This is a genomic window from Pseudomonas endophytica, from assembly GCF_001411475.1.
GTDB lineage: Bacteria > Pseudomonadota > Gammaproteobacteria > Pseudomonadales > Pseudomonadaceae > Aquipseudomonas > Aquipseudomonas endophytica.
The window spans coordinates 1-41,023 of sequence record NZ_LLWH01000164.1 but is presented as its reverse complement, the minus strand read 5'-3'; the positions used below and the strand labels follow the sequence as shown (position 1 = coordinate 41,023).

Here is a 41,023-nt window from a genome sequence, read left to right as displayed (position 1 = left end):
GCCACTCATCCAGCACTTGCCCTTCGCCTGTCAGCGCCTGCGGGCAAAGCGGTACCCGCGCGGACTCACCCAGCGCCAGTAAGGCGTGGCGGTTGCGCTGATAACCGGCAATCCGGCCCCACGCGGCCAGCCCATCTTCCACACCCTGCAACGCTGGTACACCCAATGCATGCAGACGTTCTCGGGCACTGGCAGGCAGCAGTTCGGGGAAAGCAGAGGTGACGAAGCCAGTCTTGCCGTGGCGTTTCAACGCGGCGCAGTACAGCTCCAGCAGCAGGTCACATTCTTTGCGCTCGCCCGTGGCCTCGGCCGGGTAATCCAGCACCAACATCGCCGCATCGGCTTCAGTGCACAGAGCGCTGTCGAGCATCGTGTCCAACGCGTCGCGGTCGCCCCAGATTGCGGTGGTGAAATCCAGCGGGTTCACCAGATTGGCGTAGCTGGGCAGGATCTTAGCCAGCGCGTGCTGCTGGTTTTGCTGCAAGGGTTGCAGGCACAACGCATTGGTTTCGGCGTAGTCGGCAATCAGCCCGGCATCCCCGCCAGAGCAGGCCAAGGCCATCAGACGGTTACCCGCCGGTAAATTGCCACAGGCGGCGGCTTTTAAGGTTTCAACAAAACTCACTGGCCCGCTGACGCGAATCACTCCAAGGCGGTTGAAAAGGCTGTCGTATAACGCATCGGAGCCGGCCAATGAGCTGGTGTGGCTCAACGCTAGCTCAGCGCCGATCTGCGACACCCCGGTTTTCAGCGCAATAATCGGAATCCCCTTTTGCAGCGCTTTGTGGGCTGCCCGGGCGAACCCGGGCACGTTCTTAAGCCCTTCTAGGTGAAGCCCGATGGCCGTGACACGCGGCTCATCGAGCAACACATCCATTAACTCTGCGATGCCCACCTGCGCCTGATTGCCCACTGAAGCCATATAAGCGACTGGCAGCGAGCGGTCACTCATGGACAGGTTGTAAGCAAAGTTACCGCTTTGCGTCAGCACTGCAACGCCCCGCTCCACCGTTTTGCCGCCATGTGCGACGGGCCACAGCGCACAGCTGTGCAGGTAGTCAAGGACGCCGTAACAGTTAGGCCCGAGCACGGCCATGTCGCCTGCCGCCGCCAGTAACTGCTCTTGCAGAGCGTGGCCGTGTGCACCCGTTTCAGCAAAGCCTGATGCATAGCAAATAGCGCCGCCCGCGCCCTTGGCCGCCAGTTCAGCCACGCTGACCAAGGTTTGCTCACGGTGGGTGGCAATAAATACCGCGTCTGGGCCGCAAGGCAGCGCGTCGACACTGCGCACACAGGGCACGCCTTCAAGGCTATCGTGCTGCGGGTTAATGAGCCACATCTGGCCCTGATACCCACCTTCAGCGCAGCGCTTGAGCGCCCGCGCCATGCTGCGCCCTCCGATAAACGCCAGATGACGAGGCGCAAGCAGGCGCTTGAGGTTGTTGCGAATGTGTTCAGACATGGGCGTTCTCCGATCAGCGCAACAGCGGCCGCAGCAATTCGCGGGAAATGATGTGCCGCTGAATTTCCGAGGTGCCTTCCCAGATCCGCTCGATGCGCGCGTTACGCCAAATCCGCTCCACCGGACCTTCGTCCATCAGCCCCATGCCGCCGTAAATTTGCACGGCCTCGTCCGCCACGCGCCCCAACACTTCACTGGCAAACAACTTGGCCATCCCGGCTTCGCCATCGGTCATCGTGCCTTGATCCATTTTCCAGGCCGTGTGCAGGGTCATCAATTCGGCTGCACGAATCTGTGTCGCCATGTCCGCCAACTTGAACGACACCCCTTGAAAACTGCCGATGGGCTGGCCAAATTGCTTACGGTCTGCCGCCCATTGCAAAGAGGCGTCCAGCGCCCGCTGGGCCTGACCGATGCAGTTAGCCGCAACCATCACACGCCCTGCGGTCAGCCAAGCGTTGGCCACCTCCCAGCCCTTACCCACTTCACCGAGGACTTTTGAGGCTGGTACTCGGCAATCGTCAAAGAACATTTCGTAGGTGTGATAACCACGGTTGCTCACGCACTTAGGCCCCCGGCGAATGGTCATCCCCGGGGTGTTGCGGTCAACCAAAAACGAGGTTACGGCGTTGCGTTGGCGACCGTTGTGTTCATAGGTGTCAGTGACCGCGAACACAATGGCGAAATCCGCATGCCCGGCGTGGCTGATGAAGTGCTTGTTGCCATTCAGCACAAAGTCATCAGCGTCTCTGACTGCACGGGTTTTGATGGCGTTGGCATCTGAGCCTGCGCCCGGTTCGGTCAGTGCAAAGCAGTCGGTCTTTTCGCCATTGATGCAGGGCAGCAAGTAGTCTTCGACCTGCTGGCCTTTGCATGCCATGAGGATTTTCGATGGGCGTGCGACGAACACATGCAGCGCCCACGAGACTTTTGACAGCTCACGCTCGATCAGCGCTTGTGACAGGTAATCAAGCCCACCGCCACCGACTTCTTCGGGCATGTTAAACGCGTAAAAACCGGCTGCCAGCGCCTTACCCCGGATCTGCGCGGCGAGCTCCGGGGACACTTCATCAGCACGATCCACGGCCTCTTCATGGGGTAACAGCTCTTTGGCGACAAAACTGCGAACCGCATCCACCAACATTTCTTGTTCTTGGGTCAGTTGGAAATTCATGGCACTACCTGCTCTTCAATAACGGGCTACGAGGACGTTGTGAGGTGGGTGTTTATTGGCCGGTGAAAACCGGCGCGCGCTTTTCCATCACCGCCCGCAAGGCTTCAGCGCCATCTTCACTGCGGCCACACAGCAAACCGGCCGCCAGCTCCGCGTTCAATTGCTCCGCCAAGCTGCGTTCTGCGCCTTCGCGCATGAGTTGTTTGGTTTGGGCAAAGGCGAATGTCGGGCCACTGGCCAAACGGGCTGCCAATTCGCCCGCCGTGCTCAGCAATTGCTCGTCGGCACACACTTCGCTGACCAACCCGGCAGCCAATGCGCGGTCAGCACTCCAGAGTTCATCGAGAAACAACAGACGCTTGGCCTGTTCGCTGCCGATCAGGCGTGGCAAATGCCAACTGGCACCCGCATCGGGTGAATAGGCCATGCTGGTGTATCCGGCCTTAAAGCGTGCCGACTGCGCGGCGAGGCGCACATCGCAACACAGGGTCAAATCCATCCCAGCACCCACCGCCGTGCCGTTGATGGCCGCGAGGGTGGGTTTATTCAGGCTGTACAAACGGTTCATCAAGGCATGGGCGGTTTGTGTCCAGCCGTAGGTTTCCAGTGCGCCGCGTGCCTCGGCCTCAGCCCATTCGGCCAAATCAGCCCCGGCGCAAAAACTGCGGCCAGTGCCGGTCAGCACAATGACCCGCACAGCGGGGTCAACCTCATAGTGATCAAGCAAGGTATGCAGATTTTTTAGGGTCGGGATGTCCAGCGCATTGCGCTGCGCTGGCCGATTGAGGGTGATCCAGGCCACGCCTGCTTCAACCTGACTGAGCAGTGAAGAGTGAGTCGACATACGCGTCCTCTAATAGTTGTGTTTGGTATGAGGGGAAGACCTATTAAGCACCATGCTAAACGAGTGTTCAGTAAGACGACAATCCTCGCCCGAACGAGCTGTAACAGATCGTTAACATCTTCAAGTGATTGAATTTAATAGACTTATTCTGATTATCAGGCGGCCTGACGGCAAAGCTGTTACATCTTTAAACAACTGCCTACAGGCCTCACAAAACACCGCAGGCGCGCCGATTAGCGCGCCTGCGGTGCTGGCTTAAACCTGTGACAGAGCCTCTGCTTGACTGAGCTCGCGGCCACGTTTGCGCTGGATCAAGAAGTACGCGGCATAGCAAATGGCGATAAACCCAAAGCCCCAATACAGCGACGGACGCTGTGTTTCATCCAGTGCTAAAAAGAAGAACAGCGAGCAGCACAAGGCGATGCACAGTAGCGGGATGTAAGGGAATAGCGGTGCGCGGTATTTCAAGTCACTGACCTTGCCGCCATCGCGGATGTGAGCGCGGCGGAATTTATACTGCGCCAAGGCAATCACGATCCACGTCACGGTGCCCGACATACCGCTCACGGCCATTAACACCATAAACAGCGTGTCAGCCGCGATAAAGCTGGTCATCAGTGACAACAGCGCAAAGCACAGCGTGATGCTCAGGGCGCGTAATGGCACGCCGCGTGAGCTCAGAGGCGACAGCGCTTTGGGCGCCATACCGGTTTTGGACATGGCCCACAGGATCCGCGTCGAGGCGTACAAGCCCGAGTTCCCCACCGACAGGATCGCGGTCAAAATCACGAAGTTCATCAGGTCGGCCGCGTAAGGGATGCCGACCATGTCAAACACCTGAACGAACGGGCTTTCCATCAGGCCAGCCTGCTCCCACGGAACGATGGCCGACAGCACAATAATCGCCAGCACATAGAAGATCAGCACGCGAAATACAACGTTGCGTACCGCCTTGGGGATGCTCTTTTCCGGGTTTGCGGTTTCGCCTGCCGCCACGCCCATGATTTCACAGCCCTGAAAGGCATAGACTACAGTCATCATCACGGCGAACACCGCCGATATACCGTTGGGGAACAGTGAGTCGCCGATCAAGTTGCTCATCATCGGCGCCGGGTCACCATTGGCCAGCGGCATTGCGCCGAAGATCACCAACAGGCCGACCACGATAAAGCCCAGAATGGCCGCTACTTTAATCCCCGAAAACCAGTATTCGGCCTCGCCAAAAGCACGGGTTGCCATCGCATTCAACCCAAACAGCACAACGATAAACAGCCCGGACCAATACCAAATCGGCACATCCGGGAACCAGCGCACCATCAACATGCCTGCCGCGGTGAACTCCAAACCCACGGTAGTCGCCCAGCTCATCCAGTACACCCAGCCGATCATAAAACCGGTGGCGGGCCCGATGTATTTAGTCGCGTGTGCTTGAAAAGAGCCTGAAACGGGCATCTGCACTGACAGTTCGCCAAGGCAAACCATCACCAGATACATCAGTAAACCGGCGACCAAATAAGCCAACACAGCGCCCATCGGCCCGCCTTGGTTGATGGTCACACCCGAGCCCATAAACAACCCGGTGCCGATAACCCCGCCTAAGGACAACATGAAAAGATGACGGCTTTTTAAAGCGCGGGTCAGTTGTATGCCTTTACGTTCGTTGGATTCGTTCATAGCAGCACCTCTCAAGACTGGGCGAGGTGTGCGAGGCATGACATGAGGCTGTCATGCAGTGAGGGATCAGCTTTACGGCAGTTCATTATTATTATCTCCAATAAGCTTCGAAGACCGCGTCCAGAGCGGTTATCTCGATTATTGGAAAGCCATGTAAGGTCGAGTTGTAGATCAGGATCAAAGATGTACTAAGTCGTAACAAACCTGTACGTCAGCGCTGCAATAAGCCTTCCAGCACCGCCTGGGTGTGCTCAAGCGCCTCAAGGAAGACTGGCAATTGCCGGTGTATCGCCGCGCTATCGTTGATTAACGCAGCCGTTTCCATCGTCCTTAGCGCGCGGGCTAAAGCAGTGAACCCCAGCGAATCGCTGCTCCCTGCCAGCCGATGAGCCTGATGCGCGACTTCTGTGCAGTCATCCGCTTGAATCGCTTCTGTTAGCGCTTTGTGATGTTGGGCAATCGACTGACGCAAGGTGCTCAACAGGCCCAACAGTTTTTGCTCACCGAGCAAGGTGCGATGCGTGTCGAGCAGCGCCCAGTCGACTGCGTGATGCTGCGGCGCAGACGCGGGTGTCAGCGAGTCACCCGCCAGGGCTTGGCGCAACTGTTCAAGCTTCAATGGTTTGGTAAGAATGCCTTGCATGCCCGCGTCTAAATAGTGGCTGACTTGGGCAGGTTGCACACTGGCAGTCAGCGCAATGATCCGAGTGTGCTGATTGGGCCCTGGGGTACGACGGATCAGACGACACAGTTCGATCCCGCTCATGCCCGGCAGGTGAACGTCGAGCAACAGCAGTTCAAACGTCTGGCGCCGGCACAGGACTAACGCCTGCTCGGCATCTTCGGCCAGACTGACCTGATGCCCGTCGCGCTCAAGCAAGCCGCTGGCGACTTCGCGGTTCAACGCCATGTCTTCAACCACAAGAATGTTCAGTGCTTGCTCTGGGGCAGACACTTGAGGGATCTCACCATCGGCTAAGGCGGGTTGCAGGCTAAGCTCGAACCAAAAGCAGCTACCCTGACCCTCTTGGCTGTCGACACCGATGCGCCCGCCCAGCAATTCCACCAACTGCTTACTGATAGCCAAGCCGAGCCCGCTGCCGCCATAGCGCTGGGCCACGTCTTCACTGGCTTGGGTAAAACGCTCGAAGATTTTTTGCTGTGACGCACTGGCGATACCAATGCCGTTATCGGTCACGCTCACCCGCAAGCGCTGGGTGGTTGACTGTGTGTCGCGCTGCTCGCTGTTATCCAGCGGCAACCGTGCAACGTCAATGGTTATGTGCCCGGCGTTGGTGAACTTGATGGCATTGGCCAACAAGTTGCTAAGCACCTGACGAATAAATTGTTCGGCGCCGTAGCAGCGGTCTACCACGCGTGGATCAACGTGCGCGTGCAGTTGCGTGCCGTTACTCATCGCCCTCGGCTCCAATAACGTCAGCACTTGGTCGATCAGCTGTGCCAGCGAGAAATGGACCAACTCCGGGTGGCTTTCGCCTTCTTCCAAACGGGCAAAATACAACACTTCATTGAGCATGGTCAGCAACCCATCGCCCGCCTTGTACAAAGCTTCTAGGCGTTTGCTGTCGCGTTCATCCAGCGGCGCTCCACGCAGTAGCTCGGCCATGCCAAGAATACCGTTGAGGGGCGTTCGCAATTCATGGCTCATGGTGGCAAGGAAGCGTGACTTGGCGAGGTTGGCCGCCTCGGCCTCTTCTTTGGCACGTTGCAGGCTGGCGGTGCGCCGCTCGACCAATTTTTGCAACTGATCGCGATTGTCTTGTAAGGCCAGTCGGTCGACCTCACGCTGGTGAAGATCATTGAGAATCGCCCGCCGCATGTCATCCAGCGCGTGGGCCACGGTGTCGATTTCATCTTCGTGGCGAGCGCGGCTTTTGTGCAGTTGTAACGGTTTGTGCAAATCACCTTCGGCAACCCGTCGAGCAAAATCTGCCATCACCTGCAAATGCCGGGTCACTAAGCGATAGAACAAGCCCGACAGCGCGACGGCTAGACCACATAGAAACACGCTCATCCATAGCAAACTGGCCAACCCGGTGGTGTAAAGCCGATGGTAAACCGCGCCTAGGTCGATACTGACTTCCAACTCCCCCAGATGCCGTCGCTCACCGGTTGGCGGTTGATACGTGAGCTCGAAACGCTCGATGCGCAGCGGACCGATGGGCGTTTTTTCGCCTTGGATCAGCTCAAAATCAGGGCTAAGCAAACGCACCCTGGCCACATCAGAGAAGTCCACCAAACCTCGTAATTGAACATTCAATTGTTCTTGGTTCAGGTCCCAGACACTGCGCTCAAGGCTGGCCAAGTACCCAGCGCGAATCAGCTCCATGCCCGAGTCGATGTCACGCATTTCCCGACGGTACTCAAAATACAACTGCACACCGCTGGCCAGAATGGTGAAACACAGGCTGAACAGCAGAATAAAAAGCAATAAACGACGCAACAAACCGCTCGATCGAGGGCCTTTCATCGGGCACCCGCTGGCAAGTTCACCATGTCTCGGTACGTGCTTTCGCTTTCTTGCAGCCAGCGCTCAACCTCGCCGGTGTCTACCATTCGCTGCAGTTGCGCGTCAATGTCGGGCATCTGTTCGGCCAGTCGTGAATGGCGGGACACCGCGATGCGCAAGTAGTCGACGCTCAATGAGCGAGGCAGCGCTTGAATCTCAGCAGCGCCGGGCAAGTGTTCGACGTACAACTGCCCGGTGCGCCGTTCGTGGGTAATGAAGTCAATACGCCCGCGAATCAACTTACCGAAATTCTGTTCACTGTTGGACACCCACTCGATGTTGCCATGCTGAGTGACAAAGCGATCAAAGCCCAGGCCGTAGCTTTCACCAAACAACAGACCGCCGCGATAGTGCGCAAGATCTTCGAGGTGCTCAAAGGTGACCGGGTGCTGGCGATTAACAAACACGGCAACTTCTTCGCGTAATACCGGTACGGTCGAGAAACGCATGCTTTGCTCACGTTGCGTGGTGCTGTAAGCCAACACGACATCGACCCGGCCTTCTGCCGCGTCCAGCAAACAACGCTTCCAGTTACCCAGCACCACAATCTCAACCTCGTAGCCTAAGCGGCCAAACAAATGTTTAACCACGGTCGGCGCAAGACCACGTACCTGCTTGCCGTCGCTCCAAGAGATCGGCGGGTAGACCGGATAATCGCAATAACGAATGGGTTGGGCTGCTGCTGTACCCGCCCCCGTGAGCGCTATCAGCAGCCCGACCCTGCGCAGCCACATAGGTCAGGCTGCGACGCTGGCGGTAAACAAATACCCGGCGCCGTGGATGGTGATGATCAGTTGCGGCTCGGCGGGGTCGTCGTGCAACTTGCGCCGTAAGCGCCCAACCAGCACGTCAATCGAACGGTCACTGGGCACCCACTCGCGGTTGCGAATCTGATCCATCAATTGATCGCGACTTAAGGTATGGCCGCTGTTGCGTAGAAACACGTTGAGCAATTGATACTCGCCGTGGGTCAGTAATGTCTCGCCACCGGCAGGATCAATCAGGCGTCGACGATCAGTGTCCAGGGTCCAGTCAGCGAAGTGTTTGATCTGCTGGCGCGCCAGCGTAGTGCTGGAGGTATGCTGTTGTGCATGGCGTACTCGACGCACCAAATTTTTGGTCCGAGAGACCAACTCACGTGGGTTGAGGGGTTTAACCACGTAGTCATCGGCCCCGCATTCTAGGCCGACAATCAGATCGACTTCATCATTGCGCCCAGTAATCAGAATGATCCCGACCTCTGAGCGCACCCGTAGCTCGCGAGTCAAGGTCAGACCGTCTTTGCCGGGAAGACGAATATCGAGCATCACCAAATCGACCGTATTGGCGGCCAAAAAGCTCTCTGCCAGCTCCGCCGTGGCGGCGCAATGGACTTCATAGCCTTCTTGCGAGAGGTAAGCATCTAGAAGTTCGCGAATCAGCGGATCGTCGTCGACGATCAGTACCCGAGTAGTCATCGCTTGAAGTCCTGCCAGTGCCAGTAGGCACATTCTTATTAGAATTATTTTGCATCAGGGCTAGAGATTAGCCATTGCTGAACAAACGATCAACAGCCCCTCACGTTACCGCCGGAAACGTTGATGACCGCCGGCTTGCAAACCGTCGACCCAGGCTTCGCACATCACAATCCCTTGCGCGGGGGTAAACGTGCCGGGATTAAGCCCTGACTCCAGCCATAAGCCGTCAAGCAGCGCGCTTAACGCAATGGCCGCAAGGTCGGCATCAAAGGCTTGCCAGCCCGCTTCAATCGCCAGATCGTTCAAAATATTGCGTAGTTCGTCGCGGTATTCGCCATAGGAACGGTCGTGGGCCAAGTTGATGGCTTCAGCGGTTTTCATCGCGCCCCAAAACGCCAGCCAAGCATCTAACAGCTGCGGGTCGAGCATGTCATCTGAAAACGAGGCTCGAAAAAACGCTGAAAACCGTTCACGGGCACTCGATGAGGCTTGGGCCATGGCCTCACGCAGAAGCCCCATCACCCGCCCGGTGATTGCGTTATAGGCTTGGGCGACCAATTCGTCCTTGCCGGAATAATGGTGGCTGATTAACCCGACCGAAACCCCGGCTTCAGCTGAGATTTTGCGAATCGACGCCCCCTGAAAACCGTATCGTTTGAGACATACCAGAGTCGCCTCGATCAAATTAGCCTTGCGCAACTCAGGCTCCATTCGGGAAAAACGCGCGGGCTGATTCATGGGGTCAAACTCCTAAAATCCATCGTTTGGCGGCAGTGGCCATGGCGACTGTACAACAGCCCCTACGAGGATTCACGCACCCGGCAGATTCAGCCTTTGTAATCTGGGGCAACTCGGTCTAGCAGGCGCAATAAAGCAGACCACGCTAACGCCATGCCGTCTGGGTCGCTGAGTTCACCCTCTTGCAATGGGCGACTCGGTTCATTGAATTGTCGTTCGGTGTGCGCGCAAACGGTCGCAGGCGGCAACAGTACTTCGCCACTGGCTTGGGCCGCGAGTTGAATTTCACAGGCTTTTTCCAAGTAGTACATCCGCAGAAAAGCCTGACCCACGGTTTCTCCAACCGTCAGTAAACCGTGGTTGCGCAGGATCAAAACCGATTTATCGCCCAAGTCCCTTATCAAGCGTTGCTGCTCGGCAAGATCCAGGGCAATCCCTTCATAGTCGTGATAAGCCACACGGCCATAAAACTCCATGGAGATCTGATTGACCGGCAATAGCCCACACTTTAATGCGGCTACGGCGCAACCGGCCTTGGTGTGGGTATGCAGCACGCATTGCGCATCGTCGCGGGCGCCATGTATGGCGCTGTGGATCACAAAACCCGCCGGGTTAACCGGATAAGGCGACGCTTCTACTGCTTGCCCGTTGAGGTCGATCTTCACCAGATTGGAGGCGGTGATTTCATCGAACATCAGCCCATATGGGTTGATCAGAAAGTGATGCTCAGGCCCGGGCAGTCGCACTGAAATATGAGTAAAGATCAGGTCGCTCATCCGAAAATGCGCAATCAGCCGATAACAGGCGGCCAATTCCTCACGCAAGCGTTGTTCCGGGCTCGCGGGATCATTCTTTACGCTCATGCAGGCAATCTCCGTGTGGGGCGGGTAAAAAAGCTGGGCGCCCTAAGACGCCCAGCCATTCAACGCTACTTTGAGGCCCATGCATTAAAGCGCTCTTCTAGCTCTTCGCCATGGTCAACCCAAAAAGCCACATCCATTGCCAGCGCCCCTTTGAGGTTTTGCGGCGTGGTCGGCACCCACTTTGCCAGTTCTGGGTCTAATTTAGCCGCCGCTTGGGTGTTGGTCGGGCCGTAGGGGATCTGATTGACGTAGTTGACCTGAGCATCGGCCTGATTGGTAAACGCGATAAAGCGTTTGGCTTGATCGGCATGGTTGGAGCCCTTGATGATTGCCCAATAATCCATGCCATACAGACTGCCGGGCCAGACTACGCGCAACGGGCTGCCGCCTTGTGCCGCGGCAGCAATGCGCCCACTGTAAGTGGTGGTCATGACCACATCACCCACCGTCAGCCACTGCGCCGGTTGTGCGCCCGCCTCCCACCACTGGATATAAGGTTTGAGCTCTGTCAGTTTGGCGAACGCTCGATCAACGCCCTCGGGTGTGTTTAACACCGTGTACACGTCTTCGGCTTTAACGCCGTCGGCCATTAAGGCGAACTCCAGGTTGTACACCGCGCGTTTACGCAGGCCGCGTTTGCCGGGGGTTTTTTTTACATCCCAAAAGTCTTGCCACGAAGTGGGAGCCTGCGCGAGTTTGTTTGCGTCATAGGCGATGGCCACGCTCCACACCAATGCCGCAGAACCACACTCTTGCGCGGCATCGGGGATCAACTCTGCGTCACCGCCCATGGCCTTCCAGTCGAGGCGCTCGTACATGCCTTCTTCGCAGCCGCGCATCAGGTCTGGGGCTTCGATCTGGACCACGTCCCAATCAACGTTGCCGGTGTCGACCATGACCTTGATTCTGGCCATTTCACCGTTGTATTCGCTTTGGATCAATTTGTTGCCATCTGCGGCGCTAAACGGTTGGAAGAACGCCACATCTTGGGCTTTTTGACCAGCCCCTCCATACCCTACTACGACCATGTTCGGCGCGGCTTGTGCGCTGCCAAAGCCCATGGCCAAGGTCAGCAGCACAGGATAAAAGCCCTGCTTGAGCGTATCCGACTTCATCGGTGGTTCCTCATACGGGTATCACTGAGCGAGCGCCGCAGTGATCCATTTTTATTGTTAGTGAGGTGAGCCCTTGGAGGGGGCAGTTCGAAATTACTCAACGTTTATTAAAAAAACAAGTTGATTTTTTACTGAGGGTAAATTTCTATAGCGCAATAATAACAATGCCGAGCTGGCTTCTTTTTTCGCCTCGGCCCGCCTGGAGCACTGCATCATGCCGACTTCAACCCCCGCGTTTGCCCACCTCTTCGAGCCGTTGCAGATCCGTGGCAAACAGCTCAAGAATCGGATCATGTCCAGTGGGCATGACACCTCGATGCCAACTGACAATTTGGTCAATGATCAATTGATTGCCTATCACCGGGCGCGCGCTGAAGGTGGTGTGGGGCTAATCGTGCTGCAAGTGGCTGGGGTACATGACAGTGCCCGTTACACCTCCCATGTGCTGATGGCCACCGACGATGCCTGCATCGAGGGCTATCGAAAACTGGCCGAAACCTGCCACGCACATGGCACGCTGGTGCTTTCGCAGATTTTCCATCCGGGGCGGGAAATCATGGAGTCTAGCGATGGGCTGCTGGCGGTCGCCTATTCGCCGTCTTCGGTGCCGAATGAACGTTTTCGGGTTATGCCGCGCACGCTAGACCAAGCGATGATCGACGAAATCGTCGCGGGCTATGGCGCTGCTGCTCGGCGCCTGTATCAAGCGGGTTTGGACGGTGTTGAAGTAGTGGCCAGTCATGGGTACTTGCCCGCGCAATTCCTAAATCCGCGGGTCAACCTGCGAACCGACGGTTACAACGGGGACCTGGAGCAACGCCTGCGATTTGTGCGTGAAGTGATTGCAGCTGTGCGCCAAAACACTGACGAACATTTCATCATTGGTTTGCGGATCAGCGCCGACGAACGCGATCCTCAGGGGCTGACCGAAAGCGAGTCGCTGGCAGCCGTTAAGTCTCTGCAACAAAACGTGGACTATGTGCATGTGGTCGCCGGTACCTCGGCGTCTCTGGGCGGAGCGGTGCATATCGTACCGCCTATGGCCATCGAAGCCGCGTATCTGGCTAAAGAGGCCGGGACGTTCAAAGCCAGCCTCTCTATTCCGCTGTTTGTAACTGGTCGTATCAACCAGCCTCAAGAAGCCGAACTCATCCTCGCTCGAGGGCAAGCCGATGTGTGCGGCATGACCCGCGCCCTGATCTGCGACCCGCAAATGCCCAACAAAACCGATGCTGGGCGTAGCGATGATGTGCGCGCCTGTATTGCCTGCAATCAGGCGTGTATCGGGCACTTTCACAAAGGATTGCCGATTTCCTGTATTCAGCACCCGGAAACAGGCCGCGAGCAGATGTTCGGCACCCTGCAACCGACAGTCGAGCGTAAGCGCGTCATGATCGCGGGCGGCGGCCCAGCCGGCATGAAAGCCGCGGCAGTAGCCGCTCAGCGCGGGCATGACGTCACGCTCTACGAAGCCAACGCACAACTGGGTGGCCAAGTGCTGTTGGCTCACCTCCTGCCCCGGCGCAGTGAGTTCGGCGGTGCCAGCACCAACTTGCAACGAGAGATGGAGCTGGCTGGCGTAAAGGTGGTGCGCAACACCCGGGTCGACCGTGCACTGGTAGAGCGTGAGAAGCCGGATCTGGTGATCGTGGCCACCGGTGCCGAGCCTTACTGGCCGGCTTTTGAGCGCGGTGGCGAACTGCAAGTAGTGGATGCATGGCAGGTGTTACGCGACGAGGTCAAACTCGGTCGCTCAGTGCTTGTCGTCGACTGGCGTTGTGACTGGATCGGCCCAGGGATTGCCGAACGTCTGGTCCGTGCGGGGCATCAAGTGCAGTTGGCGGTGAATGGCACACATTGCGGGGAGAGTCTGCCGTTGTACGTGCGTGATCAGTTGGCAGGCGAACTGCACCGTTTGGCGATACCCATCACCCCATACGCTCGCCTTTATGGCTGCGATGACAGCACGGTATACATGCAGCACACCGCCAGCGATGAACCTATTTTGTTTGAAAACATCGACACGCTGGTGTTGTGCCAAGGCCATCAACCCGTGGACACCTTGGGGGCTGAACTGCAAGGGGTGGTGGAATTTCGCCGGATTGGCGACTGCTTAGCACCGCGCACCGCAGAAGAAGCCATTTATGAGGGCTTGAAGGTTGCCTGGGCACTTTGAGCCTGCTTTATACTCCGGGCCTTCTCCAGCGACTGCTGACGTAAAAATTTTAGGTATGGGCGTGCTTTGCGCGCTCAGCCAACCATTGGCTCGGAGCCTGTATGAGCAACAGCAGCAACCTGCCTCCTGGTAGCGCCGTACCGGCCAAACCGGAAGGCGGCCCGGCACCGCATTTTCTCGGCACGCGAATTCGTGGTTTACGTAAACGTCGAGGCATGACTTTGGCCAGGCTGGCGAGCCTGAGCGAGCTGACCGCGGGTTATATCAGCCAGCTTGAACGCAACCTGGCCTACCCCTCTATACCGGCGTTGTTCAATATCGCGCGCAGCCTTGGCGTGACCATCCAATGGTTTTTTGCCAGCGAGGCCAGCCCTACCGCCGAAGACAATGGCTACGTGGTACGTAAAAACAGCCGCATGAGCGTGCATTACGAGGACGGCATTGTTGACCAATTACTGACCCCGCAGCCCAATCGGCAACTGGAAATGCTGCACTCACGCTTCCCGCCGGGCACTTATAGCCAACAGAGCTACAGCCATGAGGGCGAGGAGGCAGGTTTCCTGCTCTCGGGGAGCTTTGAGCTGTGGGTCAGCGACCGTCATTTTTTGCTCAATGAAGGTGACAGTTTCAGCTTTTCCAGCCAAGAGCCCCATCGTTACGGCAACCCCGGCGACGTCGATGCCGTCGTGGTATGGGTCATCACCCCGCCGACCTTTTAAGCGCCCAAAAGACGGCACTCCAACCCGTCATGTCCAATAAAAAAGGCAGCCTTATGAACGACCTGATTCAGAGCCATCAGCGCAACGGTCTACTCACCCTGACCCTCAATCGCCCTGACAAGCTCAATGCCCTCACCAATGGCATGTACAACCAACTGGCCGACCTGTTGTTTGCCGCAGGCGAAGACCCGAGCATCACGGCCATCATCATCACCGGCGGCGAACAGTGCTTTACCAGTGGTAATGACCTAAAGGACTTTCTCCAAGACCCGCCCACCCAACTGAACAGCCCGGCCTTTCGCTTTATGGACGCGGTAATCCAGCTGGACAAACCCTTAATCGCAGCGGTCTGCGGCGCAGCCATCGGGATCGGTACGACCCTGCTGCTGCATTGCGATCAAGTTCTGGTCACCCGGAATGCCAAGCTGCGCATGCCCTTCGTCAACTTGGGCCTGTGCCCTGAGTTCGGCGCAAGTCTGCTGCTACCAAGACTAATAGGGCATACCCAAGCGGCGCGACTATTGCTGTGGGGCGACGGCCTAGATGGCACACAAGCGGTGGCTCTAGGGTTGGCCAACGAAGTATTCGAAGATGGCCCAGAGTGCCTGAACGCGGCACAGCAACTCGCAGAGCAATTAATCGCCCTACCCCGCGACGCCTTATTGCACACAAAGCGCCTGCTCAAACAACCTGTGTTGCAGGAACTCAAAGACACCCTGCGCCGGGAAAACCTACTATTTATGGAGCGTCTTAAAAGCACCGAAGCCAAGACCTTACTTGAAGCCATGCTGGCACGCAGTGCTGCTAAGGGCTGAGCCTCATTACGCGTGCCAGCAACGATACCAACCATTGTTCTGCGACACTTGAAGCTCGGTTTGGTAAAGCGCCGAGAGTTTCTCGCTGGTTAGAATCTCGCTCTTAGGGCCATCGGCAATTAACTTGCCTTGACTGATAAGAATCACTCGGTCGATTTCAGGAATGATCTCGTCAATATGGTGAGTGGTGATGATCATTGCACGGCCCTCGCCACAGAAATTACGCATCAAGGACAGCAACCTCAAGCTAGCTCCCATGTCTAGGCCACTGGTGGGTTCGTCGAGGATCAACGCTTGCGGGTGGTGAACCAAAGCACGTGCCAACAGCAAGCGACGCTTTTGCCCTGTGGAGAGGCGTTGAAACATACGTTGCTCTTCAATATCGCTACCCAATTGCTGCATCAAGCTGCGGGCTAAGTCGATTTGCTCTTCACTGGCTTGCAAGTGCGAGTGGGCGCCCATGGCGCCAAAGAAGCCAGAAACAATCACATCCAGCGCCGAGGTATACGGGGTGTAATCTTCTTGCATGTCTTGGGAAACGAAACCGATTTTGCTGCGTAAAGCCCACAGGTTCACGGTTTCATCCCCAAACAGTTTCAAGTAGCTACCTTCACGCTCAACCGGGTAAATCTCGCGGTTGATCAGTTTTAGCAAGGTGCTTTTACCGGCGCCATTAGGCCCCAGAATAGCAACGCGTTCGTTATAACCAATATTCAGCGAGACTCGGTCGAAGACCTGCGTTTGTTGTTGGAATGCGCAGACTTGGTTCAATTCGATCATTGAAATGCCTTGATTTACCGTAAGTTCGTGCCGTGGGTTTAACCCATTTTTGCGCTCAATTGCAACGAGATGTTTGGCAGTCAACGCACTTCAGTGACTCGTTCAAGGCTTTAACTCAGTAGACCGCTGCTGTTGTTTGGTCCTGTAAATGGCTTGCCAATTCAGCGATGTGTTCGGGGCCAATTCCGCAGCAGCCACCGACGATACTGGCACCCTGCTCAACCCACTGCTGGGCCCATTGTAGATAAGCCGCAGGCCCAAGGTCGGCGCGTATCGTCAACAACGTTGAGTTGGCTTCGGCTTCTGCGCTAACCACCGGGAAGGCGTTGGCATAAACGCCCAGGCGTAGCGCCTGTGGGTTTTCACCCAACACACGTGTGGCCTCTTTGATCGCCGCGCCCATGCTTTCGGGCTGGCTGCAGTTAAACAGTAAGGCACTTGCGCCCAACTTCAGTGCCACCGCTACCGCCTCTTCGACGCGTTCTCCAGAGCGCAATTGCGGGGCTGCACCGGACTCAAGTCCATCGGCCAACGTGAAAGACAGCCACAACGGTTTGTTGTCATCGGCCAACGCCTTTTTTACGGCATGGGCTTCGGATAATGCGCTTAACGTTTCTGCAAGCCAAAAGTCCACATGCGCTGCCAATCCGCCTACCAGCTCTTGCAAGACCTCCAATGAGCGATCCGCATCCACTAGGTCTGGGCGGTACGAGCCGCCAACAGGCGGCAGTGACCCAGCCACCGCGACCCCTTCAGTTTGATCGGCCGCTTCGCGTGCAAGACGCCCAGCAAGGCTGGCTAACGCCTGCCCTGACGCGGCAAAACGCTCTTCTCCAATGTGGAATGGCACCACGGCATAACTGTTAGTAGTAATGACCTGAGCGCCAGCGTCGATGAATGCCCGGTGCGCTTGCAGTACATGGGCGGGCGACTCTATCAGCGCCAGGGCTGACCACTCCGGTTGCCGGAAAGGCGCACCGCTACGCTCCAGTTCACGGCCCATCCCACCGTCTAGCAGGGTCAACTTGCGAGTGCTCATTAATTGGCCTCCTGTTGAGTCTCGAGCCAGCGATCAACCTTCGTACCATTGGCTTTGACCCAGTTGCTGGCCACGGTTTCAGCAGGCTGCTTGTCTTGTTCAACCTGACGCAATAATTCGCTCAAGTCTTTGGTATCGAAGCTTACGTTCTGAAGGAACTTGGCAATGCGAGGGGCTCGCTTTTCAAGGGAGCGGGCACTCAAGACATAGACTTTGGCATCTGGATAAGCGCAGTTGATGTGACTCTTTTTCAGCCAGTCAGGGTCAACCGTCGGGCTGATGAAGTACCAGCAGCCGTCGGCTTTATACAGCGGATCGCCCTTTTTGTTGTCTTGGGCATATCCGTCAAAAGCGGGCTCTTCTAAGCGGCGCAGATCATAGGCAGAAAAGATCCAGTCGGGTGTATAGGCGTAAAACACTGCGCCACGCTGAGCTTTGTAAGCGGCCGCAAGCTTGGCATACGTTACCGAGGCTTCTGTGGACACAGGCTCGAACTTGTCAGCAAAGCCGTAATCCTTGGCTTTTACCTGGCCAATGTAGGTTGACTCCCATCCAGCCGGCCCCACCAATAACTCACCCTTATTAGAGCCCACTGGCGCGAACAGTTTGGCGACTTCTGGCTTGGCAAGGTCGTAAACGGTTTTAACGTTGTACTTATCCTGTAGGTAGCCTGGGATATAGAAGCCTTGCTCCCCGGTATACGGTTTATTCGGCACCAGATTTTTTGCTCCGCCGTCGACATATTTAGCCCAGGCGGCTGACTGATTGGGCATCCAGATATCGGCCAGTACATCGACTGCACCGTTATCTTTAGCGGCCGCGGCAAACAGAACGGCCACATCGCCCGCTAAATAAGAAACATCGCCATCCAACCTGGTTTTTATAACGTCACCCAAGATGTGCTGAATCAGCACAGCCCCTGTCCAGTTCTGCTCGCCGATTACAATGTGTTCTTTCGCGCTCGCTGTACCCGCCGTAAGCAACGCGCTAAGAAAGGCAGCCGCTAAGGTGGTGCTTGACTTAAATTTACCCATGACTGCTTAACCCCAGAGGCTTAATGAAAAGACTGTTTGTTCAATGTTGCTTGAATGATGCGGTCTGGCACCAAGGCACAGAACACGATGGCAATACCTGCCAGTAAACCTTGCCCGCCGTTAATGTTGCGTAACGCTGTCATCACGTCGTAGCCCAAGCCGCCAGCGCCAATCAGCGCTGCAACCACCACCATCGAAAGGCTCATCACAATGGTCTGGTTGACGCCCAGCAGTAATGATCGGGTCGCCAACGGCAGCTCTACTTGGGTCAGGGTCTGCCAGGCCGTTGCGCCGTGGGCGACTGCAGCTTCAACAGCCGCTTTGGGCACACCTTGGATCCCCAGTGTTGTCAGCCGGATCATCGGTGCCAGCGCAAAGATCACCGTGGCAATCACCGCAGGCGTCTTGCCCACAGAAAAGAACGCAACGGCGGGAATCAAGTACACAAACGTCGGCAGTGTCTGCATCACATCCAACAACGGTGTAAACACGCGTCTAGCCGCCGCGTTTTTGGCCAGAAGGATGCCGATAGGGATCCCTATCAGTAGCGACAAAAGCACCGATGCGCCAACCAGTGCCACCGTTGAAATAGTTCGCTCCCAGAACCCAAACACTCCGACGTAAGCCACGGCGAAAGCAGTGGTAAGCGCCAGCACAACGCCGGCCGAGCGCCACGCGCTAAACACCAAAACCAACGCAAGCACAGGCCAAGGCAAGCCACTTAATACAGCCTCCACGGTTTCGATCACTGTGCGTACAACAATAATGATCCCCGTGAAAGCACCTTCGAATTGGACTTGTAAGGTACTGATCACCTCATCAATAAAGTTAGCGACCGACATAAACAGGTCACGGTTGTCCGGAAACTGAATAAGGATGCTTTGAGTGCCAGGCGCCAGTGCGTACCACAACGTTAAACCTTCACAGACCACCAACAGGCTGAGCGCTGGCCACACGTTTTTATGCAGCGATTTTTTTTGCCGTATCAGCCAAAGAGTCCCCAGGCGACTGACGAGCAAACCCGCAAAACCAAGCCCGACAAGAGGCAGGTCGTGTGTGATCAGCCCTTTGCCGATCCCACTGAGTGCCAGAAGCTCCAGCAACAGCCCGAGCCAAAACACCCCCGAACTGGCGACTGTCACGGCACTCGCGGGACCAAGCAAGAGGTTGCGCAACCAGTGAGAAGAGGCATTGGGCTTAACTGTTTGTTGGGCCGTAGCGGGCTGTGCAACAGGCGGCAGCGCTGTGTTGACAACGCTGGGGCTGTTATCGAAAAAGTTGGCAACACCAGCGTCAACGGGCGATTCGAGCAGTTGTTCTGGGGTGCCGACTTGAATCAGCCGCCCGTGGCGCAGCACCGCGATTCGATCCCCCATGCGCAGGGCTTCTGCGGGGTCATGGGTGACCAGCAGCGTGGTGATGTTGCGCTCGCGAACCAGTTGCAGGAAATGCCCTTGCAGCTCTCGGCGAATCGTCGGGTCCAGCGCACTGAAGGGTTCGTCCATTAGCAAAATATCGGGCTTGCTCACCAGTGCACGGGCCAATCCAACCCGCTGCTGCATCCCTCCCGACAGTTCATGCGGAAACCGCTCAGCCCAGTCTTGCAAACCAACGGCGACTAATTGCGCTTGCGCCGCTTCATGGCTGAGTGCTTCTGACTCGCCGCGCAACAACAACGGCAAGGCGACGTTGTCTCGCACAGTGCGATGCGGCAGCAGACCGAAGTTCTGAAACACCATACCGATTTTACGGGCGCGAAGACTTCTCAGCGCTTCTGAGTCCAGGCTGCTGATGGGCTGACCTTCAACGCATACCTCGCCTGCACTGGGCTCGATAAGGCCGTTAACGTGACGCAATAAGGTTGACTTGCCGCTGCCTGAACTGCCCATCAGGCAGAGTATTTCGCCATGTTTGATGTGCAACGTAACGTCGTCTACGGCGCGATGAGCCTGGCGATCTTTGCCACCGGCATAGATCTTGGTCACACCGGTGAACGCCACAGCGATGTCGCTTGAATCTACAACCGTGGTTTGAGGGTGAGTGGCGTCAGTTGCTCCTTGAATAGATGCGAATGGGCTGGCTCTTTGTGTTTGACGTTTGACTGACTGCAATTGAAACCTACCTCTCATGTCTGTGGCGCACCCACTTTCGCCACACGGCGCTTGACCATGAGATAGCAGCAAACATGCCAACCCTTTAGAGCCCGTAAATGCGCGGGAACCGGCAATCTACTGCTCTGGATTAAACAGACTAGGGGAGCAAAATGCTGAACAACTGTTGGTAGTCCAACAGTTGCGCCGACTGCAGTACATCATCCGACACCGGCTACACGCGCTATGCCCTGTATGCAGTTTCGGCATGAGCCATTCTGAAACGTCATGTTTCTATGTTTTGCTGCGTGGTAGTCTCGCAGTACCACGAATAGGCATAGATCGTATTTCGATGATGGCCAGAAACAGGAAAGATCATGCCCAAGCAGTCACACACCGCTCTTCGCAATAACTTTCGTCAATTGCTTTCCACGCCAGCGTGCGTTGAAACAGCGTCGGTTTTTGACCCAATGTCCGCACGTATCGCAGCAGACTTAGGCTTTGAGGTCGGCATCCTCGGAGGCTCCGTGGCATCGCTGCAGGTGTTGGCAGCCCCCGATTTTGCCCTTATTACACTGAGCGAGTTCGTCGAGCAGGCCACCCGTATCGGCCGTGTCGCTCAGTTGCCTGTCATTGCAGATGCTGACCACGGCTACGGCAACGCGCTGAATGTAATGCGCACCGTTGAAGAACTCGAGCGAGCTGGGGTCGCGGCGCTGACGATTGAGGACACCCTGCTACCGGCGCAATTTTCGCGCAAATCGACCGATCTTATTTCTGTTGAAGAAGGTATTGGCAAGGTCAAGGCCGCTATTGAAGCGCGGGTCGACCCTGCACTCTCAATCATCGCGCGAACCAACGCAGGTGTTTTATCGACCGAAGAGGTCATTGAGCGTACACGGGCTTATGAAAAAGCCGGGGCCGACGGAATTTGCCTCGTGGGTGTCGATGATTTCGAACAGCTAGAGAAAATCTCAGAAAACCTCACAATTCCATTGATGCTGGTGACCTACGGCAACCCGAAACTCAGCGACAGCCAACATTTGGCCAGCTTGGGCGTACGTATTGTTGTAGCCGGTCATGCAGCTTACTTTGCCTCGATTAAAGCCACCTACGACTGCTTGCGCGCGCAGCGACACCTGACTAACAGCACAGATAACCTTAGCGCTACAGAATTGACCCACACCTACACTCAGCCAGAAGATTACGTGGCGTGGGCTAAAGAGTTCATGGACGTAAAAGAGTGATGTTGAGGACGATTGCTCAGAGGGTCGCATCCTCGCCACGTTGAAACACCGGTGGCGGGATAACGACCGCTTTTATAGCGCTACGTCAGACGATGTCATCCACCACACCGCCGTCTACTCGCAGTGCTGCCCCTGTCGTCGCCGACGCTTGAGGTGAGCACACGTAGACGACCATGTTGGCGACTTCTTCCACCGTTGCTGCGCGCTGAATGATCGAGCTGGGCCGCTGTTGTAAAACGAATGCAGTCGCAACCGACTCGAGGGTTTTACCCGTGCGCTCAACCTCGTCTTTCAGCATGTTCGCAACCCCGTCAGACAGTGTTGGCCCCGGCAACACGCTGTTCACAGTGACTCCACTGCCTGCGACGCGCTTGGCCAAACCGCGCGCCAACGCCAGCAAGGCGGTCTTAGACACCCCGTAATGAATCATGTCCGCTGGAATATTGCGCGCAGACTCTGACGACATGAACACCACTCGGCCCCAGCCTTTTTTGACCATTGCCGGGAGTAAAGCACGGCTTAAGCGAACTCCAGACATCACATTGGTTTGCCAGTAGCTGTCCCACAGCTCATCGTCGGCCTCATAAAAATCCTGAGGCCCGAAGATACCTGCATTGTTCACCAAAATATCAACTTCACCGGCGTCGCGTATCAGCGTCGCAACCCCTTCAGCTGTGCTCAGATCCGCCGCAATGCCCTGTACCGAAGTGCCTGGCACCGCTTGTGTCAGTTTGGCGACGGCTTCAGCCACAGACTCAATGCTGCGGCCATTGAGAATAATGTCAGCGCCCGCCTCGGCCAGCCCATGGGCAATCGCATAACCAATGCCGCCGGTTGAGGCCGTTACCAACGCGCGTTTGTTATTGAATTGGATGTTCATCAGGTTTCCTTCTCAAAATTGATCGTGGGCTGTGCTGATAGCTCATTAACACACGCACGTTGGGTTCGACCGTCAACAAAGCGGATTGACTCCCGCCTCTTCCCTAACGCTGTCTTTAGGTAAAACGATGCACTGTACTGACCATTACGTTAACGTAAGCGTCACAACAACCATTGAACGCCTATGAGGACGATCACGCTATGACCCCCATCACTTCTTCCTTGCAAGACACCTCAGCGCCCGATGGCGTTTGCTATGGATGCGGCAGCAACAACCCACATGGTCTACACATCAAAAGCTACTGGCATGAGGACGGTATTCACGTTATCGCAGAGCACTTACCTGACGCTCGATATTGCGGCTGGCCTGACTTGGTGTATGGCGGGTTGATTGCGATGCTGGTGGATTGCCATTCCAACTGGACGGCTATGGCGTATCACTATCGAGCAGAAAATCGTTTGCCTGCGAGCTTGCCGCGAATCAACTGCGTGACGGGGAATTTAGCGATTAAGTTCATCAAACCGACCCCGATGGGGATCACGCTGACCTTGCGGGCTTGGGTTGATGGCGACGTTAGCCGCAAAACCCGGGTGATCTGCGAGGTGTACGCCGGTGATGTGCTGACCGCCGTGGGTGACTCAATTTTTGTGCGCGTTGATGCTGAAAAATTAGCCGATGCAGCTCATGATCGAAGTTGATTTTTTAGATTAGATTTATTACATAACTCTATGTTTTTTAATATTTTCTATGAGCTAGCTTGCTCGCGATCTTTTGATCTTCAAAACAAAGATCGCAGCCTGCTGCAGCTCATCTTTGTTATTTTTTGTGTCGGCACCGATGCTGGCGCTACAGGATAGGCGTAGTGCGATTGATACCTAAGTCAAACAGCAGCTCACCGATCAGGTTAAACACGGTCATTTTGACTGCACTGTTCAAGTCCACCCAAGCCAAGCCGGTTGTGGCTCTGTAGCTACCCAAGTCCAAGGGTCTTGAGATCACGTTAGTGGGTAACGCTCGACCCGCATTGACTGGGAGCAAACCCACCCCCAACCCGGCTGAAACTAACGCCAACATGGTGGTGAACTCACCCAATTCTGAATCGACTTGCAGCTCTACACCTTGGCTGCGCAGCGTTTGCATCAGCTCGTCGTAAAAGCCTGGCGCGTAGCGTCGCGCAAGGATCAATACCGGGATGCGGGCCAGCTCGAGTGCGGGCACGCTTTCAAGCTCGGCTAGCGGATGGTCGCTTGGCAGCGCGACGATAAAACTCTCCTGCAATACCTCGCGGGTTTGGATGCCCGGAATCACCGCAGGTAAACGCATCAGCCCAAAATCCAATTGGCCGGTTTTCAAGGCGTTAGCTTGGTCCGGGCCTGACATGTCTTTGAGTTCCAATTCAATGCGCGGGAACCGGGCGTGTAAGGTGCGAACCAGAGTCGGTAAGAGTTCTGGCAACACTGATGAGACAAAGCCAAGACGCACGCGACCTATCTCTCCTCGCCCGCTGGCCTTGGCCACATCTGCGGCATGGGCGGCCTGGTGCAGCGTCGCCTGCGCTTCAGGCAAAAACAGTGCACCAACTTGCGTAAGCAACACGCTGTGCCGGTTTCGCTCAAACAAGCGAACGCCCAACTCTTCTTCAAGCAGTTTGATTTGCATGCTCAAGGCCGGTTGCACGATGGACAAACGCTGCGCTGCGCGGCCGAAGTGAAGCTCGTGCGCCAAGATAACAAATGACTTCAGGTGCTTGATTTCCAATACATTTCTCTGTTTAAAAAGCTTAATGGAGAGTGGTGATCATTTTTTTTGATCACAAGATCATCAATGACAATTGGACGCTTTTTAGTGCCTAAGGTGAAGTGGCTTAAACAAAAAACACCTCTGCTTGAGCAGGCGATCTTTTAACCAGTAAAAGCTCGCGAGACAAGCTCGCTACTGCAGAGGTAACACACATCTGGAGTTGTGCATGTCATTCACTATCAACAGTTTTCGATTGGATGGGCGTCGCGCCTTGATTACCGGTTCAGGCAAAGGAATTGGACTTGAGCTGGCACGCGGCTTGGGGGCAGCAGGCGCCACTGTGGTGATCAACGATCGGAATATCGAGAAAGCTCGCGCTATTGCCAGCCAATTACGCGACGAGGGCCTTCACGCTGAGTTTGCCGTGTTTGATGTCACTGACCGCGAGCAAGTGGTGGATGCAATTACGACGTTTGAGGCCGGGACGGGCGCTATCGACATACTGGTGAACAACGCGGGCATTCAACGCCGTGCCGCGCTGGAACACTATGACGCCAACGATTGGCACGATTTGATGCGAGTCAATCTGGACGGCGTGTTCTATGTCTCTCAAGTCGTTGCCCGGCACATGATTGCGCGCGGCAACGGCAAAATTATCAATATCTGCTCGGTCCAAAGCGAGCTGGCACGCCCAAGCATTGCTCCGTACGCGGCCTCCAAGGGCGCCGTCAAAATGCTCACTAAAGGCATGTGTGCTGAATGGGCTCAACACGGTATTCAGGCCAATGGTTTGGCGCCGGGCTACTTTGCCACTGAGATGAACCGTGCCTTGGTAGACGACCAAGCGTTTTCCGAATGGTTGTGCAAACGCACGCCTGCCGGTCGCTGGGGGCGTGTCGAAGAGCTCTGCGGTGCCGCCGTATTCCTCGCCTCCAAGGCTTCAGACTTCATCAATGGTCAGACGCTGTTTGTGGATGGAGGGCTGACCAGCGTCGTTTAAGTCAGCACCTAAAAAAACAATAACAGGGGTTCCCCATGAGCACTCTCAAAGAACACGCACTGCCGCTGGACCATGCCAGCAGTGACTCGCAGGTCAAGGCGAAAGGCTTTGCACCGAAACGCTGGTTGTACCTGATACCGATTATTTTCATTACTTATAGCCTCGCGTACTTGGACCGAGCCAACTATGGCTTCGCCAGTGCAGCCGGTATTGAGCAAGATTTGGGTATCACTAAGGGCATGTCGTCGTTGATCGGCGCCCTGTTTTTTCTTGGATACTTTTTCTTTCAAGTACCAGGAGCGATTTACGCGCAGAAATACAGCGTGCGCAAACTGGTGTTCTGGAGCCTGATTTTGTGGGGCTTTTGCGCCATGGCTACGGGGCTGGTCACTAATATTCCGATGCTGATGTTCATTCGGGTTTCTTTGGGGGTGGTTGAAGCCGCCGTCATGCCCGCGATGCTGATTTTCATCAGCAACTGGTTCACCCGCAAGGAACGCTCACGGGCCAATACTTTTTTGGTACTGGGTAACCCGGTCACCGTGCTGTGGATGTCGGTAGTGTCGGGCTACCTGATCCAAGCGTGGGGCTGGCGTGAAATGTTCGTGATCGAGGGGGCACCGGCGGTGCTCTGGGCTTTTGTCTGGTGGCGTATGGCCCGGGACAAACCCGAACAGGTCAATTGGCTAACCCAACAAGAGAAGGCCCAACTCGCCGCAACCCTCGCCGCAGAGCAAAAAGGCCTGGCGCAGGTTCGTAATTACCGACAAGCGTTTACCAGCCCGGTGGTGATTCAGCTGTGCTGTGTTCACGCGTTATGGAGCATCGGCGTCTACGGCTTCATCATGTGGCTCCCGAGCATCATTAAACAGGCAGCGGTGGCTGATATTGTCACCGTCGGCTGGTTGAGCGCCGTGCCCTATGTGGCCGCTGTGGCTGCGATGCTCGCAGTGTCCTGGGCCTCGGACAAAACACAGCAGCGCAAACACTTTGTCTGGCCGCTACTAGCACTGGGCGCGTTGGCGTTTCTAGGCTCTTACTTACTGGGCTCTGAGCATTTTTGGCTGTCATTTGTGTTGCTGACCCTTGCTGGCGCAGCGCTCTACGCCCCCTACGGACCATTTTTCGCGCTAATCCCGGAGATTCTTCCGAGCAATGTATTTGGTGGCGCGATGGGTCTTATTAACGCTTGCGGAGCCTTGGGTGCCTTCGTCGGTTCATGGATCGTCGGCTATCTGATCGGCCTGACGGGCAATCCGGGCGCGGCTTACATCTTTATGTTCGCAGGTGTGTTGTCGTCGGCGATATTGATGGCGTGGGTCAAGATACGTCGTTGACGTTATGTACCGCAGTCGCTGCCGAATGCGGCGACTGCGTGGGCCAAGGTGACGCGGTTCAGTGAAAGGTAGGAATACTCCGAAAAGCAACATTCGTTGCCCAGCGTCTGGAAGTTTCGGGGATGACAAGATCGCGCACAATGTTATAAGGTAACGCACCTTATGAATCCCTCTTGTCTGTGAACCCCAATGCCAAACGCACTACCCTCTCCTCCTTTAAGTCAACGCCTGCTGTCTATCGACGCCCTTAGAGGCTTGGTGATCATCTTTATGTTGCTCGACCACGTGCGCGAAACATTCTTTTTGCATCGCCAAGTGGCCGACCCTATGAACATTGATGTCACCGAACCCTCGCTGTTTTTTAGTCGAACCCTTGCCCACTTATGCGCCCCGGTTTTTGTCTTGCTGACAGGTTTGTCGGCGTATCTGTACGGGGAGAAGTATCAAGGCACACGCGACGTTTCAGCCTTTCTGTTCAAGCGCGGGCTATTTTTGGTCGTGCTGGAGTTCACGCTGGTGAACTTCGCGTGGACCTTCCAGTTCCCGCCCACGGTGATCTACATGCAGGTCATTTGGGCCATCGGCGTCAGCATGATTGCGCTTGCTGGGTTGGTTTGGTTGCCGCGCCCTGCTCTTTTTCTGCTCGCAATTGTCATTATTGCCGGGCACAACCTGCTCGACAGTGTGCACTTTGCGGTCGGCTCTGGGATGCATGTGCCGTGGGCGATTTTGCATGATCGCGGCTGGATCGAGTTCTCTGACAGCTTGCGCTTGCGCACGTCTTATCCTGTGTTGCCGTGGATCGGGGTGATCGCTCTGGGTTACTGCCTCGGCCCTTGGTTTGCTCGCTCGACCTCGGCCGCCGCACGGCAGCGTAATCTGTTACTGGCTGGCACCGGCGCCTTGATCGGTTTTGTAGCCTTACGTTTGCTCAACGGTTACGGCGAGGCGCAGTGGAGTGGCTACAGCACTGTCACCCAAACGCTGATGAGCTTTTTCAACATCACCAAATATCCGCCTTCATTGCTGTTTTTGACCCTGACCTTAGGCCTGGGCCTCTTGTTGTTACTGGCTTTTGAACGCGCCGGGCAACAACGTTGGATTCGCACGTTTGCGGTGTTCGGAGCTGCGCCCATGTTCTTTTACTTGCTGCATTTGTACGTGCTCAAGGTGCTGTACTTGGTGTGCGTAGGCCTGTTTGGGCTCAATCAAGGGACATACTTTGGCTTTGAGGGTATCGGTGCCGTGTGGTTGACAGCTATTTTGCTGGCAACTGCGCTTTACCTGCCGGTGCGTTGGTTTGCAGCACTCAAAGCGCGTCGTCGAGATATTTCGTGGCTCAAATACTTCTGATACGGACATTTTTCGCAATTAGGCGGCCTGTTGGTCTAACATGCTGCGCCGGTCCCCACCATGGGATTAAAAGGGAATCCGAGATGCCACAACAGCATCAACCGGAACTGCCCCCGCAACTGTAGGTGCTGAGCTTGCTCCTGATTGCCACTGGGAACCTCCCGGGAAGGCTGGAACTAAGCGCTGACGCACCAGTCAGGAGACCTGCCGGCGATACAAACAACCAACCGGCGGGGTGTCCGGGAAGGACATCCTTGCTGCGCACGTCATTGTGGTCACACGCCTTGAGCTGTCACCACGAGACTGCCTGCTGATGTGTTTCCAGCCAGTACACCTTTGCCTCTGTGTACGATTCAAATGGAGATTGCATCATGCAGCTGCACCGCTTTATAGCCATCGCGACTATTCTAGGTTTGTCTTTTCAGGTTCAGGCCGCTGCGACTCACTACCCGCTGACCCTCGAAAACTGCGGCAGTGCCCTGACGTTTCAGCAGGCCCCCACGCGCGCAGTCACCATTGGCCAAGCCGGTACCGAAATGTTTTATGCCTTGGGCTTGGGCGACAAGCTGGTGGGGACTGCGCTGTGGTTCAACGAGGTGCCTGGGGTCTATAAAGCCCAAAATGCCAAAGTTGAACGGCTGGCTGACAACGACCCAAGTTTTGAGGCGGTGATTGGCAAGCGCCCGCAGTTGGTAGCTGTGCAGCTTGAATGGATGGTGGGTCCGCAGGGTGTGGTGGGGACGCGCGAGCAGTTTCATGAGTTGAACATCCCGACCTATCTGATGCCTTCTGACTGTGAGGGTAAGGACAACCTGGTGGGCGCGGACGGTACACGCCTGCAACCCTTCCGTATTGATAGCCTCTACAAGAGCATCAGCCAATTAGCTGAAATCTTTGATGTGCAAGACCGAGGTCAACAGCTCAATGCACAACTGAAGGCCAAGCTACACGCCTCTATTGCCTCGCTCAAAGACACAGACCTTACCCACACCAGTGCCTTGTTCTGGTTTTCCAGTGCGGACATGGACATTGATCCGTACGTGGCGGGCCGCAAAGGCATTCCGGATTTTATGCTCAACACCTTAGGCGTGCGCAACGTGGTCGAGTCCGACGAGGAGTGGCCAACAGTAGGCTGGGAGACCCTGGCCAAGGCCAACCCGACCTTTCTGGTCATCGCGCGCATGGATCGGCGGCGCTTTCCAGCGGATGACGTTGATAAAAAACTCGAGTTTCTTCGCACCGACCCTGTGACCCGCAATATGGACGCGGTCAAAAATAACCGCATTATTGTCCTCGATGCCACGCAAATGCAGGCCAGCCTGACGCTGTTCGATGGTTTTGAAACGCTGGCCAAGGCCATCAATCGCTATGAACCGTCGAAATGAGAACACGGCTAATACCCCTTCTGCTGGCCATTGTGACGTTGCTGTTGGCGGTGCTGGCCGGGGTAACCATTGGTGAAACGCCAATTGAGCCGAGTGTCGTAGTCCAAGTGCTGGCTAACAAGCTGTGGGGCGCCGCCTACGTGCTTGACCCGATTGACGAAGGCATTGTCTGGAACTACCGACTGACCCGTGCACTGGTGGCAGCGGCTTGTGGTGCTGGGCTGGCCACATGCGGGGTGATTTTGCAGTCCTTATTGCGCAATCCGCTGGCAGATCCCTACCTGCTGGGGATCTCTGCTGGCGCCTCGACCGGTGCGGTTTTGATCGCTTTGCTGGGGTTGGGGGCGGGAGCGATTTCGCTCTCGGCCGGCGCCTTCGTCGGGGCGGTTGCCGCCTTTGCATTGGTCATTCTGCTGGCACGTGTTAGCGGGTCAGACAGCGGCGCAGGGCACATTATTCTGGCTGGGATTGCCGGGTCGCAGATGTTCAACGCTATTACTGCGTTTCTGATTACCAAGTCCGCCAGCTCCGAACAGGCACGCGGCATCATGTTCTGGTTGCTGGGTAACTTGAGCGGCGTGCGCTGGCCCTCGGTAGGGTTAGCCGTACCGATTGCGCTGCTGGGTTTAGGCGTGTGCCTGTGGCACCGGCGCGCACTGGATGCGTTTACCTTCGGCGCCGACTCGGCAGCCTCCTTAGGCATTGCTGTGCGCCGCGTACAGTTCTTGTTAATAAGTTGCGCAGCACTGGTGACCGCGGTGATGGTGTCGATTGTCGGCTCTATCGGCTTTGTCGGCTTAGTGATTCCGCATGCTGTACGTCTGTTATTAGGCACCGGCCATGCCCGACTCCTACCTGCCAGTGCGTTGGGTGGTGCGTTGTTTCTTATCGGCGCAGACATCTTGTCTCGCACGTTGATCAAAGGCCAAGTCATCCCTGTCGGCGTAGTCACCGCTTTGGTCGGCGCGCCGGTGTTCGCTGTGATTCTGATCAGCCGCAGGAATGCCCGATGAACGCCACACTCCCAGTATTGTCTTGCTCGGACTTGAGCTATGGGGTTCGCGACGCGCAGTTACTGCACGGTATTAACTTGGCGGTTCAGCGCGGCGAAACCCTAGGGATTGTCGGACCTAATGGTTCAGGCAAGTCGACGTTGCTCAAGTTGTTGGCCAATGTGCGTGTGCCCAGTCATGGGGAGGTTTTGCTCGAAGGGCAAGCGCTCAAAAATCTGGCTCAACGCAAAATCGCGCAACAATTGGCGGTGGTTGAACAGCAGGCCGACACCTACGATGCCATCCGCGTGCTTGAAGCCGTAGCGCTGGGCCGTACGCCTTGGCTATCGGCCTTGGCCCCGTGGTCGAGCGCTGACGATAGGATCGTTGCGCAAGCACTCAACGACGTAGATGCCACACACCTGCGCCAGCGCACTTGGCGCAGCCTTTCAGGCGGTGAACGTCAACGCGTACACATTGCCCGAGCGTTGGCTCAGCGCCCGCAAGTCCTACTACTGGATGAGCCTACTAATCACCTCGATATTCAGCACCAGTTGGGCATTTTGAAAACCGTACAAGCGCTTCCGATCACGACCTTGATCGCCCTGCATGACCTGAATCAAGCCTTGAGTTGTGATCGACTCGCAGTCCTTGAGCGCGGGCGCTTGGTAGCGCTGGGCAAGCCGCATGAAGTTTTGACGCCGCAGCGCTTACGCACCACCTTTGGGGTGCAGGCGCATTATTTAATTGACCCTTTTGACGGAGCGCAAATCCTGCGATTTCGTTGCTCTTAAAGCCTTTATGGATACCCACACATGCGTATTTCATCTCTCAGTGTTTTGTTGGCCTGTGCTCTGCTCAGCTCCTCGGTGCTGGCTCAAACCCATGAAGTAAAAATGCTGACGCGCAGCGCAACCGCCGGCATGGTTTACGAACCGGATTATTTGCAGATTGCCCCTGGTGATACCGTTAGGTTTGTCCCGACTCAAAGCAGTCATAACGCGGCCACCCTGCCCGCCTTACTGCCTGAGGGTGCAGAGGCTTTTAAAGGCAAGATTAACGAGGTCACCGAGCAGACATTCACTGTTCCAGGGTTGTACGGCATTCAATGCATTCCCCATCTGGCCATGGGCATGGTGATGCTGATTCAAGTCGGCGAACCCCCAGCCCAAACGCCAGAGCTGCCCTCCACACTGCCTAAGCGGGCGTTGGACCGGATGAATGCTGCGCTCACCAAGCAGGCGGCGCAATGACTGCCCTTGCGAGTCGATCAGCCATTTTACTAGCGCTTAGCAGCCCGTTTGCCATGGCCGACTCTGCACAATCTCAGGCCAATGGCTTTATCGAAGACAGCACCTGGGGCTTACTCAACCGCTCTGTTTACGACCGTCGTGACTACCAGCACGGGGGCAAAAATAGCGGCGCGCGTAATGCCTACAAGGCAAGGTCCGAGCGCAACGATTATGCCGAGGAATGGGCCTACGGTTTGATGGGCACGTTGCAGTCTGGTTTTACCCAAGGTCTCATCGGCGTCGGGATAGATGCGCACGCCTACTTAGGGGTCAAGTTGGACAGCGGCGGCGGTCGTGCAGGCAAGGCCCGTTTGTTAGGCTTGGATAATGAAGGCTACCCTAAAGACAATTACGGCCGGGGCGGTGCGGCGATCAAACTGCGGATGTCCAACACCGTACTTTCTTACGGTGAGCAACGGGTCAAAACGCCGGTCTTTAGTTCGTCCGATAGCCGCTTATTGCCAGAAACTGCCACCGGGGTGTTCGTCACCAGCAATGAGTTCGACAGTTTGAAAATGGTCGGTGGCCACTTCACCGGCAGCACTGACCGCAATGCAAGCAGCCATAATCAGGAGTTTGTGGTCAATTACTCCAATGGCCTCAAGGGTGATGCTTTCGATCTTGCCGGAGTGGTCTATACCCCAAGCAAACAGCTGAGCACCAGTCTGTATACCTCTCGCTATGAAGACACGTGGAACCAACAGTACCTAGGTGCTCTGTTCAATCAACCGATTGATGAAAATAGCTCGCTGGCGTTCAACTTCAACCTGTACCGCACCACTGATGAAGGCAAAGCCTTGTCGGGCACCATCGACAACACTACTTGGAGCCTGATGAGTACCTACACTCAAGGCCCACAAAGTTTTAGCCTGGGTTATCAAAAGGTACACGGCGATACGCCGTTCGATTACGTAACTCGGGGTGCTATTTTCATCACCAACGCCGTGCAACTGTCTGATTTCAACGCACCCAATGAACAGTCATGGCAACTGCGGTACGACTTGGACATGTCGGTGTGGCGCTTGCCGGGGCTGATGCTCAGCGCTGCTTACGTGCGCGGTAGCGATATAAACGGCACCCATGTCGACCCTAAAGGCGGTTATGCCTATCTAGGTTATGGCAAAGACGGTAAACACTGGGAACGAGATCTGGAAGCGCGGTATGTGGTGCAAAGCGGTACAGCCAAGGGCACGACGCTGTCGCTGCGCTACAACGTGCATCGCGGTAATACTGCCCAGGCAGAGCTGGATACCGATCAGGTCCGCGTAGCCATCGAATACCCGTTAACCGGCAGGTTTTAGATCATTCGGGTACTGGCAAACGATATTGCATATGGGTCGTTTGCCAGAGTGGATCAGCCTCAACATCCACCACGTTAAAGCCTTGTCGCTGCCAAAAATCAATCGCGCCTGGCAGAAACGGGTGTGTATGCAGGTACATCACCTCGACCCCTTCTTGCGCCGCCAATGCCCTCAAAGCTTGGTACAAACGGCCAGCCAAGCCGGAACGTCGATATTCGGGCAGTACAAACAGGCGCACCACTTCTACGACTTTAAGGCCGTGGTAATTGAGCTGCTTGAAACGATGGTCGTACGGCAGGTAGCCGATGGCAGCCACTATTCGTCCCGCGTCGCGCACCCTTAGAAATCGCCCTGCGCCCTCAAGGTACACCTGCTCAAAATGAGCCAGATCATTAGGCAACCCCGTGAGGCTCAGCTTGGGGAATAGTTCGGCACGGGCTCGCAAGACAAAATCCAACACCTCAGGGATGTCGCTTTTGGTGACCGGTGCCAGCGAAAGAGATGAGGACATTCAATAAGGCTCTGGAGCGAACGTGCTGCGCAAGCCACGCTCGCTCAACGGGGAGTAAATCAGTGTGCTGCACCGTGGTCATGCTTGTGCATATTCATTGGCATGCTATTTAACGCACGCGCTTGGGCTTTGACCTCAATTGACTGTTTGGCGCCTTGGGCGTCTTCAATCACCAGCGTTAACGGCACTTGATCACCGTCTTTAACTTGCCCCACTAGGTCCATCAGCATCACGTGGAAGCCTTCGGGTTCGATGTTGACGGTCTTACCCGCTGGCAATGCCACAAAAGGCACAGCCTGCATGCTCATGACATCGTTTTTCATGGTCGACTCATGAATCTCTACGGTCTTGGCCACCGGGGATTTAACGTCAACCAGTTTGCTGTCGGTGCTGGAGGTGATGTGCATAAAAGCGCCGGTCGAAGACTGACCCGCAACCGTGGCGCGAACCCAAGCGTCGTCAACCACTGTCTGCGCAGAGACGTTAAGGCTAAGGCCCAGTAATGACAGCAACATTACGCGATTTATGGTTTTCATGAGGCAGGCTCTTTTTATAAGGAATAGAGATCAGCAGACTGACATCACCGTCAGCAGGTCTTCAGTGCACTGTTTAGCTGACAATGAAGGCGATAAACCTAAGCGCAATACACCGCGGGTGTCGAACACGAAGCTTGTGGCCGTGTGCGACAAGGTGTATGACGATCCGGTTGGGATCTTCTCGTAAAACACCTTGAACTCTTTGGCCGTGGCCGCGGTTTCTTCGAGGGTGCCGGACAGCGCCATAAAGGTTGGGTCGAAGGCTTTGACGTACGCATCTAGCATCGCCGGCTTGTCGCGCTCCGGGTCTAAGGTGATAAACACCACTTGGAGGCGGTCACCGTCCGGTCCCATCATCTTTTTGATTTGTGCAGCACGGGCTAAAGCAGTTGGGCACACCGCTGGGCATTGAGTAAAACCGAAGAAGATCATCGGCATCATTCCGCGAAAGCTGCCGAGCATCATTTCGTTACCATCAACATCCCGAAGCTTGAACTTGCGCCCCAGAATCTCATTGCTCAGGTCTTTACCGTATTTGTAAGACAAACCGCTGCCCGGATCACAACCGGCAAGCAGGCCGAGACTGAGCAAGCCAAGACCGGCAACGACATGGCGGCGAGTCAGTAATGCATTCATGTCAGGTTCCTTTAAGCGGCTCGGCTGTTTAAAGCCAAACCTTTGCCCTGCGCAATAAGCACAGGTATGCGCTGCTCGACTAATGAATCTGCCATTACCGGCTACGCACGATTGCTGTGGGATTAACGCGTTTCATGGACGCTGAATTTACCACTCTCGCGCCTGCCTCGCACGGCGGGCACGCCCTGTTGTGGTGCGCACTAGCGCTCTACCCCAGCAAACTCGCGGGACGTAGGTTTGGTGCGGCAAATCGACTCAGGGCTGCCACTTAACCCCAGCAATCAGAAGCAGCCCAGCAGCACTAAGGAAAAATCCGTAAAAGCGGCCGATATTTTTCTTTTTACCACAAGAGAGAATCTATATCATTTGCCTTCAATTTCGCATGGATGCTGATATTTCCCACTCTTTACGCGGAATTCTGATGCCCTCCACTCTCGCTCCGTTTCGATTGACATCCCTAGCTGCCACCGTACTTGGCCTGGTGGGAACATCGCTGTGCAGTGTCGCTGCCGCCGATCAGACCTCCGCGTCTGTACTGACCCTAGATAGCACGGCCATTTCAGCCAAAGAATTACCCAAAAACGCGCAACCTCCGCTGTTTAGCGGCGGTCAAGTCGCACGCGGTGGGGAGCTGGGCGTGCTGGGCAATCAGGACATCATGGATGTGCCGTTCACCATGGCAAGCTACACCTCCCAACTCATCGAAGATCAGCAAGCGGAAAGCATCGGTGATGTACTGCTTAACGACTCCTCGGTGCGCCAATCCTTTGGCTACGGCAACGCATCGCAGATTTTTGTCATCCGTGGCTTGCCGCTGAACAGCGACGATATTTCGTACAACGGTTTGTATGGCGTCCTGCCGCGTCAGGTAATCAGTACAGACAGCCTTGAGCGCGTTGAAGTGTTCAAAGGCCCCAATGCGTTTATCAACGGCGTGACCCCAACCGGTTCAGGTGTGGGCGGTGGGATTAACTTGCAGCCCAAGCGCGCACAAGACACCCCGACCCGACGGTTTAGCACTGATATTTCCAGCAGCGGTCGCATCGGTGAACACCTGGACTTGGGCCAGCGTTTTGGCGAAAACAATGAGTTCGGCGTGCGCATGAATATAGCCCAGCGCGAGGGTGATACCGCCATCGACGATGAAAACCAGCGCACCAAGTTGTTCGCTCTAGGGCTGGATTACCAGGGCGACCGCTTGCGGCTGTCCACTGATTTTGGTTATCAAAAGCAACGTATCAACGGCAATCGCAATGTGGTTTACGTGCCTGTAACCTCGACAGGTATCCCCCACGCGCCGGACGCCGATACCAACTACAGCCAAAAGTGGACGTTCACCGAACTGGAAGACACCTACGGCATGGCCCGCGGTGAGTATGACCTCAACGATCAGTGGACACTGTATGCCGCTGCCGGGGCCAAGCACACCCGTGAAGTGGGCGACTATTCAACCCCTACCCTGCGTAGCCCTGCCGGTGCAACCACCGCCTCGAACATGTTCGTCGCTCACGATGAAGACAACCGAAGCGCCATGGCTGGCCTGCGCGGCAAGCTGCAAACCGGCCCGGTGAGCCATCAGATCAACCTTGGCGTGACGGGGATATGGGCCGAACAACGTTCGGCGTATCAGTTGAGTGGCAGCTTCGCCAACAACCTCTATCACCCGATTGATGTGGCTAAGCCGACTGTCTATCCGTACGTGGGCGGCGATATTAATGACCCAGGCATTGTGGGTAAGACCATTAACCGCAGCATCGCGATTTCCGACACTTTGGGCTTTATGGATGACCGCATCTTATTCACTTACGGTTTGCGTCGGCAAAACTTGAAAGTGGACGGTTGGAGTTACGCCGGCGACCGCACGGCCACGTACAACGAAACGATCACGACGCCGGTCTATGGCATCGTGCTCAAGCCATGGGAACACGTGTCGTTGTATGCCAACCGCATTGAAGGTCTGGCCCAAGGCCCGACAGCTCCAGCAACTGCGGGCGGCGCTGTGGTTACAAACGGCGGGCAAGCGTTTGCACCTGCACGCTCCAAGCAACTGGAAGCCGGGATCAAATACGACAAAGACACGTTTGGCGCTAGCTTGGGCGTGTATCGCATCGAGCAACCCAACGACGGTTATGTCGACGCACAGAACACTTACGTGCGCCAAGGCACTCAGCGTAATCGTGGCGTTGAGTTGAACATTTATGGCGAACCGCTAGACGGCTTAAGGGTGCTGGCGGGTGCAACCCTGATGGACACCGAACTCAGTGGCACCAAAAACGGCGCCAACAATGGGAACCGGGCGATTGGCGTCCCTACCTTCCAATACAACCTTGGTGTGGACTGGGATGTACCGGGGCTTGAAGGTGTGGCGTTGAATGGGCGGATGCTGCGTACCGGCGGCCAGTATGTCGATGAAGCCAACAACTTGAGCATCCCGGCTTGGAACCGCTTCGACCTAGGGGCGCGTTACAGCTTCGAGGTTGAACAACGTGCGGTAACACTGCGGGCTAATCTGGAGAACGTCGCCAACACCCGTTATTGGGCGTCGGCCAATGGCGGCTACTTGAGCCAAGGCGAGCCGCGCGCGTTGAAGGTCTCAGCCACAGTCGATTTTTAGGCCACTGGAGGCGAACGGCAAGCGGTCAAGATTTAAGCTTGCCGCTTGCTGCTAACAAGGTGCCGCTGGATTCAAAGAATCCTGTACAGCAACCGCTCAATTCGAACTCGACTAACCCGGCGCAAAAACTTGGCGACTGCCGGAGGGTAGTCGGGCAGGGTTTCGAGATCTTTGAAGTGCTCAATGCGCTGGGTATGGGCAAAAATCGCTTCTAACTCCTTGCGCCGAGGCTCCAGCAACTCGCGCCGTGGATCGTCGATCAGCAGACCATTTTCAAGGTCTAGACGGAAGGCTCTTGGGTTGAGGTTGTTACCGGTCAGTAAGGTGTAACGATCATCAACCCACACACCTTTAAGGTGGAAGCTGTTACCGCCCTCGCGCCACAGATGTAAGTTGAGTAAGCCGCTGTCGATCATCCGCTGATGGCTCTTGGCAAAGCGACGCAAACTTAACTCATACAAGTACGGTAACGCCGAAATCACCTTAAACGGCTCGCTCGGCGGGATGTAGAAGTCATTGGCGGTCTTGTCGCCCACCACGATATCAATCTTCACCCCTCGCTCCAGCGCACGGTTAATCTCGCGGGTGACCGGCAGTGGCAGGTTGAAATACGGCGTACAAATAGTCAGTTGTTGTTGGCTACTGGCTATCAACTCACCAATTACTCGATTGAGCGGGTTGTTTTTACCGACGCCCAACAGCGGGCTGACCGACAAGCCAAAGTACCCCTCGGTGCCTTGGCTGATGTCGTAACTGGCTTTTTTCAAGTGGCTACGAAAGTTACCGATGGCGCTGCGCAGGCTTCGGGTTGTCGGTAATGAAGGCAGATCAAGGCGGTGAACTGCTTTGGTTGCGATCAGGTCCTGCTGAACAAACTGATGCATCGAGTCGGCCAATGCTTTGTTGTGCAGCACGTGATAGCGGTCAAAGCGGTACTTGTCCAACTTGTGCAGATAGACGTTGTTCAGGCTGGCGCCGCTGTAGATCACACAATCGTCAACAATAAAGCCTTTGAGGTGCAGCACCCCGAACAACTCACGGGTTTGCACAGGTACGCCATAAATGGGGACTTCGCTCTCGTGCGCAGCGGTTTGGGCTTGATACCAGGCCGAATTACCCGGCTGTTTACCTGCCCCAATCAGCCCGCGCTGAGCCCGCAACCAGTCAACCACTACCGCTATTTGTAGTTCAGGGCGTGCCGCTTTAGCAGCATGTAGGGCATCGAGAATTTCTTGTCCGGCCTCATCCTGTTGCAGGTATAAGGCAACCAATGTGATGCGTTGGCGAGCGCCTGCAATGTGCTCCAGCAAACTGCGACGAAACTCGGCGGCGCTGGGCAAAATGCTGAACGCATCGGCAGACAAAGGAAAACTGCGCAGTTTCGGCAGCAAGGAGCGTTTGAAGAGCGATGGCATAGGGCACGCTAGGGGTCGAATGCAAAGGACCGCAAAGCTTACACGATTTGGACGAGTACATTCACTGTAGGCCCGAGCTTGCTTGCGATCTTGAACCGAGCAAAAAATCGCAAGCAATCAAGCGTGTAAAAGAGACATTGAGCTTTCGGCCTTCAATCACGCCACTTTTAAACTGAGCAAGCGAGCGATATCTCGCGCCCGATCGGTCAACAGTTGCGCAGCTTGGCCACAGGCGTCTTCAAGGCCCATTGGGCCACTGACTATGGCGAAAGCGGCTTGAATGCCGTGCTCATAAAGTGCTTGATAGCCATCACCTAACGTACCCGCTAGCACCACCACCGGCACGCCTTGCGCCTGCGCGATACGGGCTACACCAAAAGGTGTTTTGCCGCGCAGGGTTTGCGCATCAAAACGGCCTTCTCCAGTCACGACTAAATCTGCGCCCTTCACCGCTTCAGATAAGCCGACCAGTTCTGCGACGACCTCTACGCCCGCTCGAAATTGCGCCCCAAAAAACGCCTTAGCCGCAAAACCAAGGCCGCCAGCCGCTCCCGAACCGGGCTCATCGCGCACATCTTTCGGCAGCACTTGGGCACAGTGATCAGCAAAATGCCCTAAGGCGTGATCCAACAAACGGACTTGCTCTTCAGACGCGCCTTTTTGTGGGCCGAAAATGGCTGAGGCGCCATGTTCGCCACACAGCGGGTTATTCACATCGGCGGCAATCTCAAAACGCACGTCGGTCAACCGTGGATCAAGCCCGGCAAGTTCGATACGGGCCAGTTTGGCCAGCGCCAGGCCCCCCTGTGCCAGAGGTTGCCCCTGCTCATCAAACAGTTCCAGGCCAAGCGCTTGCAAGGCACCAGCACCAGCATCGTTAGTAGCACTACCGCCGATGGCCAAAATAATTCGCTGGGCGCCTTCATCCAGCGCGGCTTTGATCAACTCGCCGGTGCCGAAGGTGCTGCTGATACACGCATCGCGCTCGTTACGAGCGACCAATTGCAGGCCACTGGCTTCGGCCATTTCAATGATGGCGGTGCGAGTGTCTGGCAGCCATCCCCAGTTGGCCTCGACTGAGACGCCTAGCGGCCCTTGCACCCGATTGCGGCGTAATTGGCCGTTACCCGCAGCAACAATCGCATCCACCGTCCCTTCTCCGCCATCCGCCATGGGGCAGGTGATGATCTGCGCATCTGGCAGTACATCGCTCAAACCGGCAGCAATAGCTTCGGCGACTTTTTCAGCACTCAGGCTGTCTTTGAACGAGTCGGGGGCAATCACGATTTTCATGGGCGAATCTCCAGTTCTTATGCCTTCCATGCTGCCAGTAATCGGCTGCAAACACGCCAGTCTGGTGCACAAGCAATCACAGGGTTTGTTGTTCATTTTTACAATTAGGTGCAACGCTGACTAATGCTGTGGCAACAACTGCACCCCTAAATACAGCGCAAGCATGCCGTTGAGGCTTAACGGGTCAACACCACTTAACTCGGCGATACGCTCCATCCGGTAGCGCAGGCTATTGCGATGGATGCCCAGCGCATCAGCACAGGGCTGGCTCTGCCCATCGTGTTCGCACCAACTGCGAAGCGTCGTTATCAATTGACCGTTGCTGTCTTTGGCAACCACTTTGTGCAGCGGCCCTAAGAGTTCCTCAAGGGCGTCATCGTTACGATGGCGCCACAGCATCACCGGCAGGCGATAACGGTTGAGGGTTAATAAACGCATCTGCGGCAACACATCTCGGCCATAGGCCAATAGATCGCCAACCCGCCGATAACAGCGGCGCAAGCCTTTGAGCCCATCGGCCTGGCCGCCTATTGCGACGCGCAAGGCGCGCAAGCCCTGCCCATCAAGACGTTCAAGCAGGCGTAAGTCATCCAGCGCAGTGGTTGAAGGACGACACCAAAGCAACGAACCCGTGGCCGGGGTCACACACCAGCTGTCCGGGTAACGTGACTGCAACCAAGTACTCAAGGCATCGGCGCTTTGCCCCGTGTCCAGTTCGAACAGGTAAGGAATCCGCGACAAATGTGGCTTCAAGCCCAGTTGCTGGGCTTCATCTATCAGCCGCGGGGAATCGCCGGCGTCACTGAGCAACAGCGCGACCAAGTCGTCACAACGCTGACGTCGCCATTGTTGCTCTGCCTGAAGGTGACGCTGGCCCACCAGCATTTCAGCCGTCATGCGTACCAGCTCAGCATACGTGCGCAACTGCTCGGGTTCGCCGGTAACGCCCCACACGCCCATTCGCCGTTGATCAAGCAGCAG

The 41,023-nt window shown here is 55.9% G+C and carries 36 protein-coding genes and 1 riboswitch; of the genes, 14 read left to right on the top strand and 22 right to left on the bottom strand.

What is annotated here, in order from left to right:
• The 10 genes from AQS70_RS11555 to AQS70_RS11510 all read right to left on the bottom strand — a co-directional run.
• On the bottom strand, window positions 1-1,462 hold a 1,462-nt coding region (locus tag AQS70_RS11555; protein ID WP_055102906.1), incomplete at its 3' end, for an acetate--CoA ligase family protein.
• Between the two features lie 13 nt (window positions 1,463-1,475).
• Window positions 1,476-2,636 carry an acyl-CoA dehydrogenase family protein gene (locus AQS70_RS11550; RefSeq protein WP_055102905.1) on the bottom strand — a complete coding sequence of 387 codons (1,161 nt, stop codon included), beginning with the start codon at window positions 2,634-2,636 and terminating at the stop codon, window positions 1,476-1,478.
• Between the two features lie 52 nt (window positions 2,637-2,688).
• Window positions 2,689-3,480, bottom strand: coding sequence for an enoyl-CoA hydratase/isomerase family protein (locus tag AQS70_RS11545; protein WP_055102904.1), 792 nt, complete (start codon window positions 3,478-3,480; stop codon window positions 2,689-2,691).
• A gap of 255 nt (window positions 3,481-3,735) precedes the next feature.
• Window positions 3,736-5,154 carry an amino acid permease gene (locus tag AQS70_RS11540; RefSeq protein WP_055102903.1) on the bottom strand — a complete coding sequence of 473 codons (1,419 nt, stop codon included), beginning with the start codon at window positions 5,152-5,154 and terminating at the stop codon, window positions 3,736-3,738.
• Window positions 5,155-5,365: 211 nt separating this feature from the next.
• Window positions 5,366-7,645: a hybrid sensor histidine kinase/response regulator gene (locus tag AQS70_RS11535; protein ID WP_055102902.1), complete on the bottom strand. Its 2,280-nt coding sequence runs from the start codon at window positions 7,643-7,645 to the stop codon at window positions 5,366-5,368.
• A complete protein-coding gene (locus AQS70_RS11530) occupies window positions 7,642-8,418 on the bottom strand; it encodes a substrate-binding periplasmic protein (RefSeq protein WP_055102901.1) in 777 nt (258 codons plus the stop codon). The genes AQS70_RS11535 and AQS70_RS11530 overlap by 4 nt, the downstream gene beginning before the upstream one ends.
• 3 nt (window positions 8,419-8,421) lie before the next feature.
• Window positions 8,422-9,141: a response regulator transcription factor gene (locus tag AQS70_RS11525; RefSeq protein ID WP_055102900.1), complete on the bottom strand. Its 720-nt coding sequence runs from the start codon at window positions 9,139-9,141 to the stop codon at window positions 8,422-8,424.
• A 105-nt stretch (window positions 9,142-9,246) separates the two neighbouring features.
• Window positions 9,247-9,879, bottom strand: a complete 633-nt coding sequence (locus tag AQS70_RS11520; protein WP_055102899.1) for a TetR family transcriptional regulator C-terminal domain-containing protein — start codon at window positions 9,877-9,879, stop codon at window positions 9,247-9,249.
• Between the two features lie 89 nt (window positions 9,880-9,968).
• The gene (locus AQS70_RS11515) at window positions 9,969-10,742 is read right to left on the bottom strand and encodes a class II aldolase/adducin family protein (protein ID WP_055102898.1); all 774 of its coding nucleotides are present in this window, start codon (window positions 10,740-10,742) and stop codon (window positions 9,969-9,971) included.
• Window positions 10,743-10,807: 65 nt separating this feature from the next.
• On the bottom strand, window positions 10,808-11,857 hold the full coding sequence (locus tag AQS70_RS11510) for an ABC transporter substrate-binding protein (RefSeq protein WP_055102897.1): 1,050 nt from the start codon (window positions 11,855-11,857) through the stop codon (window positions 10,808-10,810).
• Window positions 11,858-12,071: 214 nt separating this feature from the next.
• On the opposite strand from AQS70_RS11510, the gene AQS70_RS11505 reads away from it, so the two are divergent.
• The 3 genes from AQS70_RS11505 to AQS70_RS11495 all read left to right on the top strand — a co-directional run bounded on the left by AQS70_RS11505 (window position 12,072) and on the right by AQS70_RS11495 (window position 15,567).
• Complete coding sequence (locus AQS70_RS11505) at window positions 12,072-14,033, top strand: oxidoreductase (protein ID WP_055102896.1); 1,962 nt, start codon at window positions 12,072-12,074, stop codon at window positions 14,031-14,033.
• 101 nt (window positions 14,034-14,134) lie between these two features.
• Window positions 14,135-14,752, top strand: coding sequence for a cupin domain-containing protein (locus tag AQS70_RS11500; protein ID WP_055102895.1), 618 nt, complete (start codon window positions 14,135-14,137; stop codon window positions 14,750-14,752).
• A 53-nt stretch (window positions 14,753-14,805) separates the two neighbouring features.
• Window positions 14,806-15,567: an enoyl-CoA hydratase gene (locus tag AQS70_RS11495; RefSeq protein ID WP_055102894.1), complete on the top strand. Its 762-nt coding sequence runs from the start codon at window positions 14,806-14,808 to the stop codon at window positions 15,565-15,567.
• A 6-nt stretch (window positions 15,568-15,573) separates the two neighbouring features.
• Here AQS70_RS11495 and AQS70_RS11490 read toward each other — a convergent pair whose 3' ends face one another.
• From AQS70_RS11490 to AQS70_RS11475, 4 genes are all read right to left on the bottom strand, one after another.
• The gene (locus tag AQS70_RS11490; protein WP_055102893.1) at window positions 15,574-16,347 is read right to left on the bottom strand and encodes an ABC transporter ATP-binding protein; all 774 of its coding nucleotides are present in this window, start codon (window positions 16,345-16,347) and stop codon (window positions 15,574-15,576) included.
• 115 nt (window positions 16,348-16,462) lie between these two features.
• Window positions 16,463-17,386, bottom strand: a complete 924-nt coding sequence (locus tag AQS70_RS11485) for a homocysteine S-methyltransferase family protein (protein WP_055102892.1) — start codon at window positions 17,384-17,386, stop codon at window positions 16,463-16,465.
• Window positions 17,386-18,420, bottom strand: coding sequence for an ABC transporter substrate-binding protein (locus AQS70_RS11480; protein ID WP_055102891.1), 1,035 nt, complete (start codon window positions 18,418-18,420; stop codon window positions 17,386-17,388). Before AQS70_RS11480 ends, AQS70_RS11485 begins: the two co-directional genes overlap by 1 nt.
• A 20-nt stretch (window positions 18,421-18,440) precedes the next feature.
• Window positions 18,441-20,531 (bottom strand): ATP-binding cassette domain-containing protein, encoded by a 2,091-nt coding sequence (locus tag AQS70_RS11475; protein WP_420912351.1) that lies wholly within the window; start codon window positions 20,529-20,531, stop codon window positions 18,441-18,443.
• A 356-nt stretch (window positions 20,532-20,887) separates the two neighbouring features.
• Here AQS70_RS11475 and AQS70_RS11470 point away from each other — a divergent pair, with 356 nt between their 5' ends.
• Window positions 20,888-21,757, top strand: a complete 870-nt coding sequence (locus AQS70_RS11470) for an isocitrate lyase/PEP mutase family protein (RefSeq protein WP_055102890.1) — start codon at window positions 20,888-20,890, stop codon at window positions 21,755-21,757.
• An 85-nt stretch (window positions 21,758-21,842) separates the two neighbouring features.
• Here the strand turns inward: AQS70_RS11470 and AQS70_RS11465 are convergent, their stop codons facing one another.
• Complete coding sequence (locus AQS70_RS11465; protein ID WP_055102889.1) at window positions 21,843-22,637, bottom strand: SDR family NAD(P)-dependent oxidoreductase; 795 nt, start codon at window positions 22,635-22,637, stop codon at window positions 21,843-21,845.
• 200 nt (window positions 22,638-22,837) lie between these two features.
• Here AQS70_RS11465 and AQS70_RS11460 point away from each other — a divergent pair, with 200 nt between their 5' ends.
• Window positions 22,838-23,335: a PaaI family thioesterase gene (locus tag AQS70_RS11460; protein ID WP_055102888.1), complete on the top strand. Its 498-nt coding sequence runs from the start codon at window positions 22,838-22,840 to the stop codon at window positions 23,333-23,335.
• A 148-nt stretch (window positions 23,336-23,483) separates the two neighbouring features.
• Here the strand turns inward: AQS70_RS11460 and AQS70_RS11455 are convergent, their stop codons facing one another.
• Window positions 23,484-24,395 (bottom strand): LysR family transcriptional regulator, encoded by a 912-nt coding sequence (locus AQS70_RS11455; RefSeq protein ID WP_055102887.1) that lies wholly within the window; start codon window positions 24,393-24,395, stop codon window positions 23,484-23,486.
• A gap of 208 nt (window positions 24,396-24,603) precedes the next feature.
• Between AQS70_RS11455 and AQS70_RS11450 the strand changes: the two genes are divergently transcribed.
• The 8 genes from AQS70_RS11450 to AQS70_RS11415 all read left to right on the top strand — a co-directional run bounded on the left by AQS70_RS11450 (window position 24,604) and on the right by AQS70_RS11415 (window position 33,037).
• Window positions 24,604-25,377, top strand: coding sequence for an SDR family NAD(P)-dependent oxidoreductase (locus AQS70_RS11450; RefSeq protein ID WP_055102886.1), 774 nt, complete (start codon window positions 24,604-24,606; stop codon window positions 25,375-25,377).
• 35 nt (window positions 25,378-25,412) lie between these two features.
• Entirely contained in the window at window positions 25,413-26,714 is a 1,302-nt protein-coding gene (locus tag AQS70_RS11445; RefSeq protein WP_055102885.1) for an MFS transporter, read from the top strand.
• 189 nt (window positions 26,715-26,903) lie between these two features.
• Window positions 26,904-28,067: an acetyltransferase domain-containing protein gene (locus AQS70_RS11440; RefSeq protein WP_055102884.1), complete on the top strand. Its 1,164-nt coding sequence runs from the start codon at window positions 26,904-26,906 to the stop codon at window positions 28,065-28,067.
• A 32-nt stretch (window positions 28,068-28,099) separates the two neighbouring features.
• Window positions 28,100-28,293: riboswitch (cobalamin riboswitch) on the top strand.
• A 145-nt stretch (window positions 28,294-28,438) separates the two neighbouring features.
• Window positions 28,439-29,452, top strand: a complete 1,014-nt coding sequence (locus AQS70_RS11435) for an ABC transporter substrate-binding protein (protein WP_055102883.1) — start codon at window positions 28,439-28,441, stop codon at window positions 29,450-29,452.
• Entirely contained in the window at window positions 29,449-30,465 is a 1,017-nt protein-coding gene (locus AQS70_RS11430; RefSeq protein ID WP_055102882.1) for a FecCD family ABC transporter permease, read from the top strand. The genes AQS70_RS11435 and AQS70_RS11430 overlap by 4 nt, the downstream gene beginning before the upstream one ends.
• Window positions 30,462-31,238 carry an ABC transporter ATP-binding protein gene (locus tag AQS70_RS11425; RefSeq protein ID WP_055102881.1) on the top strand — a complete coding sequence of 259 codons (777 nt, stop codon included), beginning with the start codon at window positions 30,462-30,464 and terminating at the stop codon, window positions 31,236-31,238. Before AQS70_RS11430 ends, AQS70_RS11425 begins: the two co-directional genes overlap by 4 nt.
• 21 nt (window positions 31,239-31,259) lie before the next feature.
• Window positions 31,260-31,697 carry a pseudoazurin gene (locus tag AQS70_RS11420; RefSeq protein WP_055102880.1) on the top strand — a complete coding sequence of 146 codons (438 nt, stop codon included), beginning with the start codon at window positions 31,260-31,262 and terminating at the stop codon, window positions 31,695-31,697.
• A complete protein-coding gene (locus AQS70_RS11415) occupies window positions 31,694-33,037 on the top strand; it encodes an OprD family porin (RefSeq protein ID WP_055102879.1) in 1,344 nt (447 codons plus the stop codon). The genes AQS70_RS11420 and AQS70_RS11415 overlap by 4 nt, the downstream gene beginning before the upstream one ends.
• A 1-nt stretch (window position 33,038) precedes the next feature.
• Here AQS70_RS11415 and AQS70_RS11410 read toward each other — a convergent pair whose 3' ends face one another.
• The 3 genes from AQS70_RS11410 to AQS70_RS11400 are packed head-to-tail and all read right to left on the bottom strand — an operon-like array spanning window position 33,039 to window position 34,720.
• Window positions 33,039-33,548, bottom strand: a complete 510-nt coding sequence (locus AQS70_RS11410) for a GNAT family N-acetyltransferase (RefSeq protein WP_055102878.1) — start codon at window positions 33,546-33,548, stop codon at window positions 33,039-33,041.
• A 59-nt stretch (window positions 33,549-33,607) separates the two neighbouring features.
• Window positions 33,608-34,084 (bottom strand): copper chaperone PCu(A)C, encoded by a 477-nt coding sequence (locus AQS70_RS11405; protein ID WP_055102877.1) that lies wholly within the window; start codon window positions 34,082-34,084, stop codon window positions 33,608-33,610.
• 30 nt (window positions 34,085-34,114) lie between these two features.
• Window positions 34,115-34,720, bottom strand: coding sequence for an SCO family protein (locus tag AQS70_RS11400; RefSeq protein ID WP_055102876.1), 606 nt, complete (start codon window positions 34,718-34,720; stop codon window positions 34,115-34,117).
• 421 nt (window positions 34,721-35,141) lie between these two features.
• Here AQS70_RS11400 and AQS70_RS11395 point away from each other — a divergent pair, with 421 nt between their 5' ends.
• Entirely contained in the window at window positions 35,142-37,334 is a 2,193-nt protein-coding gene (locus AQS70_RS11395; RefSeq protein ID WP_055102907.1) for a TonB-dependent receptor, read from the top strand.
• 71 nt (window positions 37,335-37,405) lie between these two features.
• On the opposite strand, the gene pssA is transcribed toward AQS70_RS11395, so the two are convergent.
• The 3 genes from pssA to AQS70_RS11380 all read right to left on the bottom strand — a co-directional run.
• Complete coding sequence (gene pssA / locus AQS70_RS11390; RefSeq protein ID WP_055102875.1) at window positions 37,406-38,749, bottom strand: CDP-diacylglycerol--serine O-phosphatidyltransferase; 1,344 nt, start codon at window positions 38,747-38,749, stop codon at window positions 37,406-37,408.
• A 156-nt stretch (window positions 38,750-38,905) separates the two neighbouring features.
• The gene (locus AQS70_RS11385; RefSeq protein ID WP_055102874.1) at window positions 38,906-40,042 is read right to left on the bottom strand and encodes a glycerate kinase; all 1,137 of its coding nucleotides are present in this window, start codon (window positions 40,040-40,042) and stop codon (window positions 38,906-38,908) included.
• Between the two features lie 120 nt (window positions 40,043-40,162).
• Window positions 40,163-41,023 (bottom strand): PucR family transcriptional regulator (locus tag AQS70_RS11380; RefSeq protein ID WP_055102873.1); only part of this gene is annotated, 861 nt, incomplete at its 5' end.

Bases quoted from the DNA above. Each gene is read 5' to 3' on its own strand.
- AQS70_RS11550 (WP_055102905.1), bottom strand. From the start codon at position 2,636: ATGAATTTCCAACTGACCCAAGAACAAGAAATGTTGGTGGATGCGGTT.
- AQS70_RS11545 (WP_055102904.1), bottom strand. From the start codon at position 3,480: ATGTCGACTCACTCTTCACTGCTCAGTCAGGTTGAAGCAGGCGTGGCC.
- AQS70_RS11540 (WP_055102903.1), bottom strand. From the start codon at position 5,154: ATGAACGAATCCAACGAACGTAAAGGCATACAACTGACCCGCGCTTTA.
- AQS70_RS11535 (WP_055102902.1), bottom strand. From the start codon at position 7,645: ATGAAAGGCCCTCGATCGAGCGGTTTGTTGCGTCGTTTATTGCTTTTT.
- AQS70_RS11530 (WP_055102901.1), bottom strand. From the start codon at position 8,418: ATGTGGCTGCGCAGGGTCGGGCTGCTGATAGCGCTCACGGGGGCGGGT.
- AQS70_RS11525 (WP_055102900.1), bottom strand. From the start codon at position 9,141: ATGACTACTCGGGTACTGATCGTCGACGACGATCCGCTGATTCGCGAA.
- AQS70_RS11520 (WP_055102899.1), bottom strand. From the start codon at position 9,879: ATGAATCAGCCCGCGCGTTTTTCCCGAATGGAGCCTGAGTTGCGCAAG.
- AQS70_RS11515 (WP_055102898.1), bottom strand. From the start codon at position 10,742: ATGAGCGTAAAGAATGATCCCGCGAGCCCGGAACAACGCTTGCGTGAG.
- AQS70_RS11510 (WP_055102897.1), bottom strand. From the start codon at position 11,857: ATGAAGTCGGATACGCTCAAGCAGGGCTTTTATCCTGTGCTGCTGACC.
- AQS70_RS11505 (WP_055102896.1), top strand. From the start codon at position 12,072: ATGCCGACTTCAACCCCCGCGTTTGCCCACCTCTTCGAGCCGTTGCAG.
- AQS70_RS11500 (WP_055102895.1), top strand. From the start codon at position 14,135: ATGAGCAACAGCAGCAACCTGCCTCCTGGTAGCGCCGTACCGGCCAAA.
- AQS70_RS11495 (WP_055102894.1), top strand. From the start codon at position 14,806: ATGAACGACCTGATTCAGAGCCATCAGCGCAACGGTCTACTCACCCTG.
- AQS70_RS11490 (WP_055102893.1), bottom strand. From the start codon at position 16,347: ATGATCGAATTGAACCAAGTCTGCGCATTCCAACAACAAACGCAGGTC.
- AQS70_RS11485 (WP_055102892.1), bottom strand. From the start codon at position 17,386: ATGAGCACTCGCAAGTTGACCCTGCTAGACGGTGGGATGGGCCGTGAA.
- AQS70_RS11480 (WP_055102891.1), bottom strand. From the start codon at position 18,420: ATGGGTAAATTTAAGTCAAGCACCACCTTAGCGGCTGCCTTTCTTAGC.
- AQS70_RS11470 (WP_055102890.1), top strand. From the start codon at position 20,888: ATGCCCAAGCAGTCACACACCGCTCTTCGCAATAACTTTCGTCAATTG.
- AQS70_RS11465 (WP_055102889.1), bottom strand. From the start codon at position 22,637: ATGAACATCCAATTCAATAACAAACGCGCGTTGGTAACGGCCTCAACC.
- AQS70_RS11460 (WP_055102888.1), top strand. From the start codon at position 22,838: ATGACCCCCATCACTTCTTCCTTGCAAGACACCTCAGCGCCCGATGGC.
- AQS70_RS11450 (WP_055102886.1), top strand. From the start codon at position 24,604: ATGTCATTCACTATCAACAGTTTTCGATTGGATGGGCGTCGCGCCTTG.
- AQS70_RS11445 (WP_055102885.1), top strand. From the start codon at position 25,413: ATGAGCACTCTCAAAGAACACGCACTGCCGCTGGACCATGCCAGCAGT.
- AQS70_RS11440 (WP_055102884.1), top strand. From the start codon at position 26,904: ATGCCAAACGCACTACCCTCTCCTCCTTTAAGTCAACGCCTGCTGTCT.
- AQS70_RS11435 (WP_055102883.1), top strand. From the start codon at position 28,439: ATGCAGCTGCACCGCTTTATAGCCATCGCGACTATTCTAGGTTTGTCT.
- AQS70_RS11430 (WP_055102882.1), top strand. From the start codon at position 29,449: ATGAGAACACGGCTAATACCCCTTCTGCTGGCCATTGTGACGTTGCTG.
- AQS70_RS11425 (WP_055102881.1), top strand. From the start codon at position 30,462: ATGAACGCCACACTCCCAGTATTGTCTTGCTCGGACTTGAGCTATGGG.
- AQS70_RS11420 (WP_055102880.1), top strand. From the start codon at position 31,260: ATGCGTATTTCATCTCTCAGTGTTTTGTTGGCCTGTGCTCTGCTCAGC.
- AQS70_RS11415 (WP_055102879.1), top strand. From the start codon at position 31,694: ATGACTGCCCTTGCGAGTCGATCAGCCATTTTACTAGCGCTTAGCAGC.
- AQS70_RS11410 (WP_055102878.1), bottom strand. From the start codon at position 33,548: ATGTCCTCATCTCTTTCGCTGGCACCGGTCACCAAAAGCGACATCCCT.
- AQS70_RS11405 (WP_055102877.1), bottom strand. From the start codon at position 34,084: ATGAAAACCATAAATCGCGTAATGTTGCTGTCATTACTGGGCCTTAGC.
- AQS70_RS11400 (WP_055102876.1), bottom strand. From the start codon at position 34,720: ATGAATGCATTACTGACTCGCCGCCATGTCGTTGCCGGTCTTGGCTTG.
- AQS70_RS11395 (WP_055102907.1), top strand. From the start codon at position 35,142: ATGCCCTCCACTCTCGCTCCGTTTCGATTGACATCCCTAGCTGCCACC.
- pssA (WP_055102875.1), bottom strand. From the start codon at position 38,749: ATGCCATCGCTCTTCAAACGCTCCTTGCTGCCGAAACTGCGCAGTTTT.
- AQS70_RS11385 (WP_055102874.1), bottom strand. From the start codon at position 40,042: ATGAAAATCGTGATTGCCCCCGACTCGTTCAAAGACAGCCTGAGTGCT.